The 55,445-nt window shown below is 71.0% G+C and carries 56 protein-coding genes and 2 tRNA genes (1 of these 58 running past the window's edge); 21 read left to right on the forward strand and 37 right to left on the reverse strand.

What is annotated here, in order from left to right; all coding sequences use genetic code 11:
• Positions 1–672 precede the first annotated feature (672 nt).
• Positions 673–897: a hypothetical protein gene (locus ACIBEF_RS00005; protein ID WP_357208127.1), complete on the forward strand. Its 225-nt coding sequence runs from the start codon at positions 673–675 to the stop codon at positions 895–897.
• A 63-nt stretch (positions 898–960) separates the two neighbouring features.
• On the opposite strand, the gene ACIBEF_RS00010 is transcribed toward ACIBEF_RS00005, so the two are convergent.
• The 6 genes from ACIBEF_RS00010 to ACIBEF_RS00035 all read right to left on the reverse strand — a co-directional run bounded on the left by ACIBEF_RS00010 (position 961) and on the right by ACIBEF_RS00035 (position 6,527).
• Positions 961–1,758, reverse strand: coding sequence for a carbon-nitrogen hydrolase family protein (locus ACIBEF_RS00010; RefSeq protein ID WP_396789759.1), 798 nt, complete (start codon positions 1,756–1,758; stop codon positions 961–963).
• 143 nt (positions 1,759–1,901) lie between these two features.
• A complete protein-coding gene (gene clpX, locus ACIBEF_RS00015) occupies positions 1,902–3,197 on the reverse strand; it encodes an ATP-dependent Clp protease ATP-binding subunit ClpX (protein WP_355010117.1) in 1,296 nt (431 codons plus the stop codon).
• A gap of 210 nt (positions 3,198–3,407) precedes the next feature.
• On the reverse strand, positions 3,408–4,070 hold the full coding sequence (locus ACIBEF_RS00020; RefSeq protein WP_030333536.1) for an ATP-dependent Clp protease proteolytic subunit: 663 nt from the start codon (positions 4,068–4,070) through the stop codon (positions 3,408–3,410).
• A 10-nt stretch (positions 4,071–4,080) separates the two neighbouring features.
• Entirely contained in the window at positions 4,081–4,722 is a 642-nt protein-coding gene (locus ACIBEF_RS00025; protein WP_007464111.1) for an ATP-dependent Clp protease proteolytic subunit, read from the reverse strand.
• A 246-nt stretch (positions 4,723–4,968) separates the two neighbouring features.
• A complete protein-coding gene (tig, locus tag ACIBEF_RS00030; RefSeq protein WP_357206525.1) occupies positions 4,969–6,315 on the reverse strand; it encodes a trigger factor in 1,347 nt (448 codons plus the stop codon).
• Positions 6,316–6,453: 138 nt separating this feature from the next.
• Positions 6,454–6,527, reverse strand: a tRNA-Pro gene (locus ACIBEF_RS00035).
• Between the two features lie 297 nt (positions 6,528–6,824).
• Here ACIBEF_RS00035 and ACIBEF_RS00040 point away from each other — a divergent pair.
• Positions 6,825–6,898: transfer RNA gene (locus ACIBEF_RS00040), tRNA-Gly, on the forward strand.
• Positions 6,899–6,967: 69 nt separating this feature from the next.
• Here the strand turns inward: ACIBEF_RS00040 and ACIBEF_RS00045 are convergent.
• Entirely contained in the window at positions 6,968–7,798 is an 831-nt protein-coding gene (locus ACIBEF_RS00045; RefSeq protein WP_396789762.1) for a hypothetical protein, read from the reverse strand.
• Entirely contained in the window at positions 7,795–8,304 is a 510-nt protein-coding gene (locus ACIBEF_RS00050) for a SigE family RNA polymerase sigma factor (protein ID WP_396789764.1), read from the reverse strand. The genes ACIBEF_RS00045 and ACIBEF_RS00050 overlap by 4 nt, the downstream gene beginning before the upstream one ends.
• 204 nt (positions 8,305–8,508) lie before the next feature.
• Between ACIBEF_RS00050 and ACIBEF_RS00055 the strand changes: the two genes are divergently transcribed.
• The 3 genes from ACIBEF_RS00055 to ACIBEF_RS00065 all read left to right on the forward strand — a co-directional run bounded on the left by ACIBEF_RS00055 (position 8,509) and on the right by ACIBEF_RS00065 (position 12,186).
• On the forward strand, positions 8,509–10,659 hold the full coding sequence (locus ACIBEF_RS00055; RefSeq protein ID WP_396789766.1) for a M14 family zinc carboxypeptidase: 2,151 nt from the start codon (positions 8,509–8,511) through the stop codon (positions 10,657–10,659).
• Positions 10,660–10,804: 145 nt separating this feature from the next.
• Positions 10,805–10,999: a hypothetical protein gene (locus tag ACIBEF_RS00060; protein WP_357206533.1), complete on the forward strand. Its 195-nt coding sequence runs from the start codon at positions 10,805–10,807 to the stop codon at positions 10,997–10,999.
• A gap of 86 nt (positions 11,000–11,085) precedes the next feature.
• Positions 11,086–12,186: an aKG-HExxH-type peptide beta-hydroxylase gene (locus ACIBEF_RS00065; RefSeq protein WP_396789769.1), complete on the forward strand. Its 1,101-nt coding sequence runs from the start codon at positions 11,086–11,088 to the stop codon at positions 12,184–12,186.
• A gap of 25 nt (positions 12,187–12,211) precedes the next feature.
• Here ACIBEF_RS00065 and ACIBEF_RS00070 read toward each other — a convergent pair whose 3' ends face one another.
• Complete coding sequence (locus ACIBEF_RS00070) at positions 12,212–12,625, reverse strand: tetratricopeptide repeat protein (RefSeq protein ID WP_396789771.1); 414 nt, start codon at positions 12,623–12,625, stop codon at positions 12,212–12,214.
• A gap of 33 nt (positions 12,626–12,658) precedes the next feature.
• Here ACIBEF_RS00070 and ACIBEF_RS00075 point away from each other — a divergent pair, with 33 nt between their 5' ends.
• Both ACIBEF_RS00075 and ACIBEF_RS00080 read left to right on the forward strand, forming a co-directional pair.
• Positions 12,659–12,790 (forward strand): hypothetical protein, encoded by a 132-nt coding sequence (locus ACIBEF_RS00075; protein WP_396789772.1) that lies wholly within the window; start codon positions 12,659–12,661, stop codon positions 12,788–12,790.
• Positions 12,791–13,069: 279 nt separating this feature from the next.
• The gene (locus ACIBEF_RS00080) at positions 13,070–13,834 is read left to right on the forward strand and encodes a class I SAM-dependent methyltransferase (protein WP_396789774.1); all 765 of its coding nucleotides are present in this window, start codon (positions 13,070–13,072) and stop codon (positions 13,832–13,834) included.
• A 153-nt stretch (positions 13,835–13,987) separates the two neighbouring features.
• Here the strand turns inward: ACIBEF_RS00080 and ACIBEF_RS00085 are convergent, their stop codons facing one another.
• Positions 13,988–14,533: a hypothetical protein gene (locus ACIBEF_RS00085; RefSeq protein WP_366612764.1), complete on the reverse strand. Its 546-nt coding sequence runs from the start codon at positions 14,531–14,533 to the stop codon at positions 13,988–13,990.
• 139 nt (positions 14,534–14,672) lie between these two features.
• On the opposite strand from ACIBEF_RS00085, the gene ACIBEF_RS00090 reads away from it, so the two are divergent.
• Positions 14,673–15,014 (forward strand): hypothetical protein, encoded by a 342-nt coding sequence (locus tag ACIBEF_RS00090; RefSeq protein WP_091405403.1) that lies wholly within the window; start codon positions 14,673–14,675, stop codon positions 15,012–15,014.
• A 12-nt stretch (positions 15,015–15,026) separates the two neighbouring features.
• Here the strand turns inward: ACIBEF_RS00090 and ACIBEF_RS00095 are convergent, their stop codons facing one another.
• From ACIBEF_RS00095 to ACIBEF_RS00110, 4 genes are all read right to left on the reverse strand, one after another.
• Positions 15,027–15,494 (reverse strand): ribose-5-phosphate isomerase, encoded by a 468-nt coding sequence (locus ACIBEF_RS00095; protein ID WP_366612762.1) that lies wholly within the window; start codon positions 15,492–15,494, stop codon positions 15,027–15,029.
• Between the two features lie 87 nt (positions 15,495–15,581).
• A complete protein-coding gene (locus ACIBEF_RS00100; protein ID WP_396789776.1) occupies positions 15,582–16,781 on the reverse strand; it encodes a DUF1015 family protein in 1,200 nt (399 codons plus the stop codon).
• An 89-nt stretch (positions 16,782–16,870) separates the two neighbouring features.
• A complete protein-coding gene (locus ACIBEF_RS00105) occupies positions 16,871–17,386 on the reverse strand; it encodes a hypothetical protein (RefSeq protein WP_396789778.1) in 516 nt (171 codons plus the stop codon).
• Between the two features lie 181 nt (positions 17,387–17,567).
• Positions 17,568–18,194 (reverse strand): disulfide bond formation protein DsbA, encoded by a 627-nt coding sequence (locus ACIBEF_RS00110; RefSeq protein ID WP_396789780.1) that lies wholly within the window; start codon positions 18,192–18,194, stop codon positions 17,568–17,570.
• A gap of 221 nt (positions 18,195–18,415) precedes the next feature.
• Here ACIBEF_RS00110 and pepN point away from each other — a divergent pair, with 221 nt between their 5' ends.
• Together pepN and ACIBEF_RS00120 are read left to right on the forward strand one after the other, a co-directional pair.
• Positions 18,416–20,965: an aminopeptidase N gene (gene pepN, locus ACIBEF_RS00115; RefSeq protein ID WP_396789782.1), complete on the forward strand. Its 2,550-nt coding sequence runs from the start codon at positions 18,416–18,418 to the stop codon at positions 20,963–20,965.
• 83 nt (positions 20,966–21,048) lie between these two features.
• The gene (locus tag ACIBEF_RS00120) at positions 21,049–21,612 is read left to right on the forward strand and encodes a Uma2 family endonuclease (RefSeq protein WP_396789784.1); all 564 of its coding nucleotides are present in this window, start codon (positions 21,049–21,051) and stop codon (positions 21,610–21,612) included.
• 57 nt (positions 21,613–21,669) lie between these two features.
• Here ACIBEF_RS00120 and ACIBEF_RS00125 read toward each other — a convergent pair whose 3' ends face one another.
• The 14 genes from ACIBEF_RS00125 to ACIBEF_RS00190 all read right to left on the reverse strand — a co-directional run bounded on the left by ACIBEF_RS00125 (position 21,670) and on the right by ACIBEF_RS00190 (position 34,591).
• On the reverse strand, positions 21,670–22,077 hold the full coding sequence (locus ACIBEF_RS00125) for a DUF5130 family protein (protein WP_396789787.1): 408 nt from the start codon (positions 22,075–22,077) through the stop codon (positions 21,670–21,672).
• Positions 22,064–22,360, reverse strand: coding sequence for a hypothetical protein (locus tag ACIBEF_RS00130; RefSeq protein WP_196930456.1), 297 nt, complete (start codon positions 22,358–22,360; stop codon positions 22,064–22,066). Before ACIBEF_RS00130 ends, ACIBEF_RS00125 begins: the two co-directional genes overlap by 14 nt.
• A 75-nt stretch (positions 22,361–22,435) precedes the next feature.
• On the reverse strand, positions 22,436–23,899 hold the full coding sequence (locus ACIBEF_RS00135; protein WP_396789789.1) for an amidase: 1,464 nt from the start codon (positions 23,897–23,899) through the stop codon (positions 22,436–22,438).
• Between the two features lie 118 nt (positions 23,900–24,017).
• Positions 24,018–25,019, reverse strand: coding sequence for an amidohydrolase family protein (locus ACIBEF_RS00140; RefSeq protein WP_396789791.1), 1,002 nt, complete (start codon positions 25,017–25,019; stop codon positions 24,018–24,020).
• Positions 25,019–25,543 (reverse strand): 3-hydroxyanthranilate 3,4-dioxygenase, encoded by a 525-nt coding sequence (locus ACIBEF_RS00145; protein ID WP_357205430.1) that lies wholly within the window; start codon positions 25,541–25,543, stop codon positions 25,019–25,021. The genes ACIBEF_RS00140 and ACIBEF_RS00145 overlap by 1 nt, the downstream gene beginning before the upstream one ends.
• Positions 25,540–25,962, reverse strand: a complete 423-nt coding sequence (locus ACIBEF_RS00150; RefSeq protein WP_238669047.1) for a RidA family protein — start codon at positions 25,960–25,962, stop codon at positions 25,540–25,542. Before ACIBEF_RS00150 ends, ACIBEF_RS00145 begins: the two co-directional genes overlap by 4 nt.
• Positions 25,959–26,732: a 2-keto-4-pentenoate hydratase gene (locus ACIBEF_RS00155; protein ID WP_396789793.1), complete on the reverse strand. Its 774-nt coding sequence runs from the start codon at positions 26,730–26,732 to the stop codon at positions 25,959–25,961. The genes ACIBEF_RS00150 and ACIBEF_RS00155 overlap by 4 nt, the downstream gene beginning before the upstream one ends.
• Complete coding sequence (gene dmpG, locus ACIBEF_RS00160) at positions 26,729–27,811, reverse strand: 4-hydroxy-2-oxovalerate aldolase (RefSeq protein WP_396789795.1); 1,083 nt, start codon at positions 27,809–27,811, stop codon at positions 26,729–26,731. Before dmpG ends, ACIBEF_RS00155 begins: the two co-directional genes overlap by 4 nt.
• Complete coding sequence (locus ACIBEF_RS00165) at positions 27,808–28,743, reverse strand: acetaldehyde dehydrogenase (acetylating) (protein WP_396789797.1); 936 nt, start codon at positions 28,741–28,743, stop codon at positions 27,808–27,810. Before ACIBEF_RS00165 ends, dmpG begins: the two co-directional genes overlap by 4 nt.
• A complete protein-coding gene (locus ACIBEF_RS00170; protein ID WP_396789799.1) occupies positions 28,740–29,537 on the reverse strand; it encodes a 2-keto-4-pentenoate hydratase in 798 nt (265 codons plus the stop codon). Before ACIBEF_RS00170 ends, ACIBEF_RS00165 begins: the two co-directional genes overlap by 4 nt.
• 20 nt (positions 29,538–29,557) lie before the next feature.
• Positions 29,558–31,039 carry a 2-hydroxymuconic semialdehyde dehydrogenase gene (locus ACIBEF_RS00175; protein ID WP_396790405.1) on the reverse strand — a complete coding sequence of 494 codons (1,482 nt, stop codon included), beginning with the start codon at positions 31,037–31,039 and terminating at the stop codon, positions 29,558–29,560.
• A gap of 23 nt (positions 31,040–31,062) precedes the next feature.
• Entirely contained in the window at positions 31,063–32,400 is a 1,338-nt protein-coding gene (locus tag ACIBEF_RS00180) for an FAD-dependent oxidoreductase (RefSeq protein ID WP_396789801.1), read from the reverse strand.
• A complete protein-coding gene (gene kynU / locus ACIBEF_RS00185) occupies positions 32,397–33,713 on the reverse strand; it encodes a kynureninase (protein ID WP_396789803.1) in 1,317 nt (438 codons plus the stop codon). The genes ACIBEF_RS00180 and kynU overlap by 4 nt, the downstream gene beginning before the upstream one ends.
• Positions 33,689–34,591, reverse strand: coding sequence for a tryptophan 2,3-dioxygenase family protein (locus ACIBEF_RS00190; protein WP_357205438.1), 903 nt, complete (start codon positions 34,589–34,591; stop codon positions 33,689–33,691). The genes kynU and ACIBEF_RS00190 overlap by 25 nt, the downstream gene beginning before the upstream one ends.
• A 148-nt stretch (positions 34,592–34,739) precedes the next feature.
• Here ACIBEF_RS00190 and ACIBEF_RS00195 point away from each other — a divergent pair, with 148 nt between their 5' ends.
• The 3 genes from ACIBEF_RS00195 to ACIBEF_RS00205 all read left to right on the forward strand — a co-directional run bounded on the left by ACIBEF_RS00195 (position 34,740) and on the right by ACIBEF_RS00205 (position 36,797).
• Complete coding sequence (locus tag ACIBEF_RS00195; protein ID WP_396789805.1) at positions 34,740–35,183, forward strand: Lrp/AsnC family transcriptional regulator; 444 nt, start codon at positions 34,740–34,742, stop codon at positions 35,181–35,183.
• 237 nt (positions 35,184–35,420) lie between these two features.
• Positions 35,421–35,945 carry a hypothetical protein gene (locus ACIBEF_RS00200; RefSeq protein WP_396789807.1) on the forward strand — a complete coding sequence of 175 codons (525 nt, stop codon included), beginning with the start codon at positions 35,421–35,423 and terminating at the stop codon, positions 35,943–35,945.
• 12 nt (positions 35,946–35,957) lie between these two features.
• Positions 35,958–36,797 (forward strand): class F sortase, encoded by an 840-nt coding sequence (locus ACIBEF_RS00205; protein ID WP_396789809.1) that lies wholly within the window; start codon positions 35,958–35,960, stop codon positions 36,795–36,797.
• Here the strand turns inward: ACIBEF_RS00205 and ACIBEF_RS00210 are convergent.
• Entirely contained in the window at positions 36,740–37,564 is an 825-nt protein-coding gene (locus ACIBEF_RS00210; protein ID WP_396789811.1) for a MerR family transcriptional regulator, read from the reverse strand. The two genes, ACIBEF_RS00205 and ACIBEF_RS00210, sit on opposite strands and share 58 nt — an antisense overlap.
• Before the next feature lie 3 nt (positions 37,565–37,567).
• On the opposite strand from ACIBEF_RS00210, the gene ACIBEF_RS00215 reads away from it, so the two are divergent.
• Positions 37,568–39,148 (forward strand): DUF6194 family protein, encoded by a 1,581-nt coding sequence (locus ACIBEF_RS00215; RefSeq protein ID WP_396789813.1) that lies wholly within the window; start codon positions 37,568–37,570, stop codon positions 39,146–39,148.
• A gap of 15 nt (positions 39,149–39,163) precedes the next feature.
• Here the strand turns inward: ACIBEF_RS00215 and ACIBEF_RS00220 are convergent, their stop codons facing one another.
• Complete coding sequence (locus tag ACIBEF_RS00220; RefSeq protein ID WP_030333470.1) at positions 39,164–39,700, reverse strand: HNH endonuclease; 537 nt, start codon at positions 39,698–39,700, stop codon at positions 39,164–39,166.
• Between the two features lie 500 nt (positions 39,701–40,200).
• Here ACIBEF_RS00220 and ACIBEF_RS00225 point away from each other — a divergent pair, with 500 nt between their 5' ends.
• From ACIBEF_RS00225 to ACIBEF_RS00235, 3 genes are all read left to right on the forward strand, one after another.
• Positions 40,201–41,259 carry a mechanosensitive ion channel family protein gene (locus ACIBEF_RS00225; protein ID WP_396789814.1) on the forward strand — a complete coding sequence of 353 codons (1,059 nt, stop codon included), beginning with the start codon at positions 40,201–40,203 and terminating at the stop codon, positions 41,257–41,259.
• A 233-nt stretch (positions 41,260–41,492) separates the two neighbouring features.
• On the forward strand, positions 41,493–42,878 hold the full coding sequence (locus ACIBEF_RS00230; RefSeq protein WP_396789816.1) for an MFS transporter: 1,386 nt from the start codon (positions 41,493–41,495) through the stop codon (positions 42,876–42,878).
• 122 nt (positions 42,879–43,000) lie between these two features.
• On the forward strand, positions 43,001–43,429 hold the full coding sequence (locus tag ACIBEF_RS00235) for a globin (RefSeq protein WP_357202334.1): 429 nt from the start codon (positions 43,001–43,003) through the stop codon (positions 43,427–43,429).
• A gap of 21 nt (positions 43,430–43,450) precedes the next feature.
• On the opposite strand, the gene ACIBEF_RS00240 is transcribed toward ACIBEF_RS00235, so the two are convergent.
• From ACIBEF_RS00240 to ettA, 4 genes are all read right to left on the reverse strand, one after another.
• Entirely contained in the window at positions 43,451–44,035 is a 585-nt protein-coding gene (locus ACIBEF_RS00240) for a YbjN domain-containing protein (protein ID WP_357356583.1), read from the reverse strand.
• A 131-nt stretch (positions 44,036–44,166) separates the two neighbouring features.
• Positions 44,167–44,904 (reverse strand): hypothetical protein, encoded by a 738-nt coding sequence (locus ACIBEF_RS00245; RefSeq protein ID WP_396789819.1) that lies wholly within the window; start codon positions 44,902–44,904, stop codon positions 44,167–44,169.
• The gene (locus ACIBEF_RS00250; protein ID WP_396789821.1) at positions 44,901–45,347 is read right to left on the reverse strand and encodes an acyl-CoA thioesterase; all 447 of its coding nucleotides are present in this window, start codon (positions 45,345–45,347) and stop codon (positions 44,901–44,903) included. The genes ACIBEF_RS00245 and ACIBEF_RS00250 overlap by 4 nt, the downstream gene beginning before the upstream one ends.
• Positions 45,348–45,359: 12 nt before the next feature.
• The gene (gene ettA, locus ACIBEF_RS00255; protein WP_396789824.1) at positions 45,360–47,036 is read right to left on the reverse strand and encodes an energy-dependent translational throttle protein EttA; all 1,677 of its coding nucleotides are present in this window, start codon (positions 47,034–47,036) and stop codon (positions 45,360–45,362) included.
• 210 nt (positions 47,037–47,246) lie between these two features.
• On the opposite strand from ettA, the gene ACIBEF_RS00260 reads away from it, so the two are divergent.
• From ACIBEF_RS00260 to otsB, 4 genes are all read left to right on the forward strand, one after another.
• On the forward strand, positions 47,247–47,531 hold the full coding sequence (locus tag ACIBEF_RS00260) for a hypothetical protein (protein ID WP_396789825.1): 285 nt from the start codon (positions 47,247–47,249) through the stop codon (positions 47,529–47,531).
• Entirely contained in the window at positions 47,524–47,907 is a 384-nt protein-coding gene (locus ACIBEF_RS00265) for a hypothetical protein (protein ID WP_396789827.1), read from the forward strand. The genes ACIBEF_RS00260 and ACIBEF_RS00265 overlap by 8 nt, the downstream gene beginning before the upstream one ends.
• A gap of 143 nt (positions 47,908–48,050) precedes the next feature.
• Positions 48,051–49,451, forward strand: coding sequence for a trehalose-6-phosphate synthase (locus ACIBEF_RS00270; protein ID WP_030333449.1), 1,401 nt, complete (start codon positions 48,051–48,053; stop codon positions 49,449–49,451).
• Positions 49,452–49,492: 41 nt separating this feature from the next.
• Entirely contained in the window at positions 49,493–52,057 is a 2,565-nt protein-coding gene (otsB, locus tag ACIBEF_RS00275; RefSeq protein ID WP_396790408.1) for a trehalose-phosphatase, read from the forward strand.
• Between the two features lie 200 nt (positions 52,058–52,257).
• On the opposite strand, the gene cobA is transcribed toward otsB, so the two are convergent.
• The 3 genes in view from cobA to cobC are tightly spaced (at most 40 nt apart) and all read right to left on the reverse strand, a layout consistent with a single transcriptional unit that may run on beyond the window.
• Positions 52,258–53,580, reverse strand: a complete 1,323-nt coding sequence (gene cobA / locus ACIBEF_RS00280; RefSeq protein WP_396789829.1) for a uroporphyrinogen-III C-methyltransferase — start codon at positions 53,578–53,580, stop codon at positions 52,258–52,260.
• Positions 53,581–53,620: 40 nt separating this feature from the next.
• The gene (locus tag ACIBEF_RS00285) at positions 53,621–54,763 is read right to left on the reverse strand and encodes a nicotinate-nucleotide--dimethylbenzimidazole phosphoribosyltransferase (protein WP_396789830.1); all 1,143 of its coding nucleotides are present in this window, start codon (positions 54,761–54,763) and stop codon (positions 53,621–53,623) included.
• Positions 54,760–55,445, reverse strand: the 3' portion of a protein-coding gene (gene cobC / locus ACIBEF_RS00290) for an Rv2231c family pyridoxal phosphate-dependent protein CobC (protein ID WP_396789832.1). 400 nt of this gene lie beyond the right edge of the window; 686 of the gene's 1,086 nt are visible here — the last part of the coding sequence; the start codon falls outside the window, past its right edge; the stop codon is at positions 54,760–54,762. The genes ACIBEF_RS00285 and cobC overlap by 4 nt, the downstream gene beginning before the upstream one ends.

A 55,445-nucleotide genomic window follows, 5' to 3' on the forward strand; every position in this document is an offset into this window, starting at 1 on the left:
AGCCAGCAAAAACTGACCAGTCCGGGGTATAAATCATAATTGGCACTGGCTTTACAAGCACCCTGTTGAGTTCTCAAAGAACAACCACACACCGATCAAAGCACCACACTCAATGGCACCCATCTCGGGGCTTCACCGCTCCGCGCCCGGCGCTTTCCAGCGCCAGGCACTTTTACTACGTTACCCGCTCGTTTCCGCCCTGTCAAACCGATATTTCGCGGTTCGCCATGCTTCAACCCGATAACCCGGATAGTCTTGCTTGCTCGAGTCCACGATGACGCACGTCGTTGCCGACGTTCGTCTCTGTCGTGGGAAGCCGCAGACCGGCCGATCGCCGCTTCGCGGCTCTCCGCCCGGCTCCTGCCGGCTTCGAAACTCTACCCGGTCGGCTTCGCGTTCGCAACCCCGTTTCCGGAGTGTTCCGCACCGCCCGATCCTCAGTCCCGCTCGGCGTTCCCGCCACGAGCCTGGCGCCCGTTCTCGGCCGGTTTGTCCGGCCTCCCCCGTGCAGAGAGAAAGTTACGCGGACGGCCCGGAGAAGGCAAATCAGGGTTCATCACTGGTTCGGACGACGAGCACCTGCCGGTTCCTGGTGCCGCCGAGCTGCCAGCAACCTCGACTCCCCGACACAGCCGAGGACGCGGGCCACCTCGACGTGCCAGAGTGTCAATCATGGATGAGTCCGGGCACGGCACCAGGGTGTTCGCCGAGCAGGCGCTGCTCGGCCTCATCGGGCCGTTCTGGCAGGTGGTGATCGGCGCGGTCGTGCTGGTCGTGCTGGTGCTCTCGGTGGGACGGCTGGCACGACGTGGCAGGTCCCGGATGACCACGGCACTGCTGGTCACCGCCGCGGCCATCGCCGGGTTCGCGGTGATCGGCGTCCTGCTGGAGGGTTGAGGTTCAGAGCCGGCGGTTTGGCCCGCCGCACACCTCAGAGCCGCGGTTGGCCCAGGCTGAGCGTCAGAGCCGGCGGTTGGCCAGGCTGGGCAGCTCGGCGCGGATCGTGTCGAGCCGCTCCAGATCCAGGTCGACGACGGAGACCCCCGGGCCGTCCGGCACCTGGCCGAGGACCGTCCCCCACGGGTCGACCACCATGCTGCGCCCGAAGCAGGTGCGACCGGGCTCGTGGTCGCCGGTCTGACCGGCCGCCGCCACGAAACACTGGTTCTCGATCGCCCTGGCCCGCAGCAGGACCTCCCAGTGGTCCCGGCCGGTGTGCATCATGAACGCTGCCGGAACCACGAGCAGCTGCGCGCCGCCGTCGGACGCGAGCAGCCGGTAGAGCTCGGGGAAGCGCAGGTCGTAGCAGATCGACAGGCCGACCCGTACCCCCTCCACGTCGACCACCACGGGTTGGGCCCCGGGCGCGACACTCGTCGACTCCCGGTAGGAGACCCGACCGGGGATCTCCACGTCGTACAGGTGGATCTTGCGATAGCTCGCGGCCAGACTGCCGGAACGGTCGAAGACCAGCGAGGTGTTCCACGTGTGGTCCGGGTCCGGACCCGCCTCATGGAACGAACCGGCCACCACCCAGATCCCGAGCCGCCTGGCCACCCCGGCGAAGAAGCTGCCCACCTCCCCGTCGACCGGCTCCGGTTCGGGCAGCCCGGCGGCAGGACCCAGGTAGTCGACGTACTCCGGAAGGACGGCAAGATCCGCGCCGCCGGCGGCGGCGCGCTCCAGCAGGGCCTCAGCGGCCGCCAGATTTGCCTTACGGTCGTCCCGGGCGTTCAGCTGGCAGACGGCGACACGCATGAGCCCAGGGTACGGCTGGAGACCCGTTCACGGACAGCGCCACAGCCTGACCGGCACGGGCGGGCGGTGGTCACTGGCGAACGGCGCCGAACACGATCACGCCGGCCGCTCAGGATCGAACGGCCGGCGGGACGCGGGAAGGATCAGGCGGACTTGTCTTCGCGGTCGCGCCGAGCCCGGCGCCCGGTGAACTCACGCGGCACGATGGTCGGGTTGACGTTCTCCAGGACAACCTCGCGGGTGATCAGCACGCGGGCGGCGTCGGGGTTGCTCGGCACCTCGTACATCGCGGAGAGCAGAACCTCCTCGATGATGGCCCGTAGACCACGGGCACCGGTGCCCCGCAGCATCGCCTGATCGGCGATGGCTTCCAGCGCCGGCTCGTCGAACTCGAGCTCGACACCGTCGAGCTCGAACAGACGCTGGTATTGCCGGACCAGGGCGTTGCGCGGCTCGGTGAGGATCCGAACGAGGGCGCTGCGGTCCAGGCTGCGAACGTTGGTGATGACCGGTAGCCGGCCGACGAACTCGGGGATCAACCCGAACTTGAGCATGTCCTCCGGCATCACCTGGCTGAAGATGTCGTCGGTCGACCGCTCGGAGACCGACCGGAGCCGGGCGCCGAAACCGGTGCCGCCCTGCCCGGTGCGGGACTCGATGATCTGGTCGAGGCCGGCGAACGCCCCACCACAGATGAACAGCACGTTGGTGGTGTCGATCTGGATGAACTCCTGGTGTGGGTGCTTACGGCCACCCTGCGGCGGCACGTTCGCCACCGTGCCCTCAAGCATCTTGAGCAGCGCCTGCTGCACGCCCTCACCGGAGACGTCCCGGGTGATCGACGGATTCTCCGACTTGCGGGCGATCTTGTCGACCTCGTCGATGTAGATGATGCCGGTCTCGGCGCGCTTGATGTCGTAGTCGGCGGCCTGGATCAGCTTGAGGAGGATGTTCTCCACGTCCTCGCCCACGTAGCCCGCCTCGGTCAGCGCGGTGGCGTCGGCAATGGCGAACGGGACATTCAACATCCGGGCGAGGGTCTGCGCCAGGTGGGTCTTGCCGCACCCCGTCGGCCCGAGCAGCAGGATGTTGGACTTGGCCAGCTCGACGGCGTCACTGCCGGAGCCCGGCGCGCCAGCCGCCTCGGCCTGGATCCGCTTGTAGTGGTTGTAGACCGCTACGGCGAGCGCCTTCTTGGCCTGATCCTGACCCACGACGTAGGTGTCGAGGAACTGGCAGATCTCCATCGGCTTGGGAAGCTCTTCCCACTTCACCTCGCCGGACTCGGCCAGCTCCTCTTCGATGATCTCGTTGCAGAGATCGATGCACTCGTCGCAGATGTAGACCCCTGGGCCCGCGATGAGCTTCTTGACCTGCTTCTGCGACTTGCCGCAGAAGGAGCATTTCAGTAGGTCGCCGCCGTCACCGATCCGTGCCACCTACGTTCTCCCTGCACTCATCGGCCGGAGACCCGGCCCTGACCTGCGGACGTTGCACGCCGCCCGGTGTGGTTCGCGCCGCTGACCCAGCCGGCGAAGCGGTACGGACCCGACGTTACCCGCTGACGGGGCATTCTCCGACCCCCAAAACGGGTGTGTCAGAGGTCGGCCGGGAACGAAAGCCCCGGCCAACCTCTGACCCGGTACGGCTCAGCGGGCGGCGTTGGCCGCCAGCAAACCCTTCTTGCGGCTGGTCAGAATCGTGTCGACCAGCCCGTACTCCTTGGACTCCTCGGCCGTCATGATCTTGTCACGGTCGATGTCCTTGCGAACCTGCTCGATCGGGCGGTTGCAGTGGCGGGACAGCATGTCCTCCAGCTGCGTACGCATCCGCAGGATCTCCCGGGCCTGGATCTCGATGTCCGAGCCCTGCCCGTAGCCGCCCTCGGTGGCCGGCTGGTGGATGATGATCCGCGAGTTCGGCAGGGCCATCCGCTTACCCGGAGTGCCCGCCGAGAGCAGCACCGCCGCCGCGCTCGCCGCCTGCCCGAGGCAGACCGTCGAGATGTCCGGACGGACGTACTGCATGGTGTCGTAGATCGCCGTCATGGCGGTGAACGAACCACCCGGCGAGTTGATGTACATGATGATGTCGCGGTCCGGGTCGGTGCCCTCGAGCGTCAGCAGCTGGGCCATCACGTCGTTGGCCGACGCGTCGTCCACCTGGACGCCGAGGAAGATGATCCGGTCCTCGAAGAGCTTGTTGTACGGGTTCGACTCCTTGACCCCGTACGACGTGCGCTCGACGAACGACGGCAGCACGTAGCGGTTGTGCACGGCCGCGAACTGGGGCGGCAGGCTCAGATCGGTCATCGTCAGCTCCTCAGCTCAGGGTCCCGGCGCCATCCGGAACCTGTGCGGCCCCGATGATCACCTTGTCGATGAAGCCGTAGTCCATGGCCTCCTGGGCGGTGAACCAACGGTCCCGGTCCGAGTCGGCCTCGATCTGCGACTGGCTCTGGCCGGTGTGGTGCGCGACCCGCTCCTGGAACATCCGCTTCGTGTAGAGCATCTGCTCCGCCTGGATGGCGATGTCGGACGCCGTGCCGCCCAGACCACCGGACGGCTGGTGCATCATGATCCGTGCGTGGGGCAGGGCGTACCGCTTGCCCTTGGTGCCCGCGCAGAGCAGCAGCTGACCCATCGAGGCAGCCATGCCCATCGCCACGGTCGACACGTCGTTGTCGATGAACTGCATGGTGTCGTAGATCGCCATGCCGGAGTAGACCGAGCCACCCGGCGAGTTGATCCACAGGTTGATGTCGCGGTCCGGGTCCTCCGCGGCGAGCAGCAGCAGCTGCGCGCAGATGCGGTTGGCGACCTGGTCGGTCACCTCACTGCCCAGGAAGATGATGCGTTCCTTGAGCAACCGGTTGTAGACCGAGTCGTCGAGGTTGCCAATGGAGTCGCCACCGCGCGCGTCAATCGCCCGGAGCGACTTCTTGGGGATGTGCATGTCGGTCATGGCAGCCCTTCGCTCTCCGTACCGTCTTTCCCGACACTAACCGCTGTGCGGGGCGGCAGAGTCCCGGTCGGGGCAGTGTTCGCTCTCAGCGCAGCTGTGTCGGGCGTACCCGCGGCGCGGGCTTCCGGGCGTACCCGGCAGTGCTTGCTGCCGGGCGGACCCGGCAGTGCCTGCTGCCCGGGCGGACCCGGGAGGGAAACGGCCGCCGTCCGCCGCTGGGCGGTGAACGGCGGCCGCACCCGACGATCAGTGGTCGTGGTTGTGCTCCGCCTCGTTGGCGGCGCGCAGCGCGTCGAGGGTGATCCCGTTACCGGCCGAGTCCTTGATCGTGATCTTCTCCATGACGGCCGCGAGCGCCTTGCCCCGCCGCACGTCGCCGAAGACCGCGGCGGCCGCGCCGGAGCGCACCAGCTGGTCGTAGTACTGCTGCGGGGCCATCCCGGCACGCTGCGCCCGGTGCACGATCTCGTGCCCGAACTCGTCGTCGGAGACCTGCACGTCCTCCGCGTCGGCCAGCGTGTCCAGCAGGAGCTGGACCTTGACGCCCTCGGTCGCCGCCTCGGTCAGCTCGGCGTCGATCTGCTCCTCGGTCTTGTCCTCGGCCGCGAGGTACTCCTCCATCGAGGCGCCGATCCGCTCCAGCTGGTCGACCATCGCCTGCTTGCGGCTGTCGACCTCCTCGCGGACGACACCCTCCGGCGCCGGGATGTCGGCGGCCTCGACGAGCTGGGCCAGGGCCTTGTCCCGGGCGGCGTAGATCTGCTCGACCTGCTTGCCCTGGGTGACCCGGTTGCGCAGGTCGCCGCGCAGCTCCTCGATCGTGTCGAACTCGCTCGCCATCTGGGCGAACTCGTCGTTGAGCTCCGGCAGCTCCTTCTCCTTGACCGTGCGCACGGTCACCGCCACGTCGGCGTCCCGACCGGCGAAGTCGCCGCCGACCAGCTGGGTGGTGAAGGTGGTGTCGTCACCGGCGGCGAGCCCGACCACGGCCTCGTCCAGGCCCGGCAGGAGCTGCTTGCTGCCCACCTCGTGGGAGATGTTGCTCGCCTGGCCGCCCGGCACGTCCTCGCCGTCGACGGTGGCGTTCAGGTCGATCTGGACGTAGTCGCCCTCGGCGGCGGCCCGCTCGACGGTCTTGAGGGTCGCGAAACGCTCCCGCAGGTTCTTCACCTGCTCGTCGATCTCGCTCTCGTCGATCTGCAGCTCGTCGACGGTCACCTCGATGGTGCTCGCGTCCGGGATGGTGATCTCCGGGCGGACGTCGACCTCAGCCGTGAAGTTGAGCGAGTCACCGTCGTTGAACTCGGTGATCTCGACCTCCGGGCGCCCCAGCGTCTTCAGGTCGTGCTCGCGCACCGCGGCGAGGATGTTCTCCGGGATGGCCTCCTGGACCGCCTCGTTGAGGACGGTGCCCCGGCCCACCCGCTGGTCGATCACCGCGGTCGGCACCTTGCCCCGGCGGAAGCCCGGAACCTGGACCTGCGAACCGATCTCCCGGTACGCCTTCTTGAGGCTCGGCTCGAGCTCGACGAACGGCACCTCGATGGCGAGCCGCACGCGCGTCGGGCTCAGAGTCTCGACGGTGCTCTTCACAGGCGTACTCCTTGACGGATCTCAGTTGAGTCTGGGCGTGATTCAGCCCATCGAGTGTAGGCGAGCCGGCCTGACGCTCCGGCATCGCCCGGGAGCCGCACTGGGCGGCACCCGGGGCGGCCCGGCCGCGGACGACAGTCGGGGTGGCGGGATTTGAACCCACGGCCCCTCGCTCCCAAAGCGAGTGCGCTACCAAGCTGCGCCACACCCCGTGGCGACGTGCAGTCTATGCCGTCGCCACGCCTCAGTCGGTGCCGGGGCATCCCCCACCCGGACAGATCGCCCGAAATTACCATTAGCCCCACTCCCGTACCGCCAAGATCCGCACAACTTCACGGATGTGGTGGTCTCAGCACGCCGAGGCCACTGCATCCCGAATGTTGCGCGGATCTTGGGTCGCGGTGCCGCCGGGTCGCGGACGACGCGACGCCGCGGGGCGGTGACGCGGTTACGCGTCGGGCAACAGCATTGGGTACGCTAGGGGCGCGTCCCGTTTCGGCGGGATGCACGCGGGCGTAGCTCAATGGTAGAGCTTCAGTCTTCCAAACTGACTACGCGAGTTCGATTCTCGTCGCCCGCTCCACGCACGAAGGCCCAGGTGGCCCGCACAGTGGCGGCACCTGGGCCCACTCGGCGAGGCCGAGTCGCCGTGTCACTTCAGGTGGAACCGTTCGTCTGCCGCGAGGGCCGCCAACTGCGGCACGGAGTACGGCAGCTTCGTCAACCCCGGCCGGCTCTCGTCCAGCCGCGCGGCCTGCGCCACGAAGACCACCACGCCGTCCGAGTGCCGGTACGCCGACCACTGGTCGAGCCGATCGTCGCGGCTCGGTCGGACCACCACGCCGACCCGCACCGCGCCGACGGTCTCGACCTGGCACTCGCCCCCCATGCTCCAGAACTGCTGGGCCAGATCGCACGGCTCGGTCGGCAGCGGGTTGCCGGCAGCGTGCACCTCGACGATCACGCGCCCGGTGCCCTCACCCTGGGCCACTGCCACCGAGGACGAGTAGCTCCACACGTCGACGCCGCCCACCTTGTCCTCGAACTGCGCCTGGTGGGTCCGCAGCGTCCGCTGTTCTGCGGGCTGGCCCGGCGGATCGTCAGGCGCGGTGAAACCGGCGGGCACGACCGAGACAGCCTCAGTGAGCAGGTGGACTCCCTGCTCATACTTGGATCCGGCTCGCGCGGTCCGGTCCTCCTGCGGTTGCCCGTCCGGCCCGGTCGGCCACGGTTCCTTGGTGTCCGGAGAAGCCAGTGGCCCCTGGCCCGCCGGCTGGTAGACGTGGCCGTCCGGGGTGGCGACGGCCGCGAAGCCGGTGACCGCCAGCACGACAGCCGCCGATCCGAGGGACGCCCACAGCGCGCGTCGACGAAAGTGCGTCCGCCGTGCCGCGCCGAGCGCGGCTGTCGTACTCAATGGTGGTGGTGGGGTTGTCCCCGCCATCTCGCTGCGCAGCCCCTCGCGCAACTCCTGCTCGTTCATCGCTCCCCCATCTCGATCCCGCTGTAGGTGGGTGTCAGGAGGCCTCGCAAGGTCTCGAGCCCGCGTGCCGCCTGGCTCTTCACCGTCCCTGGAGAACACTCCAGCAAGGCCGCGACGTCCTCGATCGACAGGTCCTCCCAGTACCGCAGAACCAGCACGGCCCGCTGACGCGGCGCCACCCGGGCCAGTGCCTGCAGCAGCACCAGTCGGCTCTCCGGCGAGTCGGGCGGGGCCACCTGCTCGGTGTCCTCGCCACCCACCCGTTCACGCCGCCACCAGCCGCGGCGGCGCTCGTCGAGGAAGGTCCGGATCAGGATCCGGCGTACGTAGCTGTCGAGCACCTCGTGCCGGGAGATCCGGTTCCAGACCCGGTAGAGCTTGACGAACGTGGTCTGGACCAGGTCTTCGGCACGGTGCCAGTCGCCGCACAGCAGGTACGCGGTGCCACGCATGGCACCGGACCGTGCCGCGAAGTACTCGGCGAACGCCTCGTCGCGATCGCTCATTCAGGCCTCCGATCCCCGTCTCGAGTTAGTCACGCGGGGTCTGGCTCAGAGGGTTGCTCCGGAACTCGCGCAAATGTCACCGGGATCAACGCGTGTCACTCACGCCCGCGCCATCCCGCCCGGGGGCGACCCGCTTCTTGACAGGTGTCGATCTGTGCACTGGTGTAAGGACCAGACACATCGACGTCCGTCACAGGAGGGCACATGATCGTCCGACGACGGTGGACAGCTGCCGCCACCACAGTGATCCTGTTCAGCGCAGTGTTGTCCCATCCGGCTTCCGGCGCGGCGGCACCCGCCGCCCCGGCCGCCCCGATCTCCCTGAGCGCCACCGAAACCGCAGTGGTCCGGGTTCAGCTCCGCGATCAGGCCCAGCTGGACCGGCTCGTCGCCACCGGCGCGGACCTGGCCAACCGGCCCCGGACGCGGGACGGCCGGATCATCGCCGACCTGGTGCTCAGCGGCACGCAGCTCGGCGAACTGACCGCGCAGGGCGCGACGGCCGTGCAGATCGTGCAGCGCGCCGGGGACGGCAACCGGCACTACACCGACAGCGTCCGCGCGGCTCAGGCCCGTACCGCCGCCGGGCTGCGCGCTCCGGCCGCGGGTCAGCGGTCCACCGCCAGCGGCACTGCCGTGGACACCCTCCAGGTGCAGCAGGCGTACTGGTGGACCACGACCGGACAGACGTTCCTGCAGGCCCAGGTGGCCACCACCGCCACCGACGACCCGGACGTGGAGATCACCGTCAGGTGGCGTACGGCGGACGGCGCCACCGGCTCGTTCCCGCTCTACCGGTTCGAGGACTCCGGCGAGTACCAGTACCACTACGCGCTCCCCCAGCCGGTGCCGAGCCGGCCGGTTCAGCTGAGCGCCACCTCCAGCCTCGGCGGGGTCAGCAGGGCGATCACCCCTACGCTCTGGCCGAACGCCTCCCCGCCGCCGCTGCCGGCCGGCTACCAGAAAGACTTCATCGACGCGTACCTGACGCCGGTGGACATCCAGGCGCGGATCAAGCGGCTGGCGCGCCAGTACCGGGACCTGGTTGACGTGATCGACCTGCCGAACAAGACCCAGGGATACCGACGCAACGCGGCCGGCTACCTGGGCGACCCGGCGGTGGCCGCCCTGGTCATCGAGTCGGTGCGCTTCGGCGACCAGAACATGAACGGCGTACAGGTGCGGACGGTCGACCCGGGCCGGGCGAACCGCCCCCTGACCGTCGGCTACCGCGACCGCGTCCTCACCGTGTCACTGGCCACCGACACCGCGGGCAAGACGGTGAGCACCACCGACGAGGTCGCGGCGGCGATCAACGCCCGTCAGCCGGACCGGTTCCGGGCCACCGTCGAGGACGGCTCGGCCGGACTGCCGATGCCCGTCGCCGGACCCACCCGACTCGACGACGGCCTCCAGGGCACCGAGGTGCCGGCACGGCCGTGGACGGTGCAGGCGCTGCGCCTCGGCGTACATCGGGACGGCTCCCGGGTCGGGGTGCTCGCGTACTCCCAGGAACACGCCCGGGAGTGGGCCACCCCGCTGGTGACGCTGGAGTTCGCCGAGCGGATGCTGGCCAACGCCCGAACGGACCCGGCCACCCGTGAGCTGCTGGAGCAGGTCGACATCTTCGTCATCCCGGTGGTCAACCCGGACGGCGCGAACTACTCGTTCAACGACTTCAACTTCCAGCGCAAGAACCTCGTCAACCACTGCACCGGGGCGGCCCGCGACCCGAAGAACCGCACCTCGTGGGGCGTCGACCTGAATCGCAACTACACCGTCGGGTCGTACTTCGACGGCTACGTGGGTGCCAGCGCCAACTGCCTGTCCGGCACCTACGCGGGCACCGCCGAGCTGTCCGAGGCGGAGAGCGGCAACGTCATCGCGCTCGCCCAGGACCACCCGAACATCAGGTTCGCGATGAACGTGCACTCCTACGGCGGGTACTTCATGTGGCCGCCGGGGGCGTACCGGGCCGACGGCAGGGTCACCCTGCCCCGACCGTCGATCGACGAGTCGACGTTGTTCCTCAACAGCGCCCGGCGGATCGTGGGCGCCATCGCCCAGGAGCGCGGCACCGTCACCTGGCCGTCGCAGACCGGGCCGGTCGCCGACGTGCTCTACTCCGCCGCCGGCAACTCGGCCGACCAGCTCTACTACGAGCTGGGCATCTTCGCCTGGGACTTCGAGGTCGGCAACGACCTGTGGAACCCGGCGACCAACCAGTGGGAGGGCGTCGGCTTCCAGCCGCCGTTCGACGAGGCGCACGGCGAATCCCAGGAGTACGCCGGCGGGCTGGTGGAGATGGTCCGGGTGGCCCGCGACTACGCCGCCGCCGAGGCCGCCGCCGGCTGACCTGCGGGTCCCGTACCGCCGCCGGCTGCTGCCGGCGGCGGTACGGCCCATGACGCGCGCCCGCGGTGACGGACGGTAAGCCGATGGTGATCACAGACGTTGACGTGTTTTCATGTCAGCACGCCTGCGCCGACCCGGGACATCGATGACTGAGCAACCCGCACCTGATCACCTCGTCGTGGTCGACGTGTTGACGCAGGGTCTGAGCCACCTGCTACGCGACGAGGATCCGGAACTGGCCCGATGGATCGAGGAACTGGTCGCGACACTGAAGAGTCCCCGGCAGACGACGCTGACCGGCTGGAACAGCTTCCTCGACCCCGGCGCCGACTCCAGCTGACCCGCTCGGAGTTCACCCGCCTGGCCGACGGCGGGGCTGGCCCGGGTGCCGTCCGCGCTCTGCGACGCGCGCAACGCAACCGAACGATGCTCGTCCTCAAGAGCCTCGCCGACACCGACGACGCCTTGGCGGCGTCGGCGCACCTGCTCGGCCACGCCCACCGCCTCGACCCCGCCGCCGCGAACGTGCTGCTCGATCACCCGTGGCTGGCCGTCTGGGCGATCGATCGGGTCCGGCACGGTGCCACCGGTCGACCCGACTACCTTCCGTTCGCGGCCCTCGCGGCGGCCACCCTCAGCGGACGGTCGGACGCGGCAGTGCAGGTCACGCCGCGTGCGGGCCTGGTGCCGGTGCCGGGCCTCGGGGTGCTGCGTCGACACGGTGGCAGCACGACGGTGACGCCGGCCGACCTGACCGGGCGCCGGTGGACGCCCACCCGCTGGTGGCGCTTCACCGACCAGTCCGTCACCCTCGACCTGCGCGTCGACGACCTGGATCCCTACCGCGACTGCTTCGGGCTGCCGGTCGCCGCCCGACTCTCCGCGCCGCAGGCCGCGGAGCTGGAACGGTCCGTCGGGCACGCCTGGCACCTGCTCGTCGGGTACGCCCCGACGCACGCCGCCGAGGTGGCCGCCGGGATCAGCACCTTCGTACCGTTGGCCGACGGCACCGAGCGTGGGCACAGTGTCACGCACGCAGACGCCTTCGGGGCGTTGGCCGCCGACGTCAACCTCGACCCGGTGGATCTGGCCGTGACGATGGTGCACGAGCTGCAACACAGCAAACTCAACGCTGTCCTCGGCCTGGTCCGGCTGCACGAACCCGCCGACCCGCAGCGGTACTTCGCGCCCTGGCGTCCTGACCCGCGTCCGATCGGCGGGCTGCTGCACGGCACCTACGCGTTCACCGCCGTCGCCGAGGTGTGGGCCGCACTGCGCGCCCATCCGGAGCTGGCGGCCCAGGCCACCGCGCGGTTCGCTGTGGTACGCGCACAGGTGGAGCGCGCCCTGGTCGAGCTCGCCCGGGCCGGAAGTCTCACCTCGGCCGGGCGGCTCTGGGCAGACTGCCTGGCCGAACGGATCGGCCGGCTGGCCGCCGTGCCGGTCCCGGCATCCGCCGACGCCGCCGGGCGGTGGGAGGTGGCGCAGGCCGAGCGCGCTCGCCGACCGACGATCCCCACCGGATGAACGGCCGCCACCGGTGGGTGAGGCGTCAGGTCAGCCCAACGGTCTCGATGTCGCACTCGATGCGCCGTTGACCGCGCGCGGCGTCCACCTCCGGGTGGTCCGGCCCGAACAACGCCTCCAGCGCCGCGGCAGCCTCGTCGAGCAGCGCGCGGCCCCGATCCTCCTCGCCGACCTCGATCAGGTCGACCGACGCGTTGACCGCGCAGTAGAGCGTGTACGGATGGCCCGGTCCACGCAGGCGACGTGAGTCCTCAAGGATCGCCTCGGAGAGCACCTGCGCCTGCTCCAGCCGGTGTGACCGGACCAGGTTGATCGCCTGCGCGGAGCGCGCGCTCAGCAGGTACGGATGGGTGGGCGGCAACGATTCGCCCATCGCCTGCAGGGTGGCCGCACCCAACTCCCGCGCCTCCCGGTCGAAGTTGCGAGCCCGCAGGATCACCCCGAGGTTGACAGCAGCGCAGAGCGTGACCGGATGCCGCTCCCCGAAGGCGGCTCGGAAGGTGGCGTGCCCCTGCGAGGCCAGGGCGTACGCCTGCGTCGCGTCGCCCGCCGCCCGCGCATGGCGTTGGCGCAGGTCATGCCCGCCTCCGCGGCCAGCACGTGATCGGTCCCGAAGCGGCGGGTCACCGTTTCCAGCGTCTCCCGGGCGGGGCGGATCCGGTCGAGCAGACCGACCCGTTCCAGGTCGGTGCCAGCGTGTTCCTCAACGAGGAGAACGCCCTGATCAGTTTCGAAACGAAGGAGATCCGCCACGTGACAAATTCTCACCGAAAGATCGTTCGGAATCGGTGTCAGATCACTGACAGGAGTCATTGCGTGCACCCTGCGCCGACACGGGACACATCCGCTTGCCATCATTCCTGCCCTCTGTCAGCCTGGCACAATGCAGGACACGGCGACCTTCGAGGATCTGCTCCGAGAAGGCGTCGACGCGTCCGTGGACGGTTGGGACTTCTCCTGGTTCGACGGCCGCGCGACAGAACAGCGGCCGTCCTGGGGATATCTGAAACTCATGACAGCCCAGATGAGGGTTGCCCGCGCCGCACTGGACATCCAGACCGGCGGCGGCGAGGTGCTCTCCGAGGTGCCGGCACTCCCCCCGTTGACGGTGGCCACCGAACACTGGCCGCCCAACCTCCGGCTGGCCCGACGCGCGCTCGAACCGCGCGGCGTACGGGTGGTCGACGTCGCCGAGGACGCTCCGCTCCCGTTTCCCGACGAGACGTTCGACCTGGTGGTGAGCCGGCATCCCAACGTCGTGCTCTGGGACGAGATCGCACGGGTGCTCACTCCCGGCGGGCGGTACCTGGCCCAGCAGATCGGCCCCGGGTCCAACCGGGAGCTGGCCCAGTTCCTCACCGGTCCCCGCGAGATCAGTGACGAACGCAGCCCGACCCGCGCCGCCGCCGACGCGCGAGCCGCCGGCCTGGTCATCGACGAGCTGCGGCACGAGGCGCTGCCAACCACCTTCAACGACGTGGCAGCGGTGGTGCACTTCCTCCGCAAAGTCATCTGGACGGTGCCGGACTTCACCGTGGACCGCTACCGGGCCCGGCTCGCCGATCTGCACGACCACATCCGTCGCCACGGGCCGTTCGTGGCCCACGCCCAGCGCGTCCTGGTCCGGGCGCACAAACCCCAGCGCTGAGCGAACGGCTCCAAGCCCACGAAGGAGTACCGGTCGGAGCGGCCGGCCACGGATGAACCGCGGCCGGCCGGGTAAGCAGCGACCTTGCCTGGTGGGGAGACGACCGGGTGCACGGGTGGGCGGTCCTGGACCGGCCCGCCCGTGCACGCCCGGTCAGTTCGAGGAGATCCAGTTCCAGGCCGAGACGACCCACTCGGTCTGCTGGAGCCACGCCACCCCGAGGCCGACGAGGAACACCGCCGTCGCCAGGTGCGCACCTCTGGCGCTGCGCCGGACCCGCCCCAGCTGCCGCTCCAGCACCACCCGGCCGACCAGCCGGAACAGGGCGAACAGCCCGGCCGCCACCAGCAGGCTGAGCACCAGCACCAACAGTGGCCCGCTCAGGTCACCCTGGCCGGACAGCGCCCAGATTCCCCAACACACGAACGCGAAGAGGCCTGCCGCAGCGCTCCACTCACCGCCGCGCCGCAGCTGCGCCATCCGCGAGCTGAGCGAGCGGCGGGGCACCGGTCCACCGGGCCAACCGGTGCCGGTCGGCTCCTGCTCGACCACCGGGAACGGCTCCGTCCGCGGGGTGCGTGGCTCACCCACCGGAGCGACCCCCCGGCGGAAACCGTCACGCTGCGGCGGCACCCCGACGCCGGCCTGCGGTGGCACCTCCACGGTCCGCTCCGCCCACGGCTGCGTCTGGTCTGCCATCTCGTCCTCCCCCTGACCGACGGCAACAGCACCGCCTGGATTCGAGGGTAGCCAGCCGGCAAATCGGTCGCCGACCCCGGCCGGGGAGCGCGGCCCCGCGACGGTGCCGGATCCAACCGGGCCAGGGTACGGTCGCCTGATGGGTGACCCCGACCGACGACGCCGACGGCTGCGCCACCACGCCGACACCGAAACGGCCAGACCGGGTGCGGACGGCCCGACGGTCAGCACGCCAGGCGTGCACGACGGTGACGAGCCGCCGCCGCGACGCAGGAGCACGGGCGGCGACGAGCGCGACGGCGAGCGGGGGCTGCGCGGGTTGGTCGGTTCCGGCTCGTCCCAGGTGGGACTGAGCGCCGCGTTACGGGCCCGGGACGCGGCCCGCCCCACCGACGACGACCTGGCCGAGGCGGAAGCCCGGGTGGTGGTCGTCCGGCGTAACTGGGTGCCCCGCGAGGAGCTGCCCCGCTCGCCGCGCTGAGCGCCGAACGGGTCAGGGCAGGTCGGGCAGCTTCCGGGTCCGCTCGTACTCGGCCACCTGGGTGATCCGACGAGCGTGCCGCTCGTTGCCGGAGAACGGCGTGTTCAGGAACGCCTCGACGATGCCGGTCGCCTCGTCAAGGGTGTGCTGGCGGGCACCGATGGCGACCACGTTGGCGTCGTTGTGCTGGCGGGCCAGCTGAGCTGTCTCGACGCTCCAGGCCAGCGCGGCGCGGACGCCGGCGACCTTGTTCGCGGCGATCTGCTCACCGTTGCCGGAGCCACCGATGACCACTCCGAGGCCCGTCTCGTCGGCCACCACCTGGTCGCCCGTGTGCAGGCAGAACGTGGGGTAGTCGTCGTCCGGGTCGTAGCTGTGCGGGCCGACGTCGACCACGTCGTAGCCCTGCATGGCCAGGTGGCTGGCCAGGTGCACCTTCAACTCGAAACCGGCGTGATCGGATCCCAGGTAGACGCGCATACCGGGCAGTCTGTCAGGCCGCGCTCGGGGACGTCACACGGGCGGCGTCCCCGAGCCGGGTTCGTCACACGGTCGTGCGGACGACGCTCAACGCGGCAGCTCGGCGACGACCAGGCCGCCGCGCGCCTTCGGGGTGAACCAGGTGCTCTTGCGGGGCATCTTCTCCCTGGCCAGGTTGACAGCGACGAAATCCGCCACCGTCACCGGCGCGATCAGGATGGCCAACTCGGCCCGGCCGGCGTCGACCTCACCGGTGAGCCAGCTCGCCGGGTAGTCGCCGCCGACGTAGGTGATCCGCTTGTCGCCCGGATCCAGACCGAGCGCGTCACGCAGCACCAGCCGCTCGACCAGAGCGTGGTCCAGGTTTTCCAGGCGGGCGGAGGCGGTGGCGGGCAGGCGCACCGCGTACCCCTGGCCGTCGAGGCGGAGGTGCACGGTGCCGCCGGCCGCCGGGACCTCGACCGGGCCGTCGATCGGCTCGACCTCGGCGCCCGCGGCCCGCAGCCGGTCGAGCAGCTCGGCCGGGGTGGTGGTCAGCTCGCTGACCAGCCGGTTGTACGGCTGGATGGCCACCGACGCGGGGGTGGTGACCACGGCCAGGAAGCGCGGCAGCCCACCGGTCTGGGCGGCCAGGCTGCGGTGGTTGCCGTCCGCGACGACCAGGTCCCCGCCACCGGCGAGAGCCGTGAGCGTGGCCTGCTCCGGGCCGGGGCCGAGCAGCCAGATGGCGTGCGTGCGCCCCGCCTGGTCGGTGTCCGTCGCGGCGGGCGCGCCGGCCGTGTCGGTCGCCGCCGCGAGCGCGGCGTGCAGTTCGTCGCCACGCCCGGTCTGGAGCAGGAGTACGGGTGAGAGCAGGTGCCCCAGCGCGTCGGCCAGCGCCACCCGCTCGCGCACCTTGGCGATGAAGACGTCCTCGTTGCGGATGACCAGGCCCGGCTCGTCTGCCCGGGTGGAGATCTGGTCGGTGTCCACCATCGCGAACAGCCCGTACGCCGGCTCCTCGCCGGGCGCGCTGATCCGGTAGAGCACCACCACCTGCTCGGCGGGGGTGTAACTGCCGTCGGCCTTGGCCTCGGCGAGGCGGGCCACCGCGTCCGGCAGCGCGTCGAGGAACGACGTGCCCAGGCTCTGCGGGGCGCGATGCGGCATTTCGATGCCGAGAGCGCTGTGCGGGTTCGACCCGATGATCGCGGTGATCTCCGCGTCGTCGGCGAACTCGTCATAGTTTTGCGCGCCGGTGCCGCCAGTGGTGACCCAGGCCCGGGTGATCGGATGCACGACCGTCATGCCCACTGACGCTACCGGCGACGGTGTCGCCGCCGACGGGGACCCGCGGTGCGTCCACCAGATGAAAGCGCCCGGAAGTGCCCGGCTGGTCAGCCGGCGCGGTCGGAGGTGCCGCGGCGGTGCCTACCCGCGCCCACCGGCCCACCGTTGCCACGCCGACCGGTCCCGATCGGCCCGCTGTTCAGGGCGCGGCGGGGCGAGGCGGGCGGCCCCGGCACGGGACGGTCGGGAGGAGGCGTGGGAACGGGCCGAGGGTTCAGCGGCGGCGTCGGCACCGGGCGCGGAGGAGCCGGTGCTGGCGGCGGAGGAGCCGGTTCGGCTGGGGCCGCCCCCGACGGCACCAGCACCGGCGCACTGGTCGGCACCGCGTCGACGGACGACGGCAGTGGATCGACCGCCCTGGGCGGGGTGAGCCGGGAGGTCACCGGGACCCGCGCCACGCCCACCACGATGGGCGGCGCGAGGAGATCCACCAGGTGGGCGGGCAGGTCCGGGCGGACCGTCGGCCAGCGGGAGTCGTCAACGGACCAGTAGTCCGCGCCGGGAGTCTCGATCACCCCCTGCCGGGTCAGCTGATCGTCACCGGATGCACGGTGCTTGGCCATCGGGATTTGCCTCCACGAACTGCGGCGTGCGGCCCTTCGGGTCGCTGCGGCGGACACCGAGGGAAACGACGCCGCCCGCCTCCCGGTGACGCGACGACCCACCGCCGACCTCGGCGGAGGACGAGAAACGCCCCCGTCCGCGCGACTGTCGACGCACGGACGGGGGCGCGGTGGTCGTCGCTCAGTCGAAGATCGGGCTCTGCTCGCGGGTGCGCTTGAGCTCGTAGAAGCCCGGGGTGCCGGCGACCAGCAGCACGCCGTCCCACAGCCGGCCGGCGGCCTCCCCCTTCGGAGCCGGGGTGATCACCGGGCCGAAGAACGCCACCGGGGCGCCGTCCGGGCCGGGCGCGTGAACGACGGGAGTGCCCACGTCCTGCCCGACCGGGCGCATGCCCGCCTCGTGGCTGGCCCGCAGTGCCTCGTCGTAGTCGGTGCTGTCGGCGGCTGCGGCCAGTGCCGGGTCGAGGCCGGCCTCGGTGAGCGCGGCCACGTACAGCTCCGGACCCCGCTCCTGCTTCTGCAGGTGGATCCGGGTGCCGAGCGCGGTGTAGAGCGGGCGCAGCACGTCGTTGCCGTGCAGCTGCTCGGCGGCGATGCAGACCCGCACCGGGCCCCACGCGGTCTTCAGGAACTCCTTGTACTCCTCGGGCAGCTCGTCCCGGCCGTCGTTGAGCACGGCCAGGCTCATCACGTGGAAGCGGATGTCCACATCCCGGATCTGCTCGACCTCGAGCAGCCAGCGAGAGGTGATCCAGGCCCACGGGCAAGCCGGGTCGAACCACATGTCGGCGGTGACACGTTCGGTCACTGTGAGATCCCTTCGCTACGGGTGGCGCCGACAGGTCGGCGTCTGAGGAGAATCTTCACCCCGCAGCGCATCGACCGGCACCCGAATGAGAGCGTGACCTCGGCCACCGCGGGCTGCCCGTACATGGAAGACTCGAATCGGGCCAGCCGTCACGAGCGGTAGGCGAACGGGCGCCGCCGGGCGTACGGCGACATGTGGGATGGAGACGAACAGTGCCGGGAGTGCGCAACCTGACGCAGGTCGAGGCGACCGAGCGGGCACGCCTGCTCAACGTGACGGGGTATGACATCAGTCTGGACCTGTCCAGCGCCGTGCTGGCGGCCGACGGCCGCACGTTCTCCTCGACGACCGAGGTCCGGTTCCGCTGCTCCGAACCGGGCGCGACCACGTTCATCGAGCTGGCCGCCGAGTCGGTGCGGTCCGCGACGCTGAACGGCACGCCCGTCGACCTCTCCGACTGGTCCGCCGAGAAGGGCCTGACCCTGTCCGGGTTGGACAGCGACAACGTCCTGGTGGTCGACGCCGACTTCGGTTACTCGAACAGCGGTCAGGGTCTGCACCGGACGGTCGACCCGGTGGACGGCGAGACGTACCTCTACAGCCAGTTCGAGACGGCCGACGCGCAGCGGGTGTACGCCTGCTTCGACCAGCCCGACCTGAAGAGCGTCTACACCTGGCACGTCACCGTGCCGGCGCACTGGCGTGCGGTCTCCAACATGCCGGTGCAGCGGGAGGAGCCGGCGGGTGAGGCGCTCAAGACGCTGCACTTCACCGAGTCGCCCCGGATGAGCACCTACATCACCGCGATGTGCGCCGGGCCGTACCACGAGGTGCGCGACACGCACGACGGCATCGACCTGGGGGTGTTCTGCCGAGCGTCGATGGCCCAGTACCTGGACTCCGACGACCTGTTCCTGATCACCAAGCAGGGCTTCGACTTCTTCCACGAGAAGTTCGACGTGCGCTACCCGCTGCCGAAGTACGACCAGCTCTGGGTGCCCGACTTCAACGCCGGCGCGATGGAGAACTTCGGCTGCGTGACGCACGCCGAGTCGCACTACCTGTTCCGCTCGCAGGTCACCGACTTCGAGTACGAGCAGCGGGCCAACACGATCCTGCACGAGCTGGCCCACATGTGGTTCGGTGACCTGGTCACCATGCGCTGGTGGAACGACCTGTGGCTGAACGAGTCGTTCGCCGAGTGGGCCAGCCACTGGTGCAACACGAACGCGACCCGGTTCAGCGAGGCGTGGACGACCTTCCTGTCCATCCGCAAGAACTGGGGCTACCGGCAGGACCAGCTCTCCTCCACCCACCCGGTCTACACCGAGATGCCGGACATGGAGGCCGTCGAGGTCAACTTCGACGGCATCACCTACGCCAAGGGCGCGAGCGTGCTCAAGCAGCTCGTCGCGTACGTGGGTGAGGAGCCGTTCGTGGCCGGGCTTCGGGCCTACTTCGGCAAGCACGCCTGGGGCAACGCCACCTTCGACGACCTGCTCACCGAGCTGGAGACCGCATCCGGGCGGGAGCTGCGCAAGTTCGCCGCGCAGTGGTTGGAGACCGCGCAGGTCAACACGCTGCGTCCGGAGGTGACCATCGGGGCCGACGGCACGTACGAGCAGGTGCTGGTGCGGCAGGAGGCCCCGGCGGCGTACCCGACGCTGCGGACCCACCGGATCGGCGTGGGCCTGTACGACCTGGCCGACGGACGGTTGGTCCGTCGGGAGCGGTACGAGGTGGACGTGAGCGGCGAGCACACGGATCTCGCCGCGCTGCGTGGCGTCCGGGCCGCCGACGTGTTGCTGCTCAACGACGACGACCTCAGCTACACCAAGCTTCGCCTCGACGAGCGCTCTATGGCGACCGTGGTGCAGCACATCGGTGGCTTCGACTCGTCGCTGGCCCGCGCGCTCTGCTGGACCGCCGCATGGGACATGATCCGCGACGCCGAACTGTCCGCCCGCGACTACGTGGCGCTGACGCTGAGCGGGCTGCCCGCGGAGACCGACATCAACCTGGTCACCGCCACCCTGCGGCAGGCGACCACCGCGCTCACCCTGTACGCCGACCCGGCCTGGGCGCCGACCGGCTGGGCCGACCTGGCCCAAACCGCCCGCGACGCACTCGCTGCCGCCGAACCCGGCAGCGGATTCCAGTTGGCCTGGGCCCGTGCGTTCACCTCGGCGGTCCGCTCCGAGGAAGACCTGGCCACGCTGCGCGGCTGGCTGGACGGCACCGGCATGCCGGCCGGGCTGACCGTCGACACCGAGCTGCGCTGGTCGGTCCTCGCCGCGCTGGTGGCCAACGGTGCCGCCGGGACCGCCGAGATCGAGGCGGAGCTGAGCAGCGACCGCACGGCCAGCGGCGAGCGGGAAGCCGCGTACGCGCACGCGTTGATGCCGACGGCCGAGAACAAGGCCGCCGTGTGGGCCCTGCTCACCGGCCCGGACTCGCTGCCCAACTGGCGGCACCGGGCGCTGTTGCAGGGGTTCGCCCACCCGGCGCAGGTGGAGCTGGTTGCCCCGTACCGGGAGCGGTACTTCGCGGCGGTCGGGCAGGTGTGGGCCACCCGGGACAGCGAGCCGGCGCAGGAGTTCGCCCAGCTGGCGTACCCGACCTACCTGGTGGAGGACGACACGGTCGCGGCCACCGACGCGTGGCTGGCCGGTGACGGGCACCCCGCCCCGCTGCGTCGGCTGGTGGCCGAGGGCCGCGACGGTGTGGTGCGGGCGCTGAAGGCCCGCGCGAAGGACGCTCAGAGCGCCTGAGCGGCGTTGTCCGGCCCGGGGCCGGCGTGGGTGTGAGCCCGCGCCGGCCCCGGACGTTATCGTGGCGGGAGGAGGTGGACGTGATGGCACAGCCGACCGACGAGTGGCGGCCCCTTGCGCGCGCGTGGCGCGAGCAGGACCTGTTCAACCTTCCCGAGGATGGGAACCGCTACGAGATCATCGACGGGAGCCTGCACGTGACCCCACCGGCCGACGACGATCACCACGAGCTGGCCGACAGCATCCGGACGGCCATGGGGGCTGCGGCACCAGATGGATGGCGGATTATTCGTGAGATCGGGCTGGGGCTGCCGTCGGGCAACCTGATTCCGGATGTGACGGTGCTGAAGCCAAACACCCCACGTGGTGTGCGTTGGCATCAACCGCAGGGCGTCAGTCTCGTTGTCGAAGTGGAGTCGCCGACGAGCCGCCGGCATGACCGCTTCACCAAACCCGGTCTCTACGCTGAAGCGGGGATTCCGCACTACTGGCGTGTGGAGCGAGGCGACTTCGGCCCGATCATCTACCGATACCGCCTGATCAAGGACGTGCACTACGACCTGGTCGGCACCATTGGTCCGGACGACGCGGTGACCGTGGACGAGCCGTGGACGATGAGGCTGGACCCGAGCGCCTGGCCGCGCTGACACGAGAAAGCCCGGCCCGCTGAAGAGCGGGCCGGGCTTCGTCGTACCTGGAAGGGATTAGCCCTTGCCGGCGTGGCTGGCGAGCTGGTCGAGGCCGTTGATGATGCCCCCGGCCAGGTCACCGCCGCTGAACGCGCCGACCATGGAGAGCGCGGCCAGCTTCGCGTACGTGTCGGGGATGCGCTTGCGGGCGTACCGCCCGGTGATGATCTCCAGCTGGCGCTGGTTGGGCGACACGGCGATCAGCACCGACTTGTCGGGCTCGGCGAGCTGACCGTGCAGCCGCTGGGCGTGCTCACGGATCGGCTCGTCGAGACCACCGACGAAGACCGAGAAGACCAGACCGGTGCCCTTGTCGGCCAGGCGCAACGCCTCGTCGATGCGCAGCAGCTGGCGGGTCGAGAACGGCCCGTCGAGCACCTCGGGCGGATTATCCGACCCGGCCTGCTTTTCACCAACGGTCACTTGCGCCTCCGGTTCCACCGGCCGGCGCCTCGACGCTGGCCTGCTCAAGCTTGTGGCTGGTCAGCGCGGGCGCCTGCGCCCCCGCCGTCAGCGCGGTGCCGGCCGAGTCGGCCAGCTGCTCCGGACGGCCCAGGAACCAGACCGGAGTGAAGTCGAAGGGCCGGCCCGGGCGGTAGCGCTTGGCACCACCGCCACCGCCGGTGGCACCACCGTGGCTACCGGCGTACGACAGGCCGGCGATGACCAGCACCGCGGCCAACGGGATGCCGACGAAGACCAGCAACGTCTCGGTAACAGACAATCCCAACGCCCCCAGGCGGAAGAAGGACGACAGTGAAAAACCGGGTCGGATGGACGATCACGCTGCCGACCGCCCGACTCCGTCACCATTCACGTTAGCGGAGTCGACGGCCCGCCAGATTGCGGGGTGCCGATCCCATCCGTCACTGCAGTTCTCCAGTTGCGCAGCGGTAGCAATGAGCCGCGCGTCGTCGCCGTACCGGCCGGTGAGCAGCACCCCGACGGGCAGTCCGTCGGTCGTGGTACCCAGTGGCAGGGAGACGGAGGGATCGCCGGTGACGTTGAAGATGGCGCAGTAGGGCGAGAAGCGGCGTTGCCGGTCGAAGTCGGCGGCCGGGTCCGCGTCGGCGGTGAACCAGCCGACGGGTGCCTGCGGGGTGGCAAGGGTGGGACACAGGAGCAGGTCACACCCGGCGGTGCGGCGGGCACCGAGGCGCACCTGCGCCTGCAACTCCCCGAGGGTGGCGGTCAGGGTGCCGGCGGAGAGTTCAGCGCCCCGGGCCCGGAGCAGCCGGGTCAACGGCAGCAGCTCCGCCTCCCGCTGCGGTGGCACCGGGGCGAGCGCCAGCACGTACCAGAGGGTCTCGAACAGCGGCCACGCCGCCGGCCCGAGCGGCGGCGGCACCTCGACCACCTCGTGGCCGGCCGCCGTGAGCAGCGCGGCGGCCCGGTCCACGGCGGCCACGCAGTCGGGATGCACCGGCTCTTCGGCGAGCATCGGCGTGGTGAACCGGCCGATCCGCAGCGGGCCGGGCTCGGCCCGACGCGCGACGGCCAGGTAGCCGCCGGGCGGCGCGGGCGGCGGCAGGTAGGGCTCGCCGGGGACGGGAACGGCCATGACGTCGAGCAGTGCGGCGACGTCGGTGACCGTCCGCCCGAGCGGGCCGGCGGTGGGCAGGCCGAACGCGCCGGAGCCGATCGGCCCGCCGGAGACGAGGCCCCGACTGGGCTTGTAGCCGACCAGGCCGCAGAGCGACGCCGGTATGCGAAGCGACCCACCGCCGTCGGACCCCTGGGCGACCGGGACCAGCCCGGCCGCGACCGCCGCCGCGGAGCCACCGCTGGATCCGCCCGCCGTGTACGCCAACTGCCACGGGTTGCGGGCCGGCGGCGCGACCCGGCCCTCGGAGTAGAGCGAACAGCCCAGCTCGGAGGTGGTCGTCTTGCCCAGGCTGACCAGACCGGCGGCCTTGATGAAGCGGACCACGTCGGCGTCGACCGGCGGGACGAAGTCGACGAAGGCTGCCGAACCGAAGGTGGTGCGAACCCCGGCGGTGAGCGTCAGGTCCTTGATCGCGGTCGGCACGCCGTGCAGTGGGCCGCGCTCCTCGTGAGGTGCCGCGTCGGCGGCGCGTGCGGCCTGCCGGGCGAGGTCCGGTGTGACGGTGACGAACGCGCCCACGGTGTCGCCGAGCGCCGCGACCCGGCGCAGGGAATGCTCGACCAGGTCGACGCTGGACAGCTCGCCGCGGGTGATCGCGGCGGCCTGTTCCAACCCGGTCAGGTCGTGCGGCTCGGCCATTACGCCATCCTGCCGGCAGTCGGCCCTTCGCGCAGCCGACACGCGCCGGAGACCGGAAACGGACCAACCGGATGCCCACCGCGGGCTTGACGTGTCGAGCCGCAGACGTAAGCCGCGTTCAGCCGTGCAGGAAGCGCAGGGCGTTGGTTGACAGGAGCTTGTCGCGTTGGTCCTCGCTGAGGAAGTCGGCGGCGTGAACCACCGCGCCGGCCGGCCGCTCACCCAGCGGGTACGGGTAGTCGCTGCCGACCAGCACCCGATCCTCCCCCAGGGTGTCGACCAGCAGCCGCAGGGCGGGCGGCGCGAAGACCACCGAGTCGACGCTGAACCGGTCGAGGTAGCTGCTGGGCGGGCCGGCGGACGCGCCCCGGACCAGGTCGCCACGGCGGTGCCAGGCGTTGTCGGCGCGGCCGAGCCAGAACGGGAAACTGCCGCCGCCGTGCGCGAAACAGATCCGCAGCGTCTCGGGCACCCGGTCGAAGACACCGCCGAGGATCATCGCCAGCACCGACAGGTGCGTCTCGGCGGGCATCCCGGTGAGCCAGCGGGCCATCCAACGGTCCAGCCGTGGCCCGCCCGGCATGTCCCACGGGTGGACGAAGACGGGTGCGCCCACCTCGGCGCAGTGCTGGAGGAAGGTGACCACACCGGCGTCGTCCAGGTCCCGATCGCCGACGTGGTTGCCGATCTCCACGCCCACGTGCCCGGCGGCGAGGCTGCGGTCCAGCTCGGCACACGCGGCGTCCGGGTCCTGGAGCGGCACCTGGCAGAACGGCACCAGTCGGTCACCCCCGGCGGCGGTGACCTCCAGGGTCAGGTCGTTGAAGATCCGGGCCACCTTCACCGCCTGGTCGGCCGGGCGGTCGTAGCTGAAGAAGACCGGGGTGGGCGAGACCACCTGCACGGCCACGCCGTCGGCGTCCATGTCGGCCAGTCGGCGCGACGCGTCCCAGCACTCCGCGCCGACCGGGCGGAACTCCGTCTCCCCCACCATGATCATGGCGGCGCGCTCGGAGTCGACCCGCAACCACGGCCAGTCGGACCCGCCGCACGCCGCGCCGAGGTCCGGCCAACCCTTGGGTACGACGTGCGTGTGCACGTCGACCACGCCTGCGGGCATCAGCCCTTGCCCGGGTGCAGGGTGCCGCAGTTGGCACAGGTGCGCGCCGACTCGTCGGCGTAGAACGCCTGGAACACCGGCGGCAGATCGGCGGCGATGTCGCGGACCTGCAACTCGACCTCGTGCACCTTGTCGCCGCACTCCGGGCAGTACCACTGGAACGTCTCCAGGGTGCCCTCCTCACGGACCCGCTCGACGACCATGCCGATCGAGCCGGCCTCCGGCCGCTGCGGCGAGTGCGGGGTGTTTCGCGGCAACATCCACATCTGCCCCTCGCGCACGTGCACGGTACGCGGCCCTTCCGGGGTGACCAGGTTGATGTGCATGTTGCCCTTGACCTGGTAGAAGAACTCCTCGTACGGGTCCACGTGGAAATCGGTGCGCTGGTTGGGCCCACCCACCACCATCACGATGAAGTCGTCCCCGCCGGGGAACATCTCCTTGTTGCCCACCGGGGGCTTCAACAGGTGCTGGTTGTCGGCGATCCAGCCCGGAAAGCTGAACGGCTCGGCGATCTCACTCACGACTGACCTCCCGAGGGAAGAAGGGCCACGGCCTGGATTTCGATCAGCAGGTGCGGGTGCGGCAACTGGTGTACCGCCACCGTCGTACGGGTCGGTCCGGAGGCGTCGAAGAACTCGGCCCACACCTCGTTGTAACCACCGAAGTCGTTCATGTTGACCAGGTACGCCGTCACCTGCACCAGGTCGGTGAGGTCCGCGCCGACCGAACGCAGCAGATCCCGCACGTTCTCGATGACGGCCCGCGTCTGCACCCGGATGTCGAGGTTGGTGGTGCCGAACCCGTCCACCTCGACGCCGGCGAAGGTGTTGTCCGCGCGCCGCGACGACGTACCGGAGACGAAGACGAAGCCACCGGCGACCTTGACGTGCGGAAAAGCCCCCCGCGGGACGGCCTTCCCGGCCACCACCCGGGCGGTCACGACGACGCCCGCAGCGAGGCCGTGCCGAGCTTCTCGACGACGGCGCGGACGTGGGCGCCGGGACGCAACGGAACAGCGGCGGTGGCGGCACCGGCCAGGAAGACCCAGCCGGACTCCAGCCGCACCCCGTGCCGGCCCGCCAACCGGATGCCCTCGTCGAGCGCCCGGCGCGGATCACCGAGGATCGCCGCCGTCGAACCGACCTGCGCCACCCGCCCGTCGACCTCCAGCAGCACGCCCAGGTTGTCCAGCCCCGCCGGAACCGGTGCCCACGGCCCGATCACGAAGGCGGCGGCCGAGGTGTTGTCCGCAACCACGTCGGGCAACGAGAAACGGAAGTCCGCGTACCGGGAGTCGATCAGTTCGATGGCCGGGGCGACCGCGCGGACCGCCGTGGCGAAGTCGCCGACCGGCTCGCCCGGCTCGGGCAGCCGGTCCAGCAGGAAGGCCACCTCCGGCTCGACCCGGGGATGGATGTACGCGGCCGGGTCCACCGCGCCGCCGTCGGGCACCCGCATCGCGTTGGTGAGCCGCCCCCAGATCACCTCGTCCACGCCCACCTGGGCCATCTTCGCCCTGCTGGTCAGCCCCATCTTCAACCCGACCAACCGCTCACCGGCGTTCAGCCGGCGTTGCAGCAGCGCGGCCTGCACGGCGTACGCGGTGTCCACGTCGAGGCCGGTCTCGGCGGCGAGTTGCGGGATGGCGGTGGCCGTGTCGGCCGCCGTGCCCAGCTTCTCGGCGATCCCGACGATGTCCACGCCGATCATGCTGTGCCACCTTCCGTTCGCGACTGCTCCTTGTCGGCCAGGTCGAGGGCCACGTCCACGATCATGTCCTCCTGGCCGCCGACCATCCGGCGGCGGCCCAACTCGACCAGGATCGACCGGACGTCCACGCCGTACTTCGCGGAGGCCCGCTCGGCGTGCCGCAGGAAGCTGGAGTAGACACCCGCGTACCCCAGCGAGAGCGTCTCCCGGTCCACCTGGACCGGCCGGTCCTGCAACGGGCGGACGATGTCGTCGGCCGCGTCCATCAGCGCGAACACGTCACAGCCGTGCTTCCAGCCGTGCAACTCGGCGACCGCGATGAAGACCTCCAGCGGCGCGTTGCCGGCGCCCGCGCCCATGCCGGCGAGGGAGGCGTCCACCCGGACCGTCCGACCGTGCACCGCGTCGGGGCCGACCGGCGCGGACCCGGTGACCCGACCGTGCTCGACGGCGAGCACGCTGTTGGCCACCCCGAGCGACAGGTTGTGGTGCGCGTGGATGCCGATCTGCGTCTCCGGGGCGAGGACCTGCCGGTACGCGTCGACCCGCTGCGCCACGTCGGACATCAGCAGCCGACCGCCGGAGTCGGTGACGTAGACGCAGTGCGCCCCGTACGACTCCATCAGCTTGGCCTGCCCGGCCAACCCGGCGGGATCGTTCATGTGCGACATCATCAGGAACCCGGCGACGTCCATGCCGTTCTCCCGGGCCCACGAGATGTGCTGGGCGCTGATGTCCGCCTCGGTGCAGTGGGTGGCGACGCGCACGCTGGTCACCCCGAGCGCCTTCGCCGCCTTCAGGTCGGCGATGGTGCCGATCCCGGGCAGCAGCAGCGTGGTCAGCTTCGCCGTGGTCAGCACCTCGGCGGCGGCGGAGATCCACTCGGCATCGCTGGCCGCGCCGTGGCCGTAGTTGACGCTGGAACCCGCGAGACCGTCACCGTGCGCCACCTCGATGGCGGCCACCCCGGCGGCGTCCAGCGCGGCGGCGATGGTGCGTACCTGGTCGACTGTGTACTGGTGGGCGATGGCGTGCATGCCGTCGCGCAGCGTCACGTCCTGGATGTAAAGGTCGGTCATGGCGCGGCCACCTCCGAGGAACGCAGGGCGACCAGCCGCTCCGCGGTGCGCAGCGCGGCGGAGGTCATGATGTCCAGGTTCCCGGCGTACACGGGCAGGTAGTGCCCGGCGCCGGAGACCTCCAGGAAGACCGACACCTGAAGAGCGGTGAGCCGCCGCCCGAGCGTCGGCAGGTACGCCTCGACCCGGTCGAACTGCACGTCCTGCTTGAGCCGATAACCGGGGACGTACTCCTGCACGGTCGCCACCATGTCCGCCACCGAGGCGGCGATGGCGTCGGTGTCCGCGTCGGCGTCCGGGCAGAGGCAGTAGACGGTGTCCCGCATCAGCAGCGGCGGGTCCGCCGGGTTCAGCACGATGATCGCCTTGCCCCGCTCGGCACCACCCACCACCTCGATGGCGCGGGCCGTGGTCTCGGTGAACTCGTCGATGTTGGCCCGGGTTCCCGGCCCGGCGGACTTCGACGCGATCGAGGCGACGATCTCCCCGTACGCCACCGGGGTGACCCGGCGTACCGCGGCGACGATCGGCACGGTCGCCTGTCCACCACAGGTCACCATGTTGACGTTGGGCTGGTGCAGGTGCTCGTCGAGGTTGACCGGCGGCACCACGTACGGGCCGATCGCGGCCGGGGTCAGGTCGACCACAGTGCGGCCGAGGGCGCGCAGCACCTCGTCGTGGCGACGGTGCGCGCCGGCCGAGGTGGCGTCGAACACCAGCTCGACGTCGGCGAACTCGGGCAGTGCGACGAGCCCGTCCACGCCGTCGGCGGTGGTGGCGACGCCGAGCCGACGAGCACGCGCCAGGCCGTCGGAGGCCGGGTCGATGCCGGCCATCGCCACCATGCGCAGGCTGTCGCTCAGCCGCAACACCTTGATCATCAGGTCGGTGCCGATGTTCCCCGAACCAAGCACAGCCACGCCGACGCTCATGCCGATCCCTCCTTGCTGAAGCAGGTGCGCACCGAACCCAGCCCGGAGATCCGGGCCTCGTACGCGGCGCCGGGGGTGACCGGCACCATCGGGCCGAGCGCCCCGGAGAGCACCACGTCCCCGGCACGCAGCGGGTCACCGGCGCGGGCGAGGGTGCCGGCCAGCCACAGCAGGGCGTGCAGCGGGTTGCCCAGGCAGGCGGCGCCCGCACCCACCGAGACCGGCTCGCCGGCGTGCTCCAGCACCATCCCGCACAGTCGCAGGTCCACGTCGGCGAGCCGGCGCGGCGTGGTGCCGAGCACGAAGAGCCCGCTGGAGGCGTTGTCGGCGACGGTGTCCACGATGGAGATGTCCCAGGCGGCGATCCGGGAGTCGACGATCTCGATCGCCGGCAGCACGTGGTCGACCGCGCGGATCAGGTCGACGGTGGTGAGCTGCGGGTCCGGGAGGTCCTTGTCGAGCACGAACGCGATCTCCGCCTCGACCCGAGGCTGGAGCAGTCGGTCGATGGGCACCTCGACCCCGTCGCCGACCGCCATGGCGTCGGTCAGCATGCCGAAGTCCGGTTGGAACACCCCGAAGGTCTCCTGCACCACCCGGGAGGTCAGCCCGATCTTCGCGCCGACCCGGCGTTCGCCGCGGCCTTGCCAGGCCCGCGACTGGAGTTGCTGCACGCGGTACGCGGCCTCGACGTCGCCCTCCGGCAGCAGCCGGCCCCGAAGCGGCGCGCACGGCTTACCGGTGCTGCGGGCGTCGGCCAACTCCCGGTTGGCGGCCTCGATGTCAGCTTCCATGCCCGCTCCCTCGCTACGGCTCACGACAGGTCCACACAGACGTTCGTGAGTTCGGAGTAGAAGTTCAGCGAGTGCACGCCGCCCTCGCGACCGATCCCGGACGCCTTCACCCCGCCGAACGGGGTACGCAGGTCCCGCAGGAACCAGGTGTTGACCCAGACGATGCCGGCGTCGAGCCGGACGCCGGCCCGGTGCGCGACGCCCACGTCCCGGGTCCACACGGTCGCCGCCAGGCCGTACTCGGTGCCGTTGGCGAGGGCGTACGCCTCGTCCTCGGTGTCGAACGGCGCGACGTGCACCACCGGGCCGAAGATCTCCTCGCGGTTGGTGCGGGCGTCCGGGCCGAGCCCGGTGAGCACCGTCGGCTGCACGTACGACCCGCCGTCGCGGGTGTCGCCGAAGGTGGGCGTACCGCCGCCGGTCAGCACCTCGGCGCCCTCGGACCGGGCCAGCTCGTACGCGCCGAGCACCTTCGCCCGGTGCTGGTGGGAGATCAGCGGCATGGTGGCGGTCGCCTCATCGGTCGGCCAGCCGTACGCCAGCTCGCCCGCCCGCTTCGCCAGTCGGGCGGTGAACTCCTCGAAGACTGGCCGCTGCACGTAGATGCGTTCGGTGCAGAGGCACACCTGACCGCCGTTGGTGAAGCTGGAACGCACCGAGCCGGCCACCGCGGCGTCCAGGTCGGCGTCGGCGAAGACCAGGCCGGCGTTCTTGCCGCCGAGTTCGAAGCTCACCGCCTTCACCCCGTCGGCGGCGGCACGCATGATCGCGCCGCCGGTGGCCGACTCGCCGGTGAAGGTGATCGCGTCGACGCCCGGGTGGCGGGTGAGGAACTCGCCCGCCGAGTCCGGCCCGAAGCCGTGCACCAAATTGAACACCCCGGCCGGTACGCCAGCGGCGGCCATCACCTCGGCGAGCACCGTCGCCGAGGCGGGAGTCTCCTCGCTGGGCTTGACCACGACGGCGTTGCCGCAGGCCAGCGCCGGAGCAACCTTCCAGGTGAGCAGCAGCAACGGCAGGTTCCACGGCACGATGACCGCGACCACGCCGACCGGCTTGCGCAGCGCGTAGTTGAGTGCCCGACCGCCGGTCGGGGTGACGGTGGTGAACGACTCGGTGGGGGCGGTCGCCACGATCTCCGCGAACGCGCGGAAGTTCGCCGCGCCGCGCGGAATGTCCAGGCTGCGGGCCTGGGCGATGGACTTGCCGGTGTCGGCGACCTCGGCGGTGACCAGGTCGTCGAAGCGGCGCTCCAGCTCGTCGGCGACGCGGCGCAGCACCTCGGCGCGCTCGCGCTCCCCCATCCGACCCCACGGCCCCCGCAGCGCCGCCCGGGCGGCGGCCACCGCGTCGTCCACTGTCGACCGCGATGCCTCGTCCACCTCGAAGACCTGCTCCCCGGTGACCGGGCTGGCCTTGGCGAACGGGTTTCCGCCGTCGACGAACTCACCGGCGACGAAGTTGCGCAACCGCTGCGGACCACTCGGCGCGTGACCGGCCATCAGCCGCGGATCCCAGGTGCCGGTCATGCGCGCCTCCCTCGGCCCAGTGCCGCGCCGATCGCGCCGACCAGCAGCAGCGCGGCTCCACCGACGACCGCCCCGAGCACCAGGTGCTGTTGGCGCACCCGGCGGCGCACCTCCGCGTACGGGGTGGTGGAGAACGACACCAGCTCGTACTGGGAAACGTACCGGCCGGGCAGGGCCCGTTCCAGTGCGTGCTCCACCCGCCGTCGGGTCTGGAAGACCGGGGAGGCGACCTTGTCCCGCATCTCCACGAAGTTGGTCAGCGCCATCGTCGCGATGGCCTCGGCGTTCTCCTGCCGACGCCGCTGGAACAGTGGCAGTGCCGCCAACCAGTCGTCGGCGCACTCGTCCAGGCAGCGGTCCAGCTCCACCACGTCCTCGAAGGCGCAGTTGGCGCCCTGGCCGTAGAACGGCACGATGGCGTGCGCGGCGTCGCCGAGCAGGCCGACCTTTCCGCTGACCTGCCACGGGGTGCAGCGCACGGTGCCGAGCACGCCCACCGGGTTGTGCCGGTAGTCGTCGACCAGGTTCGGGGCCAGCGGGACCACGTCCGGGTAGTGCTCGGTGAAGTGCCGTTCGATCTCCGCCGGGCTGGCCAGCGAGGCGAAGCTGCCGGCACCGTCGTTGGGCCAGAACAGCGTGCAGGTGAAGGAGCGGTCCGGGTTCGGCAGCGCGATCATCATCGAGGTGCCGCGCGGCCAGATGTGCAGCGCGTCCTCCTCCAGGGCGAAGTCCCCGCCCAGCGGCGGGATCGTCAGCTCCTTGTAGCCGTAGTCGAGGAAGTCCACGCTCTCGTCCAGCAGCCCGTACGCCAGCAGTTGCCCACGCACCGCGGAGCCGGCGCCGTCGGCGCCGAGGACGACCGACGCCTTCGCCGCGACCGGGCCCTGCGGGGTCTCGAAGCTCAGGGCTCCGTCGGTCGGGTCGAGCCCGACCAGCCGGTGGTCGAAGACGACCCGCACGCCCGGCAGCGCGGCGGCCTCGTCCAGCAGGGCGTTGTTCAACGCGCCCCGGCTGATCGAGTTGATCGCCCGGTCGCCGGCCGCGCTGTACGACTGGAACTGCTGCTCGCCCTCGACCGGGTGGATCATCCGGCCACGCATCGGCAGCGCGTCGGTCATCACCTGCTCGGCCAACCCGATCCGGCGCAACGCGTCCAGGCCGCGCTCGGAGAGCGCCAGGTTGATCGAACGACCGCGTTCCGCGGTGCCGGCCCGCGGGTCGGAGCGGCGCTCGTAGAGGGCCACCGGGTAGCCGCGCCGGGCCAGGAAGCAGGCAGCCAGACAGCCGGCCAGCCCGGCACCGATGATCGCGATCTCGTCACGCCGCGCGGTCATGCGGTCGCCCCCACCGTCGCGGCGAGCGCCTCGGCGGCCCGCCAGCAGTCGAGGTACGTGGAGTACAGCGGCACCGGGGCGAACCGCACGACGTCGGGTTCGCGGGCGTCGGCGATGACCCCGTGTTCGTACCGTAGGCGTTTGGTCAGCTCGGCGGCGCTGCCCGAACCGATGCGCACGGAGAGCTGGCAGCCTCGGCGGGCCGGGTCACGCGGGGTGACCACCCGCAGCGGCCGGCCGACGGTCACCTCGTCGAGCAGTGACTCCAGCCAGCCGGTGAGGCGCTGGCTGCGCGCGCGAAGCGCGGTCATCCCCACCGCGTCGAACAGCTCCAGCGAGGTACGCACCGGGCCCATCGCGAAGATCGGCGGGTTGGAGATCTGCCAGGCCTCCACAGTGGCCGGTGGTCGGGACACCGGCGTCATCTCGAACCGGGTGGCCGCCGCTGTGCTCCACCACCCCTCGAACCGCTGCAGGTTCTCGTCGCCGAGGTGGCGCTCGTGTACGAAGACGCCAGCGAGGGCGCCCGGGCCGGAGTTCAGGTACTTGTAGGAGCACCACGCGGCGAAGTCGACGTCCCAGTCGTGCAGGGCCAGCGGCACGTTGCCGACCGCGTGGGCCAGGTCCCAACCGACGACCGCACCCGCGGCCCGGCCGGCAGCCGTGATCGCGGGGATGTCCAGCAGCTCACCGGTGAGGTAGTTGACCCCGCCGAGCAGCAGCAGCGCCACCCGGCCACCCTCGGCGGCCAGGTAGTCGGTCACGTCCTCGGTGCGCAGGGCGTCCTCACCCGCGCGCGGACGCAACCGGACCACCGTGTCGTCCGGGTCCAGGCCGTGGAACCGGGCCTGGCTGCGCACGGCGTAGCTGTCCGAGGGGAAAGCGGCGTCCTCGATGACGATGCGGGTGCGCGCGCCGGCCGGTCGGTAGAAACTCACCATCAGCAGGTGCAGGTTGACGGTGAGGGAGTTCATCACCACGGCCTCCGCGGGCCGGGCGCCGACCAGTCGCGCGGCCGGCCCGGTCAACAACTCGTGGTACGGCAGCCAGGGGCGCTCCGCCTCCAGGTGCCCCTCCACGCCGAGCCGCCCCCACGCCTCCAGGTCGGCCAGGAGTTCGTCGCGGGTGGCCCGAGGTTGCAGACCGAGCGAGTTGCCGGCCAGGTACGCCGACTCGGGGTGGTCGCCGCCGTCGGCCGGCGGCACATGGAACAGGTGCCGGTGACCGGGGTCGGCCTCGTCACGGCGATGCGCTTCTTGTTCTGGGGTTCGCATGTCTCGCTCTCCGGTCACATCGCGGTGCGGGCCGACCATAGCTCCGGGAAGACCACCCGGGCCATGCTGCGCTGCAACCACGCCAGGCCGGCGGAGCCTCCGCTGCCGACCTTGGCGCCCATCGTCCGCTGCACCGCCTTGACGTGGTTCCAGCGCCAGTCGCCGAACTCCTCGGCGACAGCGCTCAGCGCCTCGCCGAGCAGCCGCAGGTGATTGTCGGGGCTGGCGTCGTCGTAAATTCGCACCCAGGCCGCCTCCACCAACGGGTGCGGGTCGTGTTCGACGGCCACGTCCCGGTCGAGCAGGTCGGCGGGGAGGTCGAAGCCGCGCCGGGCGAGCAACGCGAGCACGTCGTCCCAGAGGCTCGGGGTGGTCAGCGCGGCGCTCAGCTCGGCATGCACCTCGGCCTGCCGGCGGAACGGGCGGATCAGCGTCGGGTCGCGCAGCCCGAGCAGGAACTCCAACTGCCGGTACATCGCCGACTGGAAGCCCGAGGCCTCACCGAGCAGATTGCGGAACCGGTTGAAGTCGGCCGGGCTCATCCAGCGCAGGCCCTGCCAGGCGGCGTTGAGCCCCTCCAGGTGCAGTTTGGCTCGGCCCAGCGGGGCCAGTGCCTCCCAGATCTGGTCGGCATGGATCAGCCGCTGGGTCTCGCGCAGTTCGTGGCAGGTCAGCCCGAAGTACAGCTCCATGATCTGGCTGACCATCAGGAAGGACATCTCGCCCGGGTCGCTGCTGAGCGGGTGCTGCATCTTGTGCAGAGCGCTGGCCTGCACATACGCGTCGTACGGCACCATGTCGGCGAACTCCAGCGTCGGTTCGCCACCGGTGCGCTCCGCCTGCGCGACACGCTGCCCAGGGGTCACCGGTCGCACCGTGGCGCGGCGGTTCGGCGCCCGCCGCTCCGTCTGATCCACCATCTCGTTTCCCCTCCCCGGACTAGCCGACGTCATGATCTCGCGGTCGGATCGGCCTGCGGAATGCTGAATCAATGGCTCTCGCCGCCTTCTCCTGGCAAACCAAAGGCAACTAGGCGAAGTCGGTTCACGAAAGTAAGGTCTGAGCGTGGACGACATGGACTGGGCGCTGCTGCGCGAGTTGCAGGCCGACGCGCGGCTCTCCTTCAGCGAGTTGTCCCGGCGGGTGCACCTGTCGCCACCGTCCGTCGCGGAGCGGGTCCGTCGGCTGGAGGCGGCCGGAATCATCACCGGCTACCACGCCCACGTCGACCTGAGCCGCGCCGGCCGCACCGTGGTCGCGCTGATCCGGATGTCCTGCTACGGCGCGCGGTGCATCCTGCACGACCCGGCGGTGGCCGACTGGCCGGAGATCCTGGAGATCCACCGGATCACCGGGGACGCGTGCAGCGTGCTGAAGGTGGCGGCCGGCTCGATCGGCGCGTTCGAGGGGGTCATCGACCGACTAGCCCCGTACGGCCAGCCCTCGAGCACGATGGTCCTCTCCTCCCCCCTGAACTGGCACCCCGTCACCCCCCTCCCGCCCCGCTAACCCACCCCGCTACCCCCCCCGCGCCCCTCCCCGCCCTCCCCCCGCGCGGCGATCTTGCAGTTTCTGCTGACGTTATGTCCTTTGTATGGGCATTCGTCGGCGCAGAAAGTGCAAGATCGCGGGCTGGGGCGGTCGGGTGAGGGCGAGGGCCGGGCGGGTTTGGCTTCGGGGTGCGGGGAAAGCAGCGCGCGTGCCCAGGGGAGGGTTCCGGCGGTCGTCGCCGGTTGGGGGGAAATCATGCAGGCAGTCCGCACGATCAACCGCGCGCTCTCGTCCGCACTGACACTGGTGGGGCTGGTCGGGGCGTTCGTCCTGTTGTCAGTCGCACCGGCGCGAGCCGGCGAGAACGTCTTCGTCGAGGTGACACCCAACAGCGTCCAGGCTGGCAGCCGGGTCAGCATCAAGGCGAGCTGCGACAACGACAACAACAACAGGCAGTCCAGCGTGCACTCCGACGCGTTCGGGTCCGTGACACTGAGACCCGACAAGGGCTTCCTCACCGCGCAGGCCAGTGTTCCGCGCGACAAACCGGCCGATCAGTACCCGGTCGACCTGCGGTGTGACAACGGACAGACGTCGTCGACCATGCTGACCGTGCTGAACATGGCGTCACCCAGCAAGGGCCCGGCGACCGGTGGCGGTGGGATGGCCGGCGGGCGCGGCACCGGCTCGCTGCTGGTGTTCGGTGGCGTGGCGTTGGTGGCCACCGCGATCGTGCTCGGGATGGCCGGAGGCCGACGTCGACCGGGAGCCGGCTCCTGAGCCGGATCACCCATGACCCGCAGATCCGCGCGTGCGCGGCCGGACGGCCGCGCCCGCCTCCGGGCCGGGCCGGCGCTCCGCGCGTCCGGCCGACTGGTGGCCCGCGTCTCCGGACGGCTGCGCCGGGTCGCCGGGCAGGCCGTTTCGGCGAGCGTCACGACCACCGATCCGGCCACCCGTCCGCTGCCGCCGCGACGTCCGGCCGGGCCGTCGTCGACCCGCCACCGGTTCGTCACGAGCCCCGGGCTGCCGGTGCTGGCCATCGCCGCGCTGATGGTGCTGATCGTGGCGATGCTCGGTGTCGAGCAGGTGACCGGGATGAGCCTGCTGCCGGATCGGCTCAGCGCCGGGCTGCGACCGCCGCCGAAGAAGTTCCCGGTGCTGCCGGCCAGCGAGCCGACCAGCCTCGCCATCGACAAGATCGACGTGCGGGCGCCCGTACACGACGTGGGTATCGCCCCGGACGGCACGATCGCCGTGCCGGACGCGGCGCGCGCCCAGGAGGCCGGCTGGTACGACCAGGGGCCCACCCCGGGTCAGTACGGCCCAGCCGTGATCGTCGGGCACGTCGACACCACCAGCGGGCCGGCGGTCTTCCACAAACTCCGCGAGCTGCGCTCCGGTGACGAGATCGAGGTCACCCGCACCGACCAGCGCGTGGCGGTCTTCGAGGTCAACTCGGTGGAGAAGTTCGACAAGGGCCGACTGCCGGTGGACGAGGTGTACGGCGACTTCAGCCGCCCGAGCCTCCGACTGATCACCTGCGGCGGCCAGTGGGTCGGCGGCGAGACCGGCTACGCGGACAACGTGGTGGTCTTCGCCTCGCTGGTCAAGGAGCGTTCAGGCGGTTGACCGGCGTCGACGTACTCGGCGAGCCGGGCGGCCCCGGTGAGCATGGCCCGGCCTCGCTCGGTGAGCCGTTGCCGCCACTGACGCAGCGAGGCGGCGAGCGGTTCGGCACCGCCGGCATCGCGTAGTCGACGCAGCACGCCCGCGATGTGGTCGAGCCGGTAGCCACCGCGGCGCAACAGGTGGGCCAGTTCGGCGTCCCGGACGTCGTCGGCAAGGTAGAGCCGGTAGTGGGTGACCGGATCACGTACCGGTCGCAGTACCCCGGCCCGCTCCCACTTGCGCAGGGTGGCCGCCCGCAGACCGAGCCGGTGAGCCAGCACGCTGATCGGCACGGCTTTCTGGCTCTGCGGTTGCGGTCTCGTTCCGGTGAGCGTCAACACCGCGGCCTCGACCGCGTCCAGGGTCTCCCGATCGCGCTGGAGCAGCGCATGCCCCTGGTCGATGGCGCGCAACGCCGTGTCGATCTCGCCCCGGTTGACGGCCCGCATGATCTCGCCGCTGGCCGCATAGCCGTGGCCCGGGATCAGCGCAAGGTAGGCGGACAGCGCCTTGACGTGCAGTTCGGTGAAGCGACGGTAGCCGTTCGGCGTGCGTTGGGCCGGGGGCAGGACGCCGTCTCGTTCGTAGTTGCGTACGGCCTGCGCGGAGAGACCGTGGGCGCGCGCGAGGTCGACCGGTCGGCGTACCCCCGGGTTTGAAGGTTTTGTGGCTGTCACCGCGCTCCACCGCTCGTGAGTCTCAACCTCTGGTTCAACGATACGGTTCATGGAATGTCACCTTTTCTCGGCCTGCTGGCGGTTACCCCGGACCTGCTCGCGCTCGGCGAGCCGACGCACGGTGAGTCCGCCTTCCTCCAGCTCCGCAACGAGGCCTTTCTGTCGCTGGTCGAGCGCGGCTACCGCTCGATCGCCGTGGAGAGCGACCGGACGGCCGGGCTGATCGCCGACGAGTTCGTGCAGGGTGTCGCGGCTGTGACACTCGACCGGGCGCTCGCCGAAGGATTCAGCCACGGGTTCGGGGCGGCCCCGGCCAACCGGGACCTCCTGCTGCGGATGCGGGAGTGGAACGCCGGACGGCCCGCCGCCGAACGCCTGACATTCCACGGCTTCGACGCCCCGGTCGAGTTGGAGAGTGCCCCGAGCCCGCGCCGCCACCTCACCCAGGTCTGCCAGTTCCTCGACCTGGACCGGGCCACCGAGATCGACGACCTGATCGGGGACGAGGGACGGTGGAGTGACACGGCCGCGATCTGGGAACCGGGCCGATCGGTCGGGCGTTCGACCGACGCCCAGCGACTGCGGGTGCTCGCCGACGACCTGCTGACCGAGCTGTACCTGCGGGCGCCGTGGAGGTCGGCGGGTTGGCAGACGGCGTTCGTGCACGCCACGGCCGCTGTCGCGTTGCTGCGTTACCACGCCGCTGCCGCCGCGCCACTGGCCCAGGAGGAACGCTTCAGCCGCCTGGCCGGGGTCCGGGACGCGCTGATGGCCGAGAACCTGCTCGCGATCCGATCGGTCGAGGCACACCGCGGACCCACGCTGGCCTTCGCGCACAACACGCACCTCCAGCGCCACCCGAGCACCATGACGCTGGCCGACACGCAGGTGTCGTGGGCCGGCGCCGGCGCGATCATCGCGTCGTTGCTGGGCGACCGGTACGCCGTGATCGCCGGCAGCCTAGGCGCGAGCCCGGCACTCGGCATCGGGCCGCCAGCCGCCGACACCTACGAGGGCCGACTCCAGCAGGAGAACAGCCTTCCCCGGTACCTGCCGACGTCCGACATCGAAGCGGCCGAGCAGCGCACGCACGACTACCGCTACTTCCCGCTGGACCGGGCCGCCATCGACCACGCCGACGCGGTCCTGCACGTCCCGACCGGTGTCGACGCGGCCGTGCTCGCCGATCGGATCGCCGCGCTGCCCGACGTCGAGCAGCTCGTGGCGAGCGACGAGAACGGATCACCCGAGGCGGCCTGGGGCGACCGGTTCTTCTTCGTCGGCCCGGACCGCCGCCAGCCGTTCGCCACCATCGTCGAGCACGACGTGCCCGGCTTCGACGAGGCCGCACAGCTTGACCGCCCCGGCGTCTTCCGCCTCAACCTGGACCTGGGCCGGGCCGACTTCGAGCGCGTGTTCGGCTTTCCGCCCAAGGCATTCGAGGAGCACCGGCACGAGTTCGACTTCGCCCGACTGGACACTGTCGTACCGCACCCGGGCTACGCACAGTACGGCTTCGCCAGCATCGTCATGCCCGGTCCGCACCTGCTGCCCGAGGTGGACCGGCTGCTGACGATCGCGCACGACCGTGCCGTGCGTCGCCGCGAGCGTGCGGCGCGGCGGACCGCCGGGTAGCGCTACCGACCGGAGTCAGGCGGCTGCCTCGGGCTCCCGCAGGTCCAGCCAGTCGGCCCAGCGGGGGTCGGGGGCGCGGTGGCCCAGCACCCGCCAGGCGGTGCCCTTCGGGGCGGCTGGCAACGCGTGTAACCGCCAGCCCATCTCGGCCGGGGTCTTGTCGCCCTTCGTGTGGTTGCACCGGGCACACGCGGCGACCACGTTCTCCCAGGCGTGCCGGCCACCCCGGCTGCGCGGAAAGACGTGGTCGATGGTCTCGGCCGGGCCCCGGCAGTAGGCGCACCGCCACCCGTCCCGGGCGAAGATCGCCCGGCGGGACAGCCCGACATGCGTTCGGTACGGCACCCGGACGAAGCGCGTCAGCCGGACCACGGACGGCACCGGCAGCGCATCCCGGGCGCTGTGCAGGATGCCGTCACCATCGGCGACGCAGACCGCCTTGGCGGAGAGGACGAGGATCGCGGCGCGGCGCACCGACACGACACACAGCGGCTCGTAGGTGGCGTTGAGGACCAACGCGCCGGAGCCCACCGTGGGTCGTATGTCAGGCATCGCGCTCACCCTCCCGGTTCAGCGGCTGCTGGGGACCGCCGTCGACCGGGGCCGGGCACAAGGGCCCACACGGTCGACGCCGGGCCGATCACCGACGTCCGTTGCGCCAATAGTCCCTGATCGGACCCCGGATTGCACGTACTAATCCCGCATGGGGTATGAGGATCATCCGCAACCGGACGGATCGCCGCCCCGGACTACTCGGCTTGTGTCCGGTCGCGGGACCTGTGTGGCGGATCGGCATCGGCACCTCGGTGACACCTGCCGGTGGCACGGTGGAGTCGAGGACGGTGAGTCATCTGCTTTCGCTGCGCCAACGCTGCCAGCTGACACGTGTGATCCGCGGCTCGCGGCTCTCGGCCGCGTTGAGGACGAACTGCGCCCGGAGCCGCCGGACCTTCCTGCCGGAGGCAGGGTGAGGCGGACCGAGAGGAGGTCGAGATCTATGCTCGCCACGCCGATCCGCCGGCCGGTGGGTCGGCGGCGGACGCTCAGGCTCCTTGCGGTACGAAGACATAGTGAGTGCCGCCAGCGTGACGCCCCTAGCCCTGTCCGACGCCGTCTCGGTGAACTGCCAGGGCAGCACCTCCTGCGAGTGGATCTACCGGATCACCGGGTCGTCCTGGTTCGCCGAGGGAAGCTACTGGATCCTGCTCAAACCGCTTCGGGTGCTGCTGATCCTGGCCCTGGCGATGGTGGCCCGCTGGGCTCTGCACCGGACGATCAACCGGTTGGTTCGGACGACCACCGACGGCGCGGTGCCGACGATGCTTCGGCCGCTGCGCGAGCGGGTACCCACCGCCGCGGTCGACCCGGCCGAGTTCGTGCCCGAGCGACGGAGGCAGCGGGCCGAGGCGATCGGGTCGGTGCTACGCAGCCTGACCACCGCGTTCGTCTTCGGCATCGCGCTGCTGATGATCCTGCGGGAGTTCAGCTTCGACCTGGCCCCGCTGCTGGCCAGTGCGGGGATCGCCGGTGTGGCGCTGGGCTTCGGTGCGCAGAGCCTGGTGAAGGACCTGATCGCCGGCCTCTTCATGCTGATCGAGGACCAGTACGGCGTGGGTGACAACGTCGACCTGGGCGAGGCGATGGGCGTGGTCGAGTCGGTCGGCCTGCGGGTCACCACGGTGCGCGACGGCCGTGGCGTGCTCTGGTACATCCGCAACGGCGAGATCATCCGGGTGGGTAACAAGAGCCAGGGTTGGGCGCTCGTGGTGGTGGACCTGCCGATCGGCTTCAACAGCACCGAGGAGGCCACCGCGGTGCTACGGACCGCGGCCGCCTCGGTCGCCGTGGACCCGGAGCTGTCGCCGGAGATCGTGGAGGCGCCCGAGGTGCTGGGTGTCGAGCAGGTGACTGTGGACGGCGCTGTCATCCGCACAGTGGTGAAGACGACCGCTGACGGGCAGTTCGCGGTGGGCCGGGAACTGCGTCGGCGTCTCGCCGAGGCGCTGGAGAATTCGGGGATCACCGCGCAGATCGCAGCGGCCCGCATCTATCCCGGCCTGCCGACCCGGCCGTTGTCCGAGGGCGAGACCGGTCAGGGAGGCGCCACCTGACACCGCCCACATTGTCCGGCAATTCAGGGGTCGCGAGCCGGCCGGCCCCTCGGGTATCGTCCGTTCGTTCAGTCGGGGAGGCGACGAACGACCCGTTCGACCTAGCTAGTTGTCAGACGATCGGGCAGAATCCGGAGCACGCGTTCCCACCGAAGCGTGATCACAACCTCGCTGATCCGTAGATCTGACGAGCGCTTCCGACCGGGCTGCCACGAGCGGCCGAGCCGGGGCCGATGGAGGCGACGGTGCCTGACGAGCGACCTTCCGCGGAAGGCCCCGCCACATTCCGCGACGTCTTCGGCCAGCACGAGTTCCGGGCCGTGTTCGTGGCTGGCGCCCTCTCCTGGGTCGGCGACTACGTCGCGAAGGCCGCCGTCACCCTGCTCGTCTATCAGCAGACCCGGTCCGTCGCGCTCTCCGCGGCTGCCTTCGCGGTCAGCTTCCTGCCCTGGCTGCTCGGCGGTCCCGTGCTCGCCGCACTCGCTGAGCGGTACCCGTTCCGACGGGTGATGGTGGCATGCGACCTCATCCGGATGGCGCTGATGCTGGTCATCGCCATTCCGAGCCTGCCGTACCAGGCGGTGCTGGTGCTCGTCTTCGCCGCGACGCTGGCCAACCCGCCGAGCCAGGCGGCGAAGTCCGCGCTGATCCCGCAGTTGCTCACCGGGGACCGGCTGGTGCTGGGGCTGTCGCTCAACGGCAGCGTCGGGCAGGCCGCCCAGGTCGTCGGGTACGTCTTCGGCGCCGCTGTCGCCGCGGTCGACCCGGAGGCGGCGCTGCTGTTCAACGCGGTCACGTTCGGTCTCTCGGCGCTGCTGGTTCGCCTCGGCGTGCGCCACCGTCCGGCGATGATGAACCCGGAGCACCGCAGCCACCTGCTGCGTGAGACTCGGCAGGGGTTCGGCATCGTGTTCCGCACCCCGGTGCTGCGGGCCATCGCGGTGCTGGTGTTCAGCTCGATGCTCTTCTCGATCGTTCCCGAGGGTCTGGCCGCGGCCTGGGCCAACGACGAGGGACGTGGTGCGCTGAGCGCGGGCACCGCACAGGCAGCGATCATGGTGGCCAACCCGATCGGCTTCATCCTCGGTGGGTTGCTGGTGAGTCGCCTGTTCGGTCCGGCTCGCCGGCTGAAGCTGATGCGGCCGCTCGCGGTGCTCGCCCCGTTGGTGCTCGTACCGGTGCTGCTCGACCCCCCGCCACTGGTGGTGGCACTGCTCGCCGCGATCTGCGGGTTCGCGGTCGCTGGCATGATGCCGATGGCCAACGGGTTGTTCGTCCAGGCGCTGCCCAACGGCTTCCGAGCCCGCGCCTTCGGGGTGATGGCCACCGGCATACAGGTCATCCAGGGCCTCGCGGTACTGGTCACCGGGATGCTCGCCGAACGGTTCCCCATTCCGATCGTGGTGGGGGTCTGGAGCGCAGCCGGGGTGGTGCTGATGACGGTGGCCACGCTGCGGTGGCCGGACCGGCAGACGGTGGACGACGCGATCACTGCCGCCTCGTTGGCCAACGCCGCTCCGCCATCCTCCGGCCTCGGCGACCCGGCCAGCGACCGCCCGGTGGAAGGCAGGTCCAACCCGCACACCGGTGACGGCCACCGCCGGCACGCTGTCACCTGACCGTCGAACCGACCGTCGCACGGGCAGGCGGGGTGCCGACATTCGGGCTTGTCGACCCGGCGTGATCCGACGCACGCCGTGCGGGTCGGGTCGACACCGGACGTACCTGGCAGGATGGAACTGTGACTTCCGCAGGTGAATCCGACCGTCCCGGTGCGTCGATGACCCTCTTCGAAGCGGTCGGCGGCGAACCCACCTTCCGCAAGCTGGTCGACGAGTTCTACGCCGGGATCGCCACCGACCCCCTGCTGCGACCCATGTACCCGGAGGAGGACCTGGGCCCGGCCGCGGACCGGATGACCCTGTTCCTCATGCAGTACTGGGGCGGGCCGAACACATACTCCGCTCAGCGGGGGCACCCTCGGCTGCGGATGCGCCACGCGCCGTTCCGGATCGGAGCGGCTGAACGGGACGCCTGGCTGCGCAACATGCGCCGCGCCGTGGACCGGCTCGACCTTGAGCCGGAGATCGCCGTCACCCTCTGGGACTACCTGGAGCGGGCCGCGTACTTCATGGTCAATGTCGAGGACGACCCGGCCAACGGCGGCTGACCCAGAGCTCCCGGAGCGGCGTCAGAGCAGCGCGCCCTCGTCGTGCAGCCAGTCCACGAAGCTGGTGGCGACCGCCGCGCCGCAGTCGAGCATCTCGACCAGGAGCGCGTCGTGGGTGCCGGCACCCAGGGGCACCTGAAGCTCGGCGTAGATCGGTAGCTGACCCCGCTCGGTCGGGTCACCGATGTACGCCTTGCAGAACCGGCGGGTGTGGTTCCACTCGTTGACCACCCGGTACGCCCGGTCGGCCCAGTCCGGCGGGACCGTGGCGTGCGGGCGTGCCCGCATGACCAGGATCTCGTCCTCCGGCCCTTCGAGGGTGACCAGCACCGCGTGCCGCTCCCACATCGCCAGCAGGTTGCCGTCGCCGTCGGCCAGGTAACGCACGTCGAGCAGATCGAGCGCGTCACAGACCCGGCGCAGACTCACCGGCTCGACGGTGGCGGGCATCTCGGTCAGCACGGGCCGCTCGTTGGACGGGCAGTCGTCCCCCGGCTGGCGAGGACTGGGCGGCCCGATCCGGACCGCACTATCGACTGTGATCCCGCTTCGGGTTTCCGGTTCGCCGCCGTCGGCGGGACCGGGGCGCCATGACCACCACGGCATCGCTCGCGCACCTCACTCCCCAGCGGATCCAGTCGCCTACGGTGCGTTGGATCCGAGGATGGACGGTACCCGGACAGCCGAGTTGAAGCACCCCCCCAACGACCGCCCCTGGCCAGAAGAATGATCCGTGGTCATCCGTTCGGACGAGCAATCAGGGGTGTCACGGCAAGATCCGTGGCCTTCTGCAACCACGCCGCTCCGTGTGGTCCCACCAGGCCTACCCAACGACCGGCCACCCGCACCTGAACGGCGTCCCCGCCCTCGCCGGCCGCCGAGCCGTGGGCGGCACCGAGGAAGCCCATCCGGACCACCCCCTGCACCAGCCGCTGCGGCACCTCGACCGGGGCGTCGGGCGTCCCGTCCGGGGTGATCAGCACCGCCACGTGGTCGAGCAACGCGTCACGCAGGGCCCGCTGGCCCACGGCACGGCCGGCCACACCCTGCTCGCTCGCCGTCCGCAGGGTGCCCGCCGCCGCGTCGGCGATCCGTCGCAGGTCGGCAACGGGCAGCGCCTCCACCTGGCGGCTCCGCGCCGGCGGCAGCGGCCACCGCCACTGGGCGTCCCGGCGGGTCGGCAGGGTCGCGCCGCTCCGCTCCAGTTCGGCGAGCAGCTCCGCGGCTGCCACGGTGACGTCCTCCGCGACGCCGTCAGCCGGCCCACCGGCAACCGTGCGGACCACCAGGACCTGCCACGGCAGCCGGGCCCACAGGGCGATCCGGCCCGGTGCGCCGGCCGGCCGCAGCCGGACCGGTGCGACCGGATCCAACCGGACCAGCCGGGCCAGGAAGGCTCCCGCGTCCGCCACCCCTTCGACGCCGTGGGTGGGCGCCGCCGTCCGACCCGGCTCGGCGGTGCCCGGCCGGGTCACGCCACCCCGCCCTGTGGCGCGTACGTGAGCAGGAAGTCCCGCTCCTCGGGGGTGATCCGCCGGGGCACCTGGCGGGTCAGGTCGAACGGCACCAGCACCGAGCGGGCCTGGCTGGCCAGCACCTCACCGTCGTACAACTCGTAGGCGACGGTGAACCGGGAGGCCCGGATCTCCTCCACCCACAGCTCGATCCGCACTGTGGGGGCCGCCTCCGCGGTGGCCCGGCCGAGCGCGTAGTCGACCGGGCGCAGGTAGTCGACCTCGTGCCGGCGGATCACCACCCCGTCGGCGAACGAGCCGACGCCCCAGGCCCGGCCGCCGGCGAACATCAACGCCACCCGCGCCTCCTCGTACAGGGTGAGGAAGCGCGAGTTGTTGACGTGGCCGTACGCGTCCAGGTCGGACCAGCGCAGGGTGCAGTGGTAAACGAAGCGGTCAGACACCTTCTCGGCCGGTCAGTCGCGGGTCAGCTTGCGGTAGGTCACCCGGTGCGGCCGGGCGGCCTCCGCGCCGAGGCGGTCGACCTTGTTCTTCTCGTACGCCTCGAAGTTGCCCTCGAACCAGAACCACTTGGACGGGTCCTGGTCGTCGCCCTCCCAGGCCAGGATGTGCGTGGCGACGCGGTCCAGGAACATCCGGTCGTGGGAGATGACCACGGCGCAGCCGGGGAACTCCAGCAGGGCGTTCTCGAGGCTGGACAGCGTCTCCACGTCCAGGTCGTTCGTCGGCTCGTCGAGCAGGATGACGTTGCCGCCGATTTTCAGGGTCAGCGCCAGGTTGAGCCGGTTGCGCTCGCCGCCGGAGAGCACCTTGGTCGGCTTCTGCTGGTCCGGGCCCTTGAAGCCGAACGCGGCGATGTACGCCCGCGACGGCATCTCGACCTTGCCCACCATCAGGTAGTCCAGCCCGTCGGAGACGACCTCCCAGACGGTCTTGTCGCCGTTGAGGCCCTCACGGTTCTGGTCGACGTACGACAGCGAGACCGTCGGGCCGACGCGGACCTCGCCGCCGGTCGGCTCCTCCAGCCCGACGATGGTCTTGAACAGCGTGGTCTTGCCGACGCCGTTGGGGCCGATGATGCCGACGATGCCGTTGCGCGGCAGCGAGAACGACAGGTTGTCGATCAGCAGCCGGTCGCCGAAGCCCTTGCTGAGGTTGTTCGCCTCGATCACCGTGCTGCCCAGGCGCGGGCCCGGCGGGATCTGGATCTCCTCGAAGTCCAACTTGCGGGTCTTCTCCGCTTCGGTGGCCATCTCGTCGTACCGGTCGAGGCGGGCCTTGGACTTGGTCTGCCGGGCCTTGGCGTTGGAGCGGACCCACTCCAGCTCCTCGGTGAGGCGCTTCTTCATCTTGGCGTCGCGGCGACCCTCGACGGCCAGCCGGGCGGCCTTCTTCTCCAGGTAGGTGGAGTAGTTGCCCTCGTACGGGTACGTCCGGCCACGGTCCAGCTCGAGGATCCAGTTGGCCACGTTGTCGAGGAAGTACCGGTCGTGGGTGATCGCCATGACGGTGCCGGCGTACTTCGCCAGGTGCTGCTCCAGCCAGGAGACGCTCTCCGCGTCCAGGTGGTTGGTGGGCTCGTCGAGCAGCAGCAGGTCGGGCGCCTGCAGCAGCAGCTTGCAGAGCGCCACCCGGCGACGCTCACCACCGGAGAGCTGGGTCACGTCGGCGTCCGGCGGCGGGCAGCGCAGCGCGTCCATCGCCAGTTCGAGCTTGGAGTCGACGTCCCAGGCGTCGAGGTGGTCAAGCTCCTCCTGGAGCTTGCCCATCTCCTCCATCAGCTCGTCGGAGTAGTCGGTGGCCATCTGCTCGGCGATCTTGTTGAACCGCTCCAGCTTGGCCTTGGTCTCGGCGACCGCCTCCTCGACGTTGCCGAGCACGGTCTTGGCCTCGTTGAGCGGGGGCTCCTGGGCGAGCATGCCGACGGTGTAGCCGGGCATGAGTCGGGCCTCGCCGTTGCTCGGCTTGTCCAGCCCTGCCATGATCTTGAGGAGGCTGGACTTACCGGCGCCGTTCGGACCGAGCACACCGATCTTGGCTCCCGGCAGGAAGCTCAACGTGACGTTGTCGAGCACGACCTTGTCGCCGTGCGCCTTGCGCGCCTTTTCCAGGACGTAGATGTACTGGGCCACGGTGCGGGCTACCTCCGTCGGTTGCTGTCGCTGATCGGCGGCGCGGCGCGGGCTGCGAGGACCGCCCGCCGCCGCCGGCCGGGAGCCGGCCGCGCGCACGCCATCGTCAATCCTGACAGGTACGGCGCGCTTCGCCCACATCACCCCGCCCCAGGAGTACGCGGGCGAGCCGCGTTGCCCACGCCGGTATAACTCGCTAGCGTCTTGAGTATGACCAAGAAGATCGCGATCAGCGTTCCCGACGACGTGGCGGAACGGCTGGCCAAGGAGCCGAACGTGTCCGCCTTCATTACCGCGAGCGTGCGTGGACTGATGGCCGGCGAGCGCACGAGGCAGGCACTGCGGGAGGTCGGCTTCGTGCTCACCGATGCCGGCCTGGCCGAGGCCGGCAGAAAGCTCGACGAAGCGCAAGCAAAGATCACCCCAGAGCTACGTGCGAAGGCGGCAGCCTTGCTGAGCGAGTCGTCTCGCGGACGGCTGGAAATCCGTGACTGACGCGGGCCTGGTGCTCGACACCGCCTGTCTGCTGGCCTACTCGGAAGGCGAGGAGCAGGTCGGGGAGCAGATCGCCGAGGTTGCGGACAAACGGCAGGTGGTGATCATTCCGGCGCTTTGCCTCGCTGCGGCATACCGCCAGGTGTCCACTGACGGTTGGCCCCTGCTCGACATCGTTGCCGACCTTGAACAGGTGATCGTCACCCCCGTCGACCACGACACGTGCATGTTCCTTGGCGGCTGGTCGCGGAGCCTCGGCATGGACCTGGCTCACGTGGCACTGGAGGCGGCGCGTGCGACGACACCGATCATGACGGATCGGCGGGAGCTGCTGAGTGAGGTGCTGCCCAAGGAATGGCCGATCATCGACCTCTGACCAGCGCGGTTGTCGACAAGATCACCTTTAGGATTCGGTCGCACCGAGGCGGGTAGGAGACTCCGGCACTAGGCACAAGACGCCGCAGCTACGCTCAGTACGCTCATCGCGGTGGACCCGTCAGTACCCGGAGGTGGCCGATCGTGACCGTCCGTAGCTCCTTTGTCGTAGTGGCGAACCGTCTGCCGGTCGACGAGGTGAGCACACCCGAGGGCCGGCAGTGGCGACGCAGCCCTGGCGGGCTGGTCACCGCGCTGCACCCCGTACTCGCCGAGCACAAGGGCACCTGGGTCGGCTGGGCCGGTGGCACCGGCGCGGCCCCCGAGCCGTTCGACCTGGAGGGGATCCGGCTGCACCCGGTCCCGCTCAGCGCCGAGGAGTTGGAGCGGTACTACGAGGGCCAGTCCAACGCGACGATCTGGCCGCTCTACCACGATGCGGTGGAGACGCCGGCCTACAAGCGCCGGTGGCGGGAGGCGTACCGCCTGGTCAACGCCCGGTTCGCGGAGGCTGCGGCCGACGTGGCGGCCGAGGGCGCGACGGTCTGGGTGCAGGACTACCAGCTCCAGTTGGTGCCGGCGATGCTCCGCGAGCTCCGCCCGGACCTGCGGATCGGGTTCTTCCTGCACATCCCGTTCCCGCCGATCGAGCTGTTCATGCAGATGCCGTTCCGCACCGAGATCCTGCGCGGTCTGCTCGGCGCCGACCTGGTCGGTTTCCAGCAGCGGCTGGCCGCGCAGAACTTCGTCCGGCTGGCCCGGCACCTGCTCGGGCTGCGCTACGAGGGGCAGATGATCCAGGTCGACGGTCGGCAGGTGAAGGCCGGCGCCTTCCCCATCTCGATCGACACCCAGGAGATGGAGCGGATGGCCGCCGATCCGGCGATCCAGGCCCGGGCCAAGCAGATTCGCGCCGAGCTGGGCGACCCGAAGACGATAATCCTGGGCGTGGACCGGCTGGATTACACCAAGGGCATCGAGTTGCGGCTCAAGGCCTTCCGAGAACTGCTGGCTGACGGAAAGTTGACAGTTCCCGACGCGGTCATGGTTCAGGTCGCCACGCCCAGCCGCGAGCGCGTGGAGCACTACCAGGCACTACGGGTGAAGGTGGAGCGCGAGGTCGGCCGGATCAACGGCGAGTTCGGCAGGGTCGGCGTGCCGGCGGTCCATTACCTCCATCAGTCGTACAGTCGCAGTGAGCTGGCGGCGATGTACGTTGCTGCCGACGTGATGATGGTGACCCCGCTGCGAGACGGCATGAACCTCGTGGCGAAGGAATACGTAGCATCACGTGCCGACCAGGGTGGCGCGCTCGTACTCAGTGAGTTCGCTGGCGCCGCCACGGAGCTTCGCCAGGCATTTTTGTGTAACCCGCACGACCCGGACGCGGTCAAGGACGCCCTCCTCCGGGCAGTGCACGTGGAGAAAACCGAGGCGCGCCGCCGGATGCGGACAATGCAACGTCACCTGCGTACCCACGACGTGGGCCACTGGGCCAAGTCTTTCCTCTCGGAACTCGGAGTTCCCGAGGCGGAGGCCGAGTGAACACGTCCGTCAACGATGGGGCGGCAGTCGCCACCGGGGTCATGGACCCTGAGTTGCGCTCCGCCATCGGCCGGATAGCCCGGGTCCCCCAACTCCTTGTCGCCTGCGACTACGACGGCACACTGGCGCCGATCGTGGAGGACCCGAGCACGGCCGTTCCACTGCCCGAGTCAGTGGCCGCGGTCCGCGCGCTCGCCGCGCTGCCGCAGACCACAGTGGCGGTGGTCTCCGGCCGGGCGCTGCGCGACCTGGCCGCCCTCTCGCGGCTGCCCAGCGAGGTGCACCTCGTCGGCAGTCACGGCTCCGAATTCGACATCGGCTTCGTCGAGCGGCTCTCCCCCGAGCTGGTCGCCGTACGGACCCAGGTCCGCAACGCGCTGCGTGAGATCGCCGCCCAGCACCCGGGCATCCGGCTGGAACGCAAACCGGCGAGCGTCGCGATGCACACCCGTGGGGTCGACCCGCAGATCGCCGCAGCCGCCATCGAGGCGGTCCGCAGCGGTCCGGCCACCTTCGACGGCGTGACGGTGACCCAGGGCAAGGAGGTCATCGAGCTCTCCGTGGTGGCCACCCACAAGGGCACCGCACTCGACCAGTTGCGGACCCAGCTCGCCTCCAGCGCGGTGCTGTTCATCGGCGACGACATCACCGACGAGAACGGGTTCGGCCACCTGCACGGTCCCGACCTCGGCATCAAGATCGGCCCCGGCGACACCCAGGCCAGCTACCGGGTGGCCGACCCGCTGGAGGCCGCCCGCGCGCTGGCCCTGCTGCTCGAGACCCGGCGGCACTGGCTGTTCGGTGAGCGGGCGGTGCCGATCGAACGGCACTCCATGCTGGCCAACGGTCGTACCGTCGCTCTGCTCACCCCCGAGGCCAAGGTGAGCTGGCTCTGTCACCCCAAGCCGGATTCGGCGGCGATCTTCGCCGACCTGGTGGGTGGCAGCCCAGCCGGTCACTTCAGCATCGCCCCGGAACGCGGGGGCATCCCGCTGGGCCAGCGCTACCGCTCCGGCACGATGACGGTGGAGACCCGGTGGTCCGGGCTCACGGTCACCGACTGGCTGGACAAGCCGGCCCGGGAGACCACCCCCGGCGACAGCCCGGCTGTCCTCACCGGCGACTCGACCCTGGTCCGGGTGCTGACCGGCAGTGGCAAGGCCACCGTCGAGTTCGCGCCGAGGCCGGAGTTCGGCCAGGTGGCCGTCCAGTTGCAGCCGCTCGGCGACGGCCTGCTGGTGCTCGGCTCGAACGAGCCGGTCGCGCTCTACGCCCCCGGCGTGCAGTGGGAGGTCGGCAACGACGGAGGGTACGAGACCGCCAAGGCGACCGTCGACCTCTCCGCCGCCGGTGGGCAGGTGGTGCTGGAGCTGCGCTTCGGCACGCACAGCCTGGAGCACCACCGGGTGCCGATCCACGAGCGGCAGGCCGCGGCCGAGCAGCCGTGGAAGGACTGGGTGGCCTCGCTGCGGTTGCCGTCCACCTCCCGCGAACTGGTCGCGCGCAGCGCCCTCACCCTGCGCGGGCTCTGCCACGAGGCCACCGGCTCGATCCTGGCCGCGGCGACCACCTCGCTCCCCGAGGAGCTGGGCGGCGTCCGCAACTGGGACTACCGCTACTGCTGGCTGCGCGACGCCGCGCTGACCGCCCGCTCGCTCGTCGACCTGGGCTCCATCGAGGAGGCCGAGGCGTTCCTGCGCTGGGTGGACGGCTGCATCGAGCGCACCGGTGGGCACCCGGAGCGGCTGCACCCGCTCTACACGATCGACGGCTACGAGCTGGGCGCCGAGGCGGTCATCGACACGCTGCCCGGGTACGCCGGTTCCCGGCCGGTCCGGGTCGGCAACCTCGCCAACCACCAGTTGCAGCTGGACGTCTTCGGCCCGATCGCCGACCTGATCGCGGCCGTCGCCGACGCTCGCGGTTCGGTCCGCGACGACGAGTGGCGGGTCCTGGAGAACATGGTCGAGGCGGTCCGCCGCCGCTGGCACGAGCCCGACCACGGCATCTGGGAGGCCCGGCTGCCACCCCGGCACCACGTCTTCTCCAAGGTGATGTGCTGGATGACAGTCGACCGCGCGCTGCACGTGATGCGCGAGCACGGCGGCGAGGACCGGCCCGAGTGGAAGGACCTGCGCGACCGGATCGGCGCCAACGTGCTGGAGCACGGCTGGCACTCCGACGTCGAGGCGTACAGCGTCGCGTACGGGGACGAGGACATGGACGCCTCGTCGCTCTGGATCGGCCTCTCCGGCCTGCTCCCGGGCGACGACCCGCGCTTCCTGTCCACCGTCCTACGGATCGAGGCGGACCTGCGCAGCGGCCCGGTCGTCTACCGCTACCACTGGGACGACGGCCTGCCCGGCCGTGAGGGCGGCTTCCACATCTGCACGGCGTGGCTGATCGAGGCGTACCTACGCACCGGCCGCCGCACCGACGCCGAGGAACTGTTCGCACAGATGGTGCTGACCGCCGGCCCGACCGGGCTGCTCCCCGAGCAGTACGACCCGCTCGCCGAGCGCGGCCTGGGCAACCACCCGCAGGCGTACAGCCACCTCGGTCTGATCCGCTGCGCCCTGTTGCTGGACAACATGCTCAAGCAGTAGTCGACGGAGAGACCACGACGGGCCGGAGCAGCGCTGCTCCGGCCCGTCGTCTGTCCCGGCTCCCGGCTCCCGGCTCCCGGCTCCCGGCTCCCGGCTCCCGGCTCCCGGCTCCCGGCTCCCGGCGAGATCTTGGACAGTTTCCGTCACGCGCTGACGGAAACTGTCCAAGATCTCCAACCGCTGCGGGTGCAGCGAGTCCCTCAGCCGTCGAGGGTGTTGACCACGTCGCCCACCACGACGACGGCGGGTGGCCGCACCTCGGCCGTGAGCACGTCGACGGCCACCGCGTCGAGCGTCGACCGCAGCACCCGCTGGGTGCCCGTCGTGGCTTCCTGCACGACGGCGGCGGGGGTCTGCGGCGACCGACCGTGGGCGATCAGGGTGGCCGTGATGGCGGCGAGGTTCTTCAGCCCCATCAGGATCACCAGGGTGCCGTGCAGACCAGCGAGGGCGTCCCAGCGCACCAGCGAAGCCGGTGCGTCGGGTGCCAGGTGTCCGGAGACGACAGTGAACTCGTGCGCCACGCCCCGATGGGTGACCGGGATTCCGGCCGCGGCCGGGGCAGCGATCGAGCTGGTGACCCCGGGCACCACTGTCACCGGGACACCGGCGGCAGCGCAGGCCAACAACTCCTCGCCGCCGCGCCCGAAGACGTACGGGTCACCGCCCTTGAGCCGCACCACGAACGCGCCGGCCAGGGCCCGGTCGACCAGGATCTGGTTGATTTCCTCCTGAGCCCGGGACGGGCCGTAGGGGATCTTCGAGGCGTCCACCAGTTCGACGTCCGGGCGCAACTCGTCCAGGAGCAGTCCGGGCACCAGCCGGTCGGCGACCACCACCTCGGCCTCGGTGAGCAGCCGCCAGCCCTTCACGGTGATCAGCTCCGGGTCCCCCGGCCCCGCCCCGACCAGCGCCACCCGCCCAACCTGCCGCCCGCCGGTCGCACCGGCCTCGGTCACACCGGCACCGAGCCCGCCAGGAGGCGCAGCGGCGGCACCGGCCTGGCCGGGCGGCACAGCGGAGGCACCGAGCCTGCCAGGAGGCGCAGCGGCGGCACCGGCCGGTGCCAGGCGGACCGCCAGAAGGTCGCGGACGGCGTCGCGGACGGTCATCGCCCGGTGCGGGTCGCCGCCGCCGAGCACCGCCACGGTGACCGGGCCGTGCCGGGTCACGGCCGGCGTCCAGGCGGTGGCGGCCGTCCGCTCGTCGGCCCGGACGCAGAAGATCCGCCGCTCGGCGGCGGCGGCGCTCACCGAAGCCGCCGCCATCGGATCGTCGACCGCGACCTGGACCAGCCAGGCACCGTCCAGGTCCTCGGGCACGAACCGGCGCGGCACCCAGTGCAGCCGACCCGCGTCGGCCCGGGCGCGCAGCGCCGGAGTCAGCTCCGGGGCCACCAGCAGGACGTCCGCGCCGGCGTCCAGCAGCGCGGGTACGCGCCGGGTGGCGACCGCACCGCCACCCACCACGACCACGCGCCGCCCGTGCAGCCGCAAACCCAGGGGGTACGGATTGGAGGTCACGCCGCACCACCGAGGCGGACGGCTCGTTCGCGGCGGGTGCTCACTTCTCGGCCACCCCTGCGGAGTCGAAGGTGGCCACCTCGTGCAGCACCCGGACCGCGCCGGTGACCACGGGCAACGCCAGCAGCGCGCCGGTGCCCTCACCGAGGCGCAGCCCCAGGTCGATCAGCGGGTCGAGGCCGAGGTGGCGCAACGCGACGGTGGCGCCGGGCTCAGCCGAGCGGTGGCCGGCGACCATGGCGCAGACCGCGTCCGGTGCGAAAGCGGCGGCGGCGAGCGCGGCCGAGACCGCGATCACACCGTCCAGCAGCACCGGTGTGCGGCGCGCCGCGGCCCCGAGGATCAGCCCGGCCAGGGCGGCGTGCTCCAGACCACCGACGGCGGCCAGCACCCCCAGCGGGTCGACCGGGTCGGGGGTGTGCCGGGCCAGCGCGGCCCGCACCACAGCCACCTTGCGCGCGTACGTCGGGTCGTCGACACCGGTGCCCCGACCGGTGGTGTCGAGTGGGTCGGCGCCGGTGAACGCGGCGATCAGCACGGCGGCCGGGGTGGTGTTGCCGATGCCCATGTCCCCGGTGAGCAGGATGCCGGCGCCGGCGTCGATCAGTTCGTCGGCGATCCGGATGCCGGTCCGCACCGCCGCCAGCGCCTCGTCCCGGGTCATCGCGGCCGTCACTGTGAGGTCGCCGGTGCCCCGGCGGACGGACGAGACAACCAGCCGGGGCACGGCCGGATCGAGCACGACCGGGTCGGCGGCCGGGTCGGCGGCCGGGTCGGCGGCCGGGTCGAGCACAGCCGGGTCGAGCACGGCCGGGTCGGCGGGCAGCGGGGTGGCCACGCCGACGTCGACCACGGTGACCGAGGCACCGGCCTGCCGGGCGAACGCGTTGACCACCGCTCCACCGGCCAGGAAGTTACCGATCATCTGCGCGGTGACCTCCTGCGGCCAGGGGCTGACCCCCTGGGCGTGCACCCCGTGGTCGCCCGCGAAGATCGCCACCGCGGCCGGCTCGGGCAGCGGCGGTGGGCAGACTCCGGCCAGGCCGGCGAGGCGTACCGAAAGCTCCTCCAGCGCGCCCAGCGAGCCCGCCGGCTTGGTCAGCCGGCCGTGCAGCGCCCGGGCGGCGGCCATTGCCGCTTCGTCCGCCGGGCGGATCGCGGCGATAGTGGTCTCCAGCATCATGCCTCCATGGTCTCGCGCAGCACGTTGATGAACGCGTCGGTGGTGTTTCGGTCGCGTACGGCCACCCGCAGCCAGTCCGGGCCGAGGCCGGGGAACGTGTCGCCTCGGCGTACCGCCCAGCCGCGCTCGCGAAGGGCGGCCCGGATCGCTGTCGCCCTGGGCAGGTGCAGCAGGACGAACGCGCTGGCGGGACGGCCGACGACGCGTACACCGGGCAGTTCGGCGAGGCGCGCGACCAGGTGCTCGCGGTCGGCGGCGAGGTCGGCGGCGATCGCGCGTTCGGCCTGGACCGCGACGGCGCTGGCGCAGGCCGACGCGGCGGCCAACGCGGGTGTGCTGACGGCCCAGAGCGGTTGGACGGCGGCCAGCCGGGACAGCAGCTCCGGCGCGCCGAGCAGGTAGCCGATCCGCAGCCCGGCCAGGCCCCACGTCTTGGTGAGGCTACGCACCACGAGCAGCCCGGGCAGGTCCCGGCGTTCGGCCAGCGACTCCGGTTCGCCGGGGTGCCCTGAGGCGATGGTGGTGTCCGCGAACGCCTCGTCCACCACCAGCACCCGGCCGGGGCGGGCCAGCGCGGCCACCGCCTGGGCGGGGTGCAGCACCGAGGTCGGGTTCGTCGGGTTGCCGATCATCACGAGGTCGGCGTCTGCGGGCACCCGGGACGGGTCGAGCCGGAAGCCGT

Source organism: Micromonospora sp. NPDC050795 (assembly GCF_044456785.1).
GTDB lineage: Bacteria > Actinomycetota > Actinomycetes > Mycobacteriales > Micromonosporaceae > Micromonospora.

What these genes read in the sequence shown, in the direction of transcription:
- ACIBEF_RS00105 (WP_396789778.1), bottom strand. Translation starts at nt 17,386, where the DNA reads ATGGCCAAGCACCGTGCATCCGGTGACGATCAGCTGACCCGGCAGGGG.
- ACIBEF_RS00005 (WP_357208127.1), top strand. Translation starts at nt 673, where the DNA reads ATGGATGAGTCCGGGCACGGCACCAGGGTGTTCGCCGAGCAGGCGCTG.
- ACIBEF_RS00165 (WP_396789797.1), bottom strand. Translation starts at nt 28,743, where the DNA reads ATGAGCGTCGGCGTGGCTGTGCTTGGTTCGGGGAACATCGGCACCGAC.
- ACIBEF_RS00220 (WP_030333470.1), bottom strand. Translation starts at nt 39,700, where the DNA reads ATGCCTGACATACGACCCACGGTGGGCTCCGGCGCGTTGGTCCTCAAC.
- ACIBEF_RS00095 (WP_366612762.1), bottom strand. Translation starts at nt 15,494, where the DNA reads ATGCGCGTCTACCTGGGATCCGATCACGCCGGTTTCGAGTTGAAGGTG.
- ACIBEF_RS00010 (WP_396789759.1), bottom strand. Translation starts at nt 1,758, where the DNA reads ATGCGTGTCGCCGTCTGCCAGCTGAACGCCCGGGACGACCGTAAGGCA.
- ACIBEF_RS00155 (WP_396789793.1), bottom strand. Translation starts at nt 26,732, where the DNA reads ATGATCGGCGTGGACATCGTCGGGATCGCCGAGAAGCTGGGCACGGCG.
- ACIBEF_RS00135 (WP_396789789.1), bottom strand. Translation starts at nt 23,899, where the DNA reads ATGGCCGAGCCGCACGACCTGACCGGGTTGGAACAGGCCGCCGCGATC.
- ACIBEF_RS00060 (WP_357206533.1), top strand. Translation starts at nt 10,805, where the DNA reads ATGACTGAGCAACCCGCACCTGATCACCTCGTCGTGGTCGACGTGTTG.
- ACIBEF_RS00055 (WP_396789766.1), top strand. Translation starts at nt 8,509, where the DNA reads ATGATCGTCCGACGACGGTGGACAGCTGCCGCCACCACAGTGATCCTG.
- ACIBEF_RS00205 (WP_396789809.1), top strand. Translation starts at nt 35,958, where the DNA reads ATGACCCGCAGATCCGCGCGTGCGCGGCCGGACGGCCGCGCCCGCCTC.
- ACIBEF_RS00200 (WP_396789807.1), top strand. Translation starts at nt 35,421, where the DNA reads ATGCAGGCAGTCCGCACGATCAACCGCGCGCTCTCGTCCGCACTGACA.
- ACIBEF_RS00090 (WP_091405403.1), top strand. Translation starts at nt 14,673, where the DNA reads ATGGGTGACCCCGACCGACGACGCCGACGGCTGCGCCACCACGCCGAC.
- ACIBEF_RS00045 (WP_396789762.1), bottom strand. Translation starts at nt 7,798, where the DNA reads ATGAACGAGCAGGAGTTGCGCGAGGGGCTGCGCAGCGAGATGGCGGGG.
- ACIBEF_RS00075 (WP_396789772.1), top strand. Translation starts at nt 12,659, where the DNA reads ATGCCGCTCCCCGAAGGCGGCTCGGAAGGTGGCGTGCCCCTGCGAGGC.
- ACIBEF_RS00080 (WP_396789774.1), top strand. Translation starts at nt 13,070, where the DNA reads ATGCAGGACACGGCGACCTTCGAGGATCTGCTCCGAGAAGGCGTCGAC.
- ACIBEF_RS00050 (WP_396789764.1), bottom strand. Translation starts at nt 8,304, where the DNA reads ATGAGCGATCGCGACGAGGCGTTCGCCGAGTACTTCGCGGCACGGTCC.
- ACIBEF_RS00025 (WP_007464111.1), bottom strand. Translation starts at nt 4,722, where the DNA reads ATGACCGACATGCACATCCCCAAGAAGTCGCTCCGGGCGATTGACGCG.
- ACIBEF_RS00085 (WP_366612764.1), bottom strand. Translation starts at nt 14,533, where the DNA reads ATGGCAGACCAGACGCAGCCGTGGGCGGAGCGGACCGTGGAGGTGCCA.
- ACIBEF_RS00240 (WP_357356583.1), bottom strand. Translation starts at nt 44,035, where the DNA reads ATGCCGTGGTGGTCATGGCGCCCCGGTCCCGCCGACGGCGGCGAACCG.
- ACIBEF_RS00230 (WP_396789816.1), top strand. Translation starts at nt 41,493, where the DNA reads ATGGAGGCGACGGTGCCTGACGAGCGACCTTCCGCGGAAGGCCCCGCC.
- ACIBEF_RS00215 (WP_396789813.1), top strand. Translation starts at nt 37,568, where the DNA reads ATGTCACCTTTTCTCGGCCTGCTGGCGGTTACCCCGGACCTGCTCGCG.
- otsB (WP_396790408.1), top strand. Translation starts at nt 49,493, where the DNA reads ATGGACCCTGAGTTGCGCTCCGCCATCGGCCGGATAGCCCGGGTCCCC.
- ACIBEF_RS00260 (WP_396789825.1), top strand. Translation starts at nt 47,247, where the DNA reads ATGACCAAGAAGATCGCGATCAGCGTTCCCGACGACGTGGCGGAACGG.
- ACIBEF_RS00210 (WP_396789811.1), bottom strand. Translation starts at nt 37,564, where the DNA reads ATGAACCGTATCGTTGAACCAGAGGTTGAGACTCACGAGCGGTGGAGC.
- ACIBEF_RS00180 (WP_396789801.1), bottom strand. Translation starts at nt 32,400, where the DNA reads ATGACCGCGCGGCGTGACGAGATCGCGATCATCGGTGCCGGGCTGGCC.
- ACIBEF_RS00065 (WP_396789769.1), top strand. Translation starts at nt 11,086, where the DNA reads ATGCTCGTCCTCAAGAGCCTCGCCGACACCGACGACGCCTTGGCGGCG.
- ACIBEF_RS00175 (WP_396790405.1), bottom strand. Translation starts at nt 31,039, where the DNA reads ATGGCCGGTCACGCGCCGAGTGGTCCGCAGCGGTTGCGCAACTTCGTC.
- ACIBEF_RS00140 (WP_396789791.1), bottom strand. Translation starts at nt 25,019, where the DNA reads ATGCCCGCAGGCGTGGTCGACGTGCACACGCACGTCGTACCCAAGGGT.
- ACIBEF_RS00170 (WP_396789799.1), bottom strand. Translation starts at nt 29,537, where the DNA reads ATGGAAGCTGACATCGAGGCCGCCAACCGGGAGTTGGCCGACGCCCGC.
- kynU (WP_396789803.1), bottom strand. Translation starts at nt 33,713, where the DNA reads ATGGTCGGCCCGCACCGCGATGTGACCGGAGAGCGAGACATGCGAACC.
- ACIBEF_RS00120 (WP_396789784.1), top strand. Translation starts at nt 21,049, where the DNA reads ATGGCACAGCCGACCGACGAGTGGCGGCCCCTTGCGCGCGCGTGGCGC.
- ACIBEF_RS00100 (WP_396789776.1), bottom strand. Translation starts at nt 16,781, where the DNA reads ATGACGGTCGTGCATCCGATCACCCGGGCCTGGGTCACCACTGGCGGC.
- ACIBEF_RS00285 (WP_396789830.1), bottom strand. Translation starts at nt 54,763, where the DNA reads ATGATGCTGGAGACCACTATCGCCGCGATCCGCCCGGCGGACGAAGCG.
- ACIBEF_RS00020 (WP_030333536.1), bottom strand. Translation starts at nt 4,070, where the DNA reads ATGACCGATCTGAGCCTGCCGCCCCAGTTCGCGGCCGTGCACAACCGC.
- dmpG (WP_396789795.1), bottom strand. Translation starts at nt 27,811, where the DNA reads ATGACCGACCTTTACATCCAGGACGTGACGCTGCGCGACGGCATGCAC.